The following is a 56,158-nucleotide window of genomic DNA, read 5'->3' as shown; positions in this document are numbered from 1 at the left end:
CGATGCGCGCACGCTCGGCACTTTATGGCTGGCGCGACTGTTCGTGCAGGTCGCCGAAGGGCTGCTGTTCCTCTTCATCTATTATTTCCTGCGCAGCGTGTCGGGCGGCAATCTGTCGCTGGGCGATTACGCCTGGACCAACGCGGGGGTGCAGTTGCTGGCGATCCCCGTCGCATTGACCATCGGTCGGCTGTCGGATCGCACCGCGCGCCGCAAGGCGCCTTTGCTGGCGACCCTTGCGCTGATCGCCGGCGGGCTCGCGGGGATGGCGCTGGCGCAAGGATGGACGGCGGTGATCTGCTGTTATGGCCTGTTCCTGATGGGCTCGAACGGATTCCTCGCGCTCCATTCGGCGTTCGCCATGCAGCAACTGCCCGACCCGGTCCACTTCGGCCGCGACCTCGGCTTCTTCAACCTGACCAACACCCTGCCGTCGCTGATCTCGCCGCTGCTGGCCGCAATGGTGATCGGGCAGTTCGGCTATCCCAGCCTGCTCGGGTTGCTGGCGGCGATGATGCTGGTCCCGGCGGGCTTGCTGGCCAGCCTCAGAATCCGTTGAGCGACGAACGGCGCTTGCCAGAGCGCGCTTGGCGGGCGTATCTCTGTGAACGTTCACAAGAACTGGGTGGGGGGAGTATCATGGAGCATCGCACAAGCGCAGGCCGGCGAGTCGCCTCTCCCTTGCTGGGGCTGCTGCTGGTGGGCAGCGCCGCGCTTGCCGCACCACCGCCGCGTCTTTCGCCCGTCGCGCATCCGGCGCTGTGGCCGAGCGCGCACAGCCCCGCGGCGATCAGCGAGGCCGCGACCGAGCGCCGCATCACGAAAATCATGGCCGGGATGACGCTCGAGCAGAAGGTCGGCCAGACGATCCAGGCCGACATCAGCTCGATCAACCCGCAGGACCTCGACCGCTATCCGCTCGGCTCGATCCTCGCCGGCGGCAACAGCGGCCCATTTGGCGACGAGCGCGCCACCAGCAGCCGCTGGGCCGAGGTCGTCCGCCAGTTCCGCGCCCATTCTGCGGCGGCAGGCGGCATCCCGATCCTGTTCGGGGTCGACGCGGTTCACGGCCATTCCAACCTGCCGGGCGCGACCATCTTCCCGCACAACGTCGGGCTCGGTGCGACCCATGACCCGGCGCTCGTCCAAGCGATCGGCGCGGCCACCGCCGATGAAGTCACCGCGAGCGGGATCGAGTGGACCTTCGCGCCGACCCTCGCGGTGCCACAGGATGTCCGCTGGGGACGCAGCTACGAAGGCTATTCGTCCGACCCGCAACTGGTCGCGCGCTATGCCACCGCGATGACGCTTGGGCTGCAGGGGCCGCTCGTTGCTGGGCGCGCGGTCGGGGCCAATCATGTCGCCGCGACCGCCAAGCATTTCCTCGCCGACGGAGGCACCGACCACGGCAAGGACCAAGGCAACGCCAGCCTGCCCGAGCGCACGCTGATCCGTCTCCACGCCGCCGGCTACCCCGCCGCGATTGACGCTGGCGCGCTGACCGTGATGGTCTCCTTCTCGGGCTGGAACGGCGAAAAGAACCACGGCAACAAGTCGCTCATCACCGACGTCCTCAAGGGCCGCATGGGGTTCGAAGGACTGACCGTCGGCGACTGGAACGCCCACGGCCAAGTCGAAGGCTGCACCACCACCCATTGCCCGCAATCCTACAATGCCGGGCTCGACCTGTTCATGGCGCCAGACAGCTGGAAAGGCCTCTACGAAAGCACCCTCGCCGACGTCCGCACCGGCCACATTTCGCAGGCGCGCATCGATGACGCGGTGCGGCGGATATTGCGGGTCAAGGCGAAGCTCGGGCTGCTCGACGGGCGCCAGGTGCGCGACGAGCCTGGTCGGATCGGGACAGCCGCGCACCGCGCGCTTGCCCGCCGGGCGGTCGCCGAGAGCCTCGTCCTCCTCAAGAACGAGGGCGCGCTGTTGCCGATCCGGCCGGGCTCGAAAGTGCTGATCGCGGGAGATGGCGCCGACAACATGGCCAAGCAGGCCGGCGGCTGGACCATCACTTGGCAGGGCACTGACACGACCAAGCGCGACTTCCCCGCCGGCCAGACGATCTACGACGGCCTCGCCGCGGCTGTCCGCAAGATCGGCGGCACGGCGACGCTCTCGCCCAAGGGGGAGTATAGCCAACGGCCCGAAGTCGCGATCGTGGTGTTCGGCGAGGACCCCTACGCCGAATTCCAGGGCGACGTCCCGACCTTCGCCTATCGTCCCCAGGACGGCACCGATCTCGCTCTGCTCAAGCGCCTGCGCGCGCAGGGAATCAAGGTCGTCTCGGTATTCCTCTCGGGCCGTCCGCTGTTCGTCTCGCCCGAGATCAACGCCTCGGACGCGTTCGTCGCCGCATGGCTTCCCGGGACCGAGGGCGGCGGCGTCGCCGACGTGCTGGTGGCGGGCGCCAGCGGCCGGCCGCAACGCGACTTTATCGGCCGGCTGGCCTTTCCCTGGCCGCGCGACGCGCGTGCGCCGGTGACCAATCCGCTGTTCCCGCTTGGCTACGGGCAGAGCTATGCGCGCCCGGCGCGGATCGGTCGGCTGGCCGAAGCGCCGGGCATCGACATCAGTGCCGCGCTCAACCTCGACCGCTATTTCGTCGACGGCCGCACGCTGGCGCCGTGGACGCTGTCGTTGATGGACAACGGCGGCAAGCGCCCGGTCGCCACCGGCGAGGTCGCCAGCCCGACCGGCGCCCTCCGCTCACGCTCCGTCGATCTCGCCGCGCAGGAAGATAGCCGCGCGGTGCGCTGGACCGGCGCCGGTTCGCTGCTGTTCGAAGGCCCGCGCAGCGACCTCTCGCGCGAATTACTCGAGGGCTTCGCGCTGGTGATCGACGGCCGGGTCGACCAGCCGCCCGCGGCCAAGGTCACCGTCGGCTTTGCCGGGATCGAGCGCGACGCCACGGCGCTGCTCGGCAAGCCCGGCCCGCTCAAGCTGGCGATTCCGCTGCACTGCTTCACCGATGACAAGGCCAAGCTGACCGCGGTGGAAAGCCCGGCCAGCATCACCACTGCCGGTGCCTTCGGGCTGACCATCAAGCGCGTCGCGCTAGAAGCAGTTGCCAGCCAGCGATGCCCCTAGATCAGGCGGCAGAAGGCTGCGGGGGCGGCCTCGGCGCAAACGTCGGGGCGGGTGTGGGTTGCCTTCCAGTAAGCGACGAGGCCGATTTGCTGGACGAGCGCCGGGAAACCGGGGTCGCGACGAGCGCCCGCCATGCTCGGATACCAGAAAATCGACGGGCCCGGATAATCCCAGGCCGCCAGCTTGGCGGCGACGGTGAGCGCGGCGTGGTCGGCGCCGAGCTTGCCGAGCAGCAGCGCGATCCAGTCGGTCTGCTGCTCGGCGGGTAGGGCGAGAAGCGCTTGGGCGGCGGCTGCCTTGGCCGCGGGGTCGGTGCCCGCCGCAGCCTTTTCGCCCTGCACCAGCGCCGCCCGCAGCGCCGGGGTGATCGGCAGTTTGGGATCCTGCAGCATCTTGATGTCGCCCGTGCCCACCGCTTCGGCCGCTGCGAGCCGATTGGCGAAGTGGGCGTCGGGCGCGAGCCGTAGTGCCGCCTCATAAGCCGTCCGCGCTTCGTCGGTTCTGCCGGCCTGGACGAGTGCGTCGGCGAAGTTGACCGCGGTATAGACGTAGAGGGCGAGCATATCGTCCGCCTGGCGGAGCTGGTCGACCGCCTCGCCGGTGCGACCGACCTGGGCGAGCAGCCAGCCGTACTGGTGATGCTCGCAGCCGCAATCGAGGCGGCGGGCGGCGACCGCGCGCTGGAGCAGCGTGTCGCGCGCCAACCAGTCGTTGCGCGGCACCAGCATCGACTTGATGTAGAGCGCCTCGCTGTTGGTCGGGTCGAGCGCAATCCCGCGGTCGGCGGCGGCTCGGCCCGCGGCCCGCGCGGCGTCGACCGCGCGATCGTCCGGGGCATTCATCGCGACCTTCCAATAGCCGCCCGCGACCGCCGCCCAGCCCCACGAGAAGTCGGGCACGGCGGCGACCACGCGTTGGGCCGGGACGAGCGCCTTGCGCCCTTCCTCGAGCATCGGGTCCCAGTGACCCTGGCAGAATTGCAGATAGTCCTTGATGACGTCGTCGGGCAGCGGCCTTTTGTAGGTCGAGATGCCGAATAGCCCGCAGCGCACGACGTTGCCCGCGTCGACCGCAATGTGGCGCGGAATCTCGCTCGTCTCGCTCGCATCATAGTTGAAGCTGTCGGACCACAGCGAGACCCCGGACCGCTCGTTGATTAGGCGGGTGATGACCCGCACGCTCTCTCCCTCATGCTGAAGAGTGCCCCCCAACGCATAAGCCGGGGTCTTGCCGGGAGGCGGGGAGGTGGCGGTCGAGACGCCGACCACGCCGTCGGCGTTGAAGGCGGCGGCGATTTCGGTGTCGATCGCGGCGCGCATGGTCTGGGGCAGGTCGGGCGAGAGCAATTGGAAACCGGCGAGCCGGACGACCATGCTGTGCGCGGGGGCCGACGCCGGACGAAGCCACCACCACAATCCGCCGCCGATCGCCAGCGCAAGGACGAGCAGCGCGCCGACGGCAGCGGGCCAGCGTCGCTTGGCTGCGCCTGCGATAACGGGTTTCGAAGCGGGAGCGGTGACCGGTGCGCCCGAGAGCTGCTCGATCCGCTCGGCAATCGCATCGATCGCCTTGTCGCGGCCGGCGAAGGCGTCGATCCACTGGCGGGTCGACAATTCGTAGGCGAAGGCGTCGCTCGGCTCGACCTCGGCGATCCGGACCGCGATCACCGGGACTCGGTAGCGGCTGGCGAGCGACAGCTCTTTCTTGATCTCGTCGCTGTCGTTGGCCGCGGTGGAAAAGATGAGGACCATCGCCCGCGCGCTGCGGAGCGCCTGGACGATCGCCTCCTGATAGTTGGCGCCGGGCGGGACGTCGCGTGCGGCAATCCAGCAACGCGGACCGCGCCGTTCGAGCGCAGTGCAGATCGCCAGCGCCTGCTTGCGGTCGGCCGAGGCGTAACTGAGGAACACCGGTGACGCCGCCGGCGATCGTTCAGCGATGGATTCCGCTTCGGTCACGGCGCCTCAAGGTGCGAATGGCCGAAAACCTACGCAAATTCGGGCGGGGTGAGAAGCCCGACCAAGTGCAGGCCTTAGTGGCGGGCCTCGTTCGCCGTCGCGTCGTTCGCCGGCTCGGCGAGATTGTCGTCGGCGAGGTTGGCGTCGAGCGCGCGCGCTTGGTCAGTCAGCGCGCGATCGGTGTCGCGGTAGCGCTCGTCGAACGTCCGGCGATCGCCGCATCCGCTCAGCATGGCGAGCATGGCAAAGAGCGACGCGAGCCGAACCATCAGTAGTTCTTCCGATAGCGGACATTGACGTTGGTGCTGTTCGACCCGCCTGCCTGGCTGAGGATCGACAGCGCCCGGCTCAGCGTCACCTCAAGCTGAGTGGCGGTGAAGCCGCGGGCGTCGGTGACCACCTCGAGGTAGATGTTCTTGCTAATATATTTGCCTGCGGCGAGTGCGGTCCCGCGGCCGCTGGTGTCGTCTGGACCGAGGATTCGCAGGCGGTCGATTCCGGCCACCTGCCGCAACTTGCCGAGCGGGTTGAGGCCGCCGCCCGACCCGCGCAACGTGTTGAGCGACGCGGCGAGCTGCACCGCCTGGATCGGCGACAATTGCCCGACCGAATTGCCGAACAGAATGCGCGAGACGATCTCGTCCTGCGGCAGGCCGGGTGAACTGGAGAAGGCGATCTGCGGGTTGAGCACGTTGCCGGTGACGTTCACCGTTACGTCGACGTCGCTGATCGTCTCGGTCGCGGACAGCGCGATGGTGGCGTCGGTGGTGCTCCCACCGGCGAAGCGGATCTGCCCCTGCTGCAGTTCGAAGGAGCGGCCGGCGAAGCCGAGCGTGCCGCGGACAAGGTCGATGTTCCCGGCGATCCGCGGGGCCTGGCTGGTGCCGGTCACGCGAAGGTCGGCGCGCCACTCCGATTCGAGGCCCATGCCGCTGACGAACAATTGTCCCGGCGCGACGATGTTGAGGTCGAGGCGGACGTCGCCAAAGCTGGCTGCGGCCGAGGGCGGCGGGGCATCGCCGGTGACCAATGGGCGGCCGCGCGGAGGCTTGAACCGAACGCCAGTCAATTCGGGCACCTGCGCCGAGCCCTGGCGGATGATCTGATAACGGGTCGCAGGCAACCGCACCGTGCCGGTCAGCACCGGCGACTGATTGGCGTCCTTGACCAGCTGCACATTCCCGCTGGCGGTCACCCGCAGGGCGTCGCTGTTGGCGAGGCGGGCGTTGTCGAGTGACAAAGTGAAGCGCGCGGGATAGCCGCTCGCCGCCGCCAGGCTGACGTAGCCGCTGCCCGTCAGCGTGCCATTGCCGGCCTGGGCATTGAGCTGGTCAATCTCAAGCCGCTCGCCCGTGAATCGGCCCTGCAGGGCGAGATTGGTCAGCCGGGTGCCGTAAGTGGTGTTGGTGTAGGTGAGGCTGCGCCCGCGCACGACGCCTTGCAGCGCCGGCCGCTCGACCCGTCCCGAGAAATCGGCGGCGACGCCGAGCGGCCCGGCGAGGCTCTGGTCGGCAAGTCCTGCGAGCGAGAAGAGCGCGTCGGCCGGGCCGATGTAGCGGATACCGCCGCGCAACGGGGCGCCGGCGATGCGCTGGGTCCAGCCGCCGCTGCCGAGCGGCACGATCGCCGCCTGCACCCGACCGACCACGGTGCTGCGGGTCCGCATCACCGCGTTGAGCGTGGCGGTCCCCGGTGCCAGCCGCGCGACCAGATTGACGTCGAGCGGCCGGCTAACCGCCGCGGCGGTGGTGCGGGTAAAGTTGCGGATGGCGAGGCTGGCGTCGAGCGAGGGGAAGGCATTACCCGCTTGGACGAAGTCGAGGCTGCCGGTTGCCTTGCCGCCGACACCGAGGCCCGGCGCAAAGACATTGACCAGGCCCAAGTCGACTCCGTCGATGCGGCTCTGCAGGCGCAGGGCGTTGCCGTAGCTGCCGGCCAGCCTGGCGCTGCCTTGGTCGAAGTCGATGCGCGTGGGCAGGAGCTCGTAGCTGCCGCTGTGGGGCACGATCCGCGCCGGGCTGGCGGTACGCACGTTCACCCCGTTGATCCGGCCTTGCAACGCGGCGCGCCAGAGATTGGGCTCGAGCGCGCTGTTGAAGGCGATCCGGAAGGGGACGCCAGCAGTGCCCTCGGCGAGGCCACGGGCGAAGCCACGACCACCGCGATAGTTGATCACCGTGCGCAGCGCGTTGATGTCGGTGGTCCCGAAGCGCGCCTGGCCGAGCTGTGCGTCGGCAATGATCTCGGGCTGGTCGTAGAGCGTGACTCGAGCGTCGACGATCGCGCTGCCAACCTGGATGTTGGCCGGTGGCGGCAGCAGCGCGTTGCGAGCGCGCAGATTGATCAGCGCCTGCTGATACTTGCCGGCAGCGGCGAGGCGGACCAGCCCGGCCAAGCCGTCGCCGCGCGCGGTAAGCTGCCCGGCGAACGGCCCCGCCGGCGTTTGCCGGACGCGGCCCTGCACCGTGACACCGGCGAGGGTCGCGCGGCGAATGTCGATCGTCAGCGGCCCCGCCGCAGTCTGCACCGCGACATCGGCGGTGAAGTTGCCGTAATTGCTGCGTCCGGCCGCCTTGACCAGATAAGCGCTGCCGGTCCCCTCGATCTCGGCCCTGAGGCTCGCGATCCCGAGTCCCAGCCCGGGCCGGGCGGCGGTGACGATCGCGCGTGGCTTCGCCACGGTGCCGGTAACCTGCACACCGACCGGCCCATATTGCCGCGAGACGCCGGTGGCGACGAGATTGATCTGCCCGGTCGGATTGTAGCTGCCGCGGCCGTCGGTCACCCGCAGCTGCGGCGAGTTCATCCGGAGCCCGGAAAAGCGCACCACGCCGTCGGTGCCATAGGCGACGTTGCTCGACACCAGGAGGTTGCCGCCGAGGAAGTTGCGCACGCCGTCGTTGAACAACCGGGTCGACTGGGCTCGAACGCGGCCGACGACCGCATAGCCGCTGCGGCCGACGGTCTTCACATCGGCATTGGTGACGATGTTGAAGACGCCCAGGCTGGCGATCCGGTAATTGTCGATCCGTCCGTTGATCGCGCCCGAATAGAAGCCCTTGGCGACATCGGCGAGGACCAGCAGCTTGGCGTCGATCCGGTCCGAGCGGAGGCGCAGATTGTCCGACACGATCCGTGGCCAGTCGACCGCCAGGTCGCCGTCGAGGCGGACATTGGTTAGCGTTCCCCCGGCCACCGTGTCGAGCCCGGTGATCGCGCGCGCGGTCGCGGCGATGGGGACGGCGAGGTGATCACCTTGCCAGCGGGTCGTCCCGACAGCCTCTAGTCCGCGCAGAGCCATGTCGTTGAATGCGAGGGTGGTCGCCGACAGCCGATAGTCGACCGCAGGCCGCATCAGTGCACCGTTGAGCGTCGCCACCGCGCGTAAGTCGCGCCCGGCGAGATTGGGTGCGAGCAACTGCGGCTTGAGCAGGCCGAAGTCGAGGTGGAGTCCATCGAACCGGCTCTGTCCGAGGTCGGCGACGCCGCGCGCGTCAAGGACGAACGCGTCGCTCGACACGCGCCCGGTCAGGTCGGCCCGGCGGTTCGCCCAGGTCGAGGTCAAGGCGACGTTGGTGATCGGGCCGAGCAACGCCGCAGTTGGCCCGGTGACCAGCGACGCCACTCGCGTCGGCCCCTTCACGCCAAAGGTGCCGTTGCGGGCACTCAGCGCCAGCCGCGCGAACGGCGTCCCGCCGAGGTCGGCGAGCAATTGCCCGTTCCACTGTCGCCAGTCGCCGCGGCCGCCCACGCGTAACCGGAGCGGCTTGGCAATGCCGGTCAGCTTGGCCACGACGCCGTTGGCCGGTGCGTTCAGGGCGGCGGTCAGCGCGAGCCGGTTTCGCTCGGGCACCGCGTCGAGCAGCAATTCGAGCCGGTCTCCGCCCCCCACCACGGCGGCGTTTAGCGCGACCTGCGCCCGGCGGTCGGCGATATGTGCCCGGCCCTCCAGGAAGCCGACGCGCCGCACTCCCGTCACCGGTGCGCCCAGCACCAGCCGATCGACCTTGAGGTGGCCGACGTCGATGTCGAGGTCGGGCAGCAGCGGCGCGTTGCTCGGCGGAGTTGCCTTGAACAGGGGCAACCGACCCAGTGTCGCGGTCGGGGCGCTCAGGTCGCGGATGTCGAGGTGGTTGTTGGCGTAAGCGAACGGCCGCCAATCCACCCGCACCAGCGGCGCCGCGAAGAACACGCCCTTGGGATCGGACAGGGTCAGGTCGTGGATGGTCATCGCACCGTAGAGCGAGCCGTCGATCCGCCCGACGCCGACCTTCATCCCGTTGGCGAATTGCAGGCCCTCGATCCGGCTGGCGACGAAGCGGCGACCCGGGTCGGTGTTGATCGCCGCGATCAGCAGTGCGGCCAAGAGCAGCAGGCCGATCAGGATGCCCGCGACCCACTTGGCGATCCGCACCGGCCAGTTGGAGCGATGGCGGACGATCACGACGTCTTCGTCGGGCGTGGCCATCAGAAGGCCTGACCGATCGAGATGTAGATGTTAAATCGGCTCTCACTTGGCTTTCGGCCGAGCGGCGTGGCCACATCCAGCCGCAACGGTCCGAAGTTGGTATAGAAGCGTCCGCCGATGCCGACGCCCGCGCGCAGGTTGCGGAAGCTCGGCACACGCTCGGCGTAGACCTGGCCGGCGTCGACGAACCCGACCACGCCATAATCGCCGAAGCGGTAGCGGACCTCGGCCGCGCCCTCGACCAGGCTCAATCCGCCCAGCGGGCGTCCATCAGGGTCCTTGGGTCCGAGTTGCTGGTAAGCGTAGCCGCGCACCGATCCGCCGCCGCCGGCATAAAAACGCCGCGACGGCGCGAGGTCGGCGCGGTCGATGCCGAGCGTGGTTCCAAGCCGAGCCCGGCCAGCGACGACGATGCCGTCCGACACGGGGTAATAGCCGCTCGCGTCGAACTGGCTGCGTAAGTAGGGGCGGAAACCGTCGCTGAGCGCGCCCTCGGGCTGAACCAGCAGCTGCGCGCGATAGCCCTTGGTCGGTTCGAGCAGGCTGTCGGTCTGGTCGAATCCGACCTGGCCGGTCAGCGCGCCGATCCCGTATTTGCGCTTGGCCCGCCGCCCGAGATCGAAATCGTAATCGTCCTCGACCGTTCCGAGCAACTCGGCTCCCACCGCCCAGGTGAAGGTCTTGCGCCAGATCGGTGTGCTGTCGCGGCTCAGCCGCACGAACAGCCGCCCGGTCAAAGCGTCGAAGGCGTCGTAGCGGCTGCGCAGCGCTTCGAACCCGCCCTGGAAGGTGCGGTCGCGCTTGCCCGCGTTGGAGCGGCGGAAAATCAGGCTCGCGCCCTGTTCCTGCGTTCCCGCGACGGCGGTGGCGATCAACGCTCCTTCGGGCGGGAAAAGGTTGCGATGGGTCCAGCTCGCCTCGACCCGGAAGCCTTGGCCGGTGCCGTAGCCCGCGCTCGCCGCCAGCGTTCGCGGCGGCCCCGCATCCTGCGTGACGAGCACGGTGACATTCTCGGTACCATCGGCGTTGGCTTGGCCGCTGCGTTCGGGCGCCACCGCCACCGTTCGGAACAGCCCGGTCGCGACCAGCGCCTGGCGGAGATCGTCGACCTGGCGGCTGTCGTAAAGCTGGCCGCGCTTGAAGCGGGCGAGCACTTCGACATGACGAACGTCGAACGCTTGTTTGCCGGTCGTGCGGAAGCCGCCAAACCGCGACCGCGGGCCCAGTTCGATCGGCAGCGTATAGTCGCCCAAGTGGGTATCGGGGTCGAGTAGCACGTCGCGTTGGCCGACGGTGGCGAAGGGGTAGCCCTGCTGCGGCAGGACGACCGCGACATTGGCCTCGGCGCCCTGGATCCGTTCGGCCACGATCGGTTCGCCGACGTTGAGCGCGAGGTTCTTGGTGACGAGGTCGGCCGGGATGGTCGGCGCCGTCTTGATGGCGATCGACCCCAATTTATATCGCTCGCCCGGCGAGACCAGCAGCACTGCGGTCGCTGGCGGAGCCGGGCTGGCCGCGGTCGCGCCATTGGCGGGCGCGGGCGTCGCCGCAGCGCGATCGATCCGCGTCTGCACCGTCGCATCGTACCAACCCTCGGCCTGCAATATGCGCTGGAGTAGCTTGCTGTCCTCGGTCAGCCGCGCCGACAGCTGCGCCTCGTTGGCCGCCTTGCCCTTGGCTTCGCGCAGGGCGGAGAGGCCATTAAACTCGCCGGTGAGATTGGTCTCGGTCTCGGCGTCCGCCGTCGCGAGGCCGTCGAGGCGGACCGTGTAGCGCAGTTCGGGAGCGGCCGTGGTGGGCTCGGGTTGGGCATAATCGACTTCGCGCACGTCGAATTGGCCAAGCGGGGTCAGCGGCTGGGCCAGTTCGGGATCGGTCGACGGGGATACCGTCCCCGCCGCACTTTCCTGCGCACGGAGCTTGGCGTGGAAGTCCGTGACACTTTCGAGCGGCTGGTTGAGCGCAGGATCGTCGGCGCCGAGGGGCGGGACCGACCGGTCGAGCTCGCCCTGGCAGACCACCGGTTCGACCGATGGCAAATTGGCGCCGGGGGGCGGGGGCGCCACGTTTGACGCTTCGGGCGGGCAGGGGGGGCGCTCAGTCGGCGGCGGGACCAGCTGCGCCTGCACGGCAGCCGGCGACAAGATCACCGCGGCGACGCCGGCCAGCAGGCGGGCCTGCCCTCGAGAAACGATCTTAAACGCCAAACCCTTGCACATCCGGCGCGCGCAGGCGCCGGCATCCCCCTTGCGTGTCGGTCGACAATCAAAGCCTCGGTTTCGGCAAGGTTCCGCACCCCTCTAGGGCGACGCGCCCATGGAAGGCGGCTGTTGCTTAGTCGACACACCGATGCGCGGAAGGCGGTTGGTCTTCGACCCCAACAATAACGCCTCGCGCGACCGTCTCCCGGCCGCGCTCCTTATGCTTTCCTAATGTCGGCGCATATCGATCCGCATGGACCCTTGATGGCGATGCAGCCCAGATGCCGTGCGAGCGTGAGTGATGCACGCACCGGGAAGGAAGGCCGCCGCCATGCCCCTTTTGAGGTTTGCGCCGAGGCGCTCGCCGTTCGCCACCGTCGGTGGGATCGCGCTTGGTCAGTTGCTGGTGGCGCTCGCCACGCTGGTTGCGCTCGCGGTAGCGAGCCGATGGGGCAGCGCGGCGGTCGACATGCTGTTCCTACCCGCCGTCCTTGCCGCCGCCATTTGGGGCGGGGTGTGGCCGGCGTTGCTGGCGGCGGTTAGCGCGGCACTCGCCTATAATTACTTCTTCACCGCGCCTTACCACACCCTGCGGATCACTTCGGCCGCCGATGTGGTCGACGTCGTGGTGCTGTTCCTCGTCGCGCTGGTCGCCAGCCAGCTCGCCGCCGCGATCCGCAACGAGGCGGCGCGGGCGGAAGCTCATGCCGCGCGCAATGCCACCATCGCGGGCTTCGCGCGCCGATTGCTCGGGGCGAGCAGCGAGAACGAAATTGCCGACGCCGCCTGCGCCGAGGCGAGCACCATCTTCGGCTGCAATGCGGCGCTTTATCGCGGGGCACCGCAGCCGGTCCGGCTGTCGGTCTGTCCAGCCGAGGCGGCGAGCACGCCGGCCGACCTTGCGGCGGTCCTGCATACGCTGCGCAGCGGTGAAGCCGCCGGTCGCGATACGCCGCGGCTAAACCCCGCCGACTGGACGTTCTTTCCGGTCGGGGACGGTCGTGAGCCGGTCGCTGCGCTTGGCCTCGCTCGTGACGACGGCGCGCCGCCCGTCGGCGACGATCAGCGGCTCCTGCTCGACAGCCTGCTTGACCAGGTCGCGCTGGCGCTCAGCCGCGTTCGCGGGTCCGCGCCGGCCCCCCTCGGACAAGCGGCCTGATCCTTATGCCATTCTTATCCGGAACACCGCGCTTCGCTCGCGCACGCTTACGGGCGCGCGGCCTAAGGGAGCATCCGACCGGCGGCGTGGGCCGCCCGGTGGAGAAGCTCGCCATGCCTGCCCTCGTCACTTTCTGTCCGACCAGCGTTCGTCCGATGCGCGATATGAAGCCTGCGCCGCGCGCCGGCCACCTGACGACTGCCGTCGTCGGAACGGTCCTTGCTTTGGCCTTTCCGCTGCTGCCGAGTGCGGCGCAGGCGCAGACGGCCGAGCAAAGCACCCTGCCGGCGTCCGAACCCGCCACACCGCCGCCTGTCCTTGGCCCCTCATTGACTGGCCCGCTCACGCTCAACCCCAAGCCGTTGCTGGTGGACGGCGGTCCACTCGGGCCGATCGGGATCAGCGGGGTCGTCAGTGTCCTCGGCTCAGTCCAGTCCGATCCATCACCCGGCGACCGCCACGACCGTGGGCTGCTCACCAATGGCCAACTGATCGTCCAGTCGACCGAGGGGCCGGTGCAATTCTACGCCCAGGTTGGCGGCTATTCGATCCCGACATTGGGCACTCCGCTAATCGGCGCGCGCCGCTACAGCCGCGACACTTACGGGCTGGTCCCGGTCGCTTATGTGAAGCTGGTTCCAAGCGACCATTTCAGCCTGCAGATTGGCAAGCTCTACACGCTGCAAGGGGCCGAGAACGCGTTCTCGTTCCAGAATTTCAACGTCGAGCGCGGACTGCTGTTCAACCAGACCAGCACGATCAACCGCGGCGTCCAGACCAATGTCTCGGCCGGCAGGCTAAGCATCTCGGTGGCGCTGACCGACGGCTATTATTCCAAGCGCTACAACTGGCTGTCGGGCACGATCGGCTACGCCGCGTCCCCGACCGACAGCGTCACGCTGGGGCTCGCCGCCAACCTCGGCCGCACCACCAAGGCGAGTTTCGCCACGCCGACCGTCCTCAACAACGGGCAGCTCTATTTTCTGAGCTGGACCCACACCGCGGGGAAGTTGACGCTCCAGCCCTATGTCCAGGTCGGGCATATCCCGGCCGATCCGGTGCTCGGCATCGCCCACAGCGTATCGACCTACGGCGCCGCATTGCTCGGCAAATATAGCCTGAGCAGCCGGTTCGCGGTCGCGGCCCGCGCCGAGTGGATCAAGTCGACCGGCAGCGCCGCCAATGGCGCGCCGAGTCTGGTCTACGGGCCGGGCAGCAGCGCCTGGTCACTGACCGTCACCCCGACCTGGCAGCACGGCATCTTCTTCGTCCGGCCCGAGGCGTCGCTGGTGCGCGCCGCCAAGGTGGCGCCCGGCTTCGGGCTCGGCGCCGATCTCTCCCACCGTTCGCAGGTCCGCGGCCTTGTCGAGGCCGGGATCATCTTCTGACCAACAAGGAGCGCCGTCATGGCCGATGTCCTCTGGCTTACCTTCGCGCTCGCGCTGACCGCGGCCGCCTTGATCTACGTCCGCCTGCTCGGCGACGACCGCCCGGAGCGCGGCGCATGACTCTCGAACTTGTCCTCGGTGCGCTGACCGCGGTCGGCCTGCTCATCTATCTCATCGCCGTGCTCGCCCGGCCGGAGCGCTTCTGACATGGCCAACACCACACTCCACGGCTGGGCGCTGATCGCCCTGTTCGTCACCCTGACCTTCGCCATGGCGAAGCCGTTCGGCGCCTTGCTATTCGCGCTGCTTGAGGGTCGCGTTCCGCGCGGGCTGAGTTTTTTGGCGCCGGTCGAACGGCTGCTCTATCGCGCCGGCGGGATCGATCCGGAACGCGAGCAGGGGTGGCGCGGCTATGCCGTCGCCTTGCTGCTGTTCAGCCTGCTCGGCATTCTCCTGACTTATGCGATTGAGCGACTGCAATTTTACTTGCCGCTCAATCCGCAAGGGTTTGCGGGTGTGCCGGCGCCGGTCGCCTTCAACACCGCGGTGAGTTTCATCACCAACACCAATTGGCAGAGCTATTCGGGCGAGGCGACCATGTCGAACCTCACCCAGATGGCCGCGCTGGCAGTGCATAACTTCCTTTCCGCGGCGACCGGGATCGCCATCGCCTTTGCGTTGATTCGTGGATTCAGCCGGCGCGAGGCGGCCGGTATCGGCAATTTCTGGGCCGACCTTGTCCGGGTGACGCTCTACCTGCTGCTTCCGCTGTGCCTGGTCTATGCGCTGATCCTGGTCGCGCTGGGCGTGCCGCAGACGCTGGCCGGCTCGGTTACCGCGACCACGCTGGAAGGCGCGCGCCAGGTGATCGCGCTGGGTCCGGTTGCCTCGCAGGTCGCGATCAAGATGCTCGGTACTAACGGCGGCGGTTTCTTCAATGCCAATGCCGCGCACCCGTTCGAAAACCCCGGGGACCTCAGCAATTTCATCCAGATGCTGTCGATCTTCGCACTCGGCGCCGGGCTCACCTGGACCTTCGGCAAAGCCGTCGGCAATCCGCGCCAGGGTTGGGCGATCCTCGCCGCGATGATGATCCTGATGAGCGGGGGCGCCGCCGCGACCTACGTCGCCGAAAGCGCCGGCAACCCCATCCACAACGCGCTCGGCGTCGATGCCGCCTCCGGCAACATGGAGGGCAAGGAAGTCCGCTTCGGCACCGCCGCCTCCGCCCTGTTCGCGACCGTCACCACCGACGCCTCGTGCGGCGCGGTCAACGCGATGCACGACAGCTTCACGCCGCTGGGCGGACTCATCCCGATGTTCAATATCCAGCTGGGTGAAATCGTCGTCGGCGGGGTCGGGGCCGGGCTCTACGGCTTCCTGCTGTTCGCCATCCTGGCGATCTTCGTCGCCGGGCTGATGGTTGGCCGCACCCCCGAATATGTCGGAAAGAAGATCGAAGGGCGTGAGGTCAAGCTGGCGGTGCTCGCCATCGCGGTCCTGCCGCTGATGATCCTCGGGCTGACAGCACTCGCCTCGGTTCTGCCGCAAGGCCTCGAGGGTCTCCTCAACAAGGGCCCCCACGGGACTAGCGAGATGCTTTACGCGTTCAGCTCGGCGACCGGGAATAATGGCTCCGCTTTCGCGGGCCTGACAGCGTCCAATCCGTTTTGGTCGGGCACCTTGGCGCTAGCGATGTTCGTCGGCCGTTTCTTCATGATCGTTCCCGCGCTTGCCATCGCCGGATCGCTCGCCGCCAAGACCAGCCATCCCGACGGTCCGGGCTCATTCCCGACGACGGGCGGGCTGTGGGTCGGCCTGCTGGTCGGGCTAATCTTGATCCTCGGTGGCCTGACCTTCCTGCCCGCACTCGCCCTCGGCCCCGTCGCCGACCAGCTGGCGATGCTCCGCGGCCAGCTCTTTTAAGGATCGCAAAAAACCGTGCCCCGTTCCGAGCGCACCCAAGTCTCGATCTTCAGCCGGGTCCTGATCGTTCCCGCGATCGGCCAGTCGTTCCGCAAGCTCGACCCGCGCCAGCTCGTCCGCAATCCGGTGATGTTCACCACCGCGGTGGTCGCCCTGCTGCTTACGGTGCTGATGGCCGCCGGCGCCTGGACCGCGAGCCTTGGCTTCCAGCTGCAGCTGGTGTTCTGGCTGTGGCTGACGGTGCTGTTCGGCAATTTTGCCGAGGCGCTGGCGGAAGGGCGTGGCAAGGCGCAGGCCGCCTCGCTCCGCGACACCAAGTCGCAATTGAGCGCCAAGCTCATCAAGGGCAACGACACCCGGGTCGTCCCCGCCGCGCAGCTGCGCGCCGGCGACCTAGTGCTGGTCGAAACGGGCGACCTCATCCCGGCCGACGGCGACGTCGTCGGCGGGGTCGCCTCGGTCAACGAGGCCGCGATCACTGGTGAGTCCGCGCCCGTCATCCGCGAGGGTGGCGGCGACCGGTCGGCGGTGACCGCAGGCACCCGCGTCATCTCCGACTGGATCAAGGTCCGCGTCACCCAGGAGCCGGGGCAGGGCTTCCTCGACCGGATGATTGCGCTGGTCGAAGGCGCCGAGCGCCAGAAGACCCCCAATGAGGTCGCGCTGACCATCCTGCTGGTCGGGCTGACGATCATCTTCCTGATCGCGGTGGCGACCATTCCGGGTTTTGCGGCCTATGCCGGGGGCAGCATCCCGGTGCCGCTGCTCGCCGCGCTGCTCATCACGCTCATCCCGACCACCATCGCGGCGCTGTTGTCGGCGATCGGAATTGCCGGGATGGACCGGCTGGTTCGCTTCAACGTGCTCGCCAAGTCGGGCCGCGCGGTCGAGGCGGCAGGCGACATCGACGTCATGCTGCTCGACAAGACCGGCACCGTCACCATCGGCGACCGCCATGCGACCGAGTTCAAGCCGTTGCCTGGCGTGAGCGAGCGGGAGTTGGCCGAAGCCGCCTATCTGTCGAGCTTGGCCGACGAGACCCCCGAAGGCCGCTCGATCGTCGCTTTGGCGCGCGAACGTTATGGGGTCGCCGACCAGGGCATGCCGGAAGGGGCCGAGGTCGTCCCATTCACCGCCCAGACCCGCATCTCGGGCCTGAAGACCGCCGACCTGCTGATCCAGAAAGGGGCGGTGGATTCAATCCTTAAAGAGGTCGGCGGCGCTGCGGGCGGCGGGGCGGTGACCGAATTGCAAGCGCTCGCCGCCGCCATCGGCCGCGCCGGGGGCACGCCGTTGGCGGTGGCACGCAACGGTCGACTGCTCGGCGTGCTCCAGCTCAAGGACATCCTCAAGTCCGGGATGCGTGAGCGCTTCGCTCAACTGCGGACCATGGGCATCCGCACGGTGATGATCACCGGCGACAACCCCCTTACCGCCGCGGCGATCGCTGCCGAAGCCGGGGTCGACGATTTCCTTGCCGAGGCAACCCCGGAGGACAAGCTCGCTCTCATTCGCCGCGAGCAGACCGGCGGGCGGCTGGTGGCGATGTGCGGTGACGGCACCAACGACGCGCCCGCGCTGGCGCAAGCCGATGTCGGGCTGACCATGAACACCGGCACCCAGGCCGCGCGCGAGGCGGGCAACATGGTCGACCTCGACAGCGACCCGACCAAGCTCATCGAGGTCGTCGGGCTCGGCAAGCAGTTGCTGATGACGCGCGGCGCGCTGACCACTTTCTCGGTCGCCAACGACGTCGCCAAATATTTCGCGATCATCCCGGCGATCTTCGTCATCCTCTATCCCGCGCTAAGCGTCCTCAACGTGATGGGGCTGCACAGCTCGAACAGCGCGATCCTGTCGGCGATCATCTTCAACGCGCTGATCATTCCGCTGCTCGTCCCGCTCGCGCTCAAGGGCGTGACTTACCGGCCCGGGCCGGCGGGCGAGATCCTCCGCCGCAACCTCGCCGTCTATGGCGTCGGCGGCCTCGTCGCGCCGTTCATCGGTATCAAGCTCATCGACCTGGCCGTCAGCGGCCTCGGCCTCGCCTGAAGGAGAACATCATGGGCACCGATCTCAAGACCGCGCTTCGTCCGGCGTTCGTCCTCCTCTTGCTTCTCACCATCCTCACCGGGCTCGTCTATCCGCTGACGGTGACCGGCGTCGCGCAATTGGCCTTGCCCGCCCAGGCCAACGGCAGCCTGGTGCGCGACGGTGACCGGATCGTCGGCTCGGCGCTGATCGGGCAGGACTTTGCGGCGCCGCGCTATTTTCATCCGCGACCGTCGGCGGCGGGAGCCGGCTATGACGCGTCGGCCTCCTCGGGCTCGAACCTCGGGCCGACTTCGAAGGCGCTGGCCGACAACATCCGCGGCCGCATTCAGGAAGCGCGCGCGGCCGGGATCACCGGGCCGATCCCGGCCGACCTCGTCACGGCTTCGGGCTCAGGCCTCGACCCCGACATCTCGCCCGCTAATGCCATGGCGCAGGCGCCGCGGGTCGCTGCCGCGCGCGGGATGCCGGTCGAAGCCGTGCGCGCGCTGATCGCGGCTGCGACGGTGCCCGGTACGCTTGGCCTGCTCGGTGAACCGCACCTCAACGTGCTCGCGCTCAATCGACAACTCGATTCCCGCGGCGCACAACCGGGCCAGTGAGCGCCCGGTCCGACACCCCCCGACCATCACCCGACGCGCTGCTGCGCGTGGCGGCACAGGAGGGGCGCGGCCGGCTCAAGCTGTTCCTTGGCGCGGCGCCCGGGGTCGGCAAGACTTATGAGATGTTGAGCGAGGGCCAAGCCCGCCGCCGCGACGGCAGTGATGTCGTCATCGCGGTGGTCGAGACCCACGGCCGGGCCGAGACAGAGGCGCTGACCCGCGACCTCCCCGTCATCCCGAAGAAGTCGATCGACTATCAGGGCCGCACCCTCGCCGAACTCGATCTCGATGCGGTTCTCGCCAGGCGTCCGGCGCTCGCGCTGGTCGACGAGCTCGCCCACACCAACGCACCGGGCTGCCGCCATCCCAAGCGCTGGCAGGATGTCGAGGAACTGCTCGCCGCCGGGATCGATGTCTATTCCACCCTCAACGTCCAGCACATCGAAAGCCTCAACGACGTCGTCGCCTCGTTCACCAAGGTCCGCGTGCGCGAGACCGTGCCTGACCGGATCGTCGAGCAGGCCGAGATCGAGCTGGTCGACATTCCGCCCGACGAGCTGATCGAGCGGCTCAAGGCCGGCAAGGTCTATGTCCCCGCCGAGGCAACCCGGGCGCTCAGCCACTTCTTCTCCAAGTCCAACCTTTCGGCTCTGCGCGAGCTGGCGCTGCGCCGGGCGGCACAGGCGGTCGATGCGCAAATGCTCGACTATGTCCGTGCCCATGCGCTGGCGGGCAATTGGGCGGCGGGAGAACGGATCGTGGTCGCGGTCAGCGAGTTGCCCGGCGCGGGCGCGCTCATTCGCGCCGCCAAGCGCCTCGCCGACGCCCAGCGCGCGCCGTGGAGCGCGGTCTATGTCGAGACCCCGCGCTCGCTCGGCTTCAGCGATGCCGACCGCCAACGGCTGTCCGACAACCTTCAGCTCGCCACCCAGCTCGGCGCGACGGTCGGCAGCATCGCCGCCTCGCGTGTGGTCGACGGGCTTCAGTCGTTCATGGCCGAGGTCCGCGCGACCCAGCTCGTGGTCGGCAAGTCGGCTCGCTCGCGCTGGTTTGAGCTGCGCCACGGCTCGGTCGTCGATCGGCTGGTGCGCGAGACGCCCGGGGTCGCGGTTCATGTGCTGCCGATGGACGGGGAAGGGGACACCGCGACGGCACGGGCTTCGCGCAAGCGATCGCCGACCTCATGGGGCAGCCCGCTTAGCTATCTCCTGTCGCTGCTGCTGGTCGCACTTTTCACTGGCGTGGCAATCGCCGCCGACGCCTTCGGCGGTCTTACCAATGTCGCCTTGGTCTACCTTGTCCCGGTGCTCGCCGCGGCGAGCTGGTACGGCTGGAAGACCGGGGTCTTCACCGGCCTGTGCTCGGCGCTCGCCTACAACTTCTTCTTCCTCCCGCCACGCTACACCTTCACCATCCAGGATCCCGAGAACGTCCTGACCCTGGTGGTGTTCATCGGCGTGGCAGTGGTGACCAGCCAGCTGGCGGCGCGGGTCCGGGTCGAGGCCGACATCGCGGCGCGCAGTTCGGGGCGCAATGCCGCGCTCGCCAGCTTCGCCCGAACGCTTGCCGGACTCACCACTCCGCAGGAACTCGGCCAGACGCTGTGCGGCGAGGTCGCGCGCCAGTTCGACGTCAACACCATCTTCCTCAGGCGCGGGCGAAGCGCGCTGGAGGTAGTCGCCGCTGTCCCGCCCGACGCCAGCCTCGGCACGATCGACGAGGCGGCGGCCGAGTGGGCGCTCGACCATGGCGAGCCGACTGGCCGCGCCTCGGGGACGCTCGCCGCCGCCGAATGGCTGTTCTATCCCTTGCGCTCGGGCGGGCGGGCGCTCGGGGTCGTCGGGATCGCCCGCGGCGACGGTGCCGATCCGGTCCGCGCCGACCAGACGCCCTTCTTGCTCAGCTTCATCGACCAGGCGGGGCTGGCTCAGGAACGAATCGGCCTGGCGGAAGAAATGGCGGCCGTTGCCCAGCTGCGCGAACGCGACCGGCTGCGAGGCGCGCTGCTGTCGTCGGTCAGCCACGATCTGCGCACACCGCTGACGACCATCATCGCCGCGCTCGACGCGCTCAAGAAGCAGGGGCGAAGCGATCTTGCGCTGCTCAGCGAGATCGAAAGCCAGAGCGAGCGACTGAGCCGGTTCGTCGGCAATTTGCTCGATATGGTGCGGGTGGAGGCGGGCGGGCTCCGGCTCAAGCTCGCTCCGGTCGACCTCACCGAGGCGGTGGCAGGCGCGGCTGACGACCTCCGCCCGGAACTCGCTTCCCATCCGCTAAGGGTGACGATCCCGCCCGACCTGCCGCTGGTGCGGGTCGATCCGCAACTGCTTCACCAGTGCCTCGTCAACCTCCTCGAGAATGCCGCCAAATTCTCGGCGGCCGAGGCTCCCATCGGGATCGTCGCCGAGCGCGAGCCCGGCGCGGTTCGCCTCGCCGTCGTCGATGCCGGGACGGGGCTGGCGCCGGGCGACGAGCAGCGCGTGTTCGAGACCTTCGTCCGGCTCGAGGGCTCCGACCGCAAGGGCGGGACGGGGCTGGGCCTGGCGATCGTCAAGGGATTTGCCGGGGCGATGGGAATCGAGGTGTCCGCCCGCAATAACGCGGACGCGCCCGGCGCGCGCTTCACCCTTCGGTTTCCCGACGCTACGCTGGTCCGCATGAGCGACGGCGCGGCATGAACCGGCACAAGATCGTCGTGGTCGACGACGAGCCCGCCATCCGCCGCCTGCTGCGCGCCGCGCTCGAGCGCGATGGCCACCATGTGATCGAGGTCGGCACTGGCCGCGACCTCATATCGGCGCTGGCGATCGACCGGCCCGACGCGGTTCTGCTCGACCTCGGCTTGCCTGACCGCGACGGGCTCGAACTCGTCCCGCTGGTCCTCCAGGCGGATGCCGCTCTGCTGATCGTCTCGGCCCGCGAGGAGACGGAAGAGAAGGTTGCCGCGCTCGACCTTGGCGCCGACGATTATGTCACCAAGCCGTTCGACACCGATGAGGTGCTTGCCCGCCTGCGCCGCGCCCTCCGCCAGCGGCTAGGCAGCGGCGGCAGTGCACCGCTGGTGGTCGAAGGACTCGAAATCGATCTGCTCAACCGCCGTGTGCGCCGCAACGGCGCCGAAGTGCATCTCACCCCGCGCGAGTACAGCCTGCTCGCCGAGCTGGCACGGCATCCCGGCCGGGTCATCACCCACAGCCAGCTGCTGCGGACGATCTGGGGACCGGCCCATGCCCACAATGTCGAATATCTGCGAGTTACCGCGCGCGGCTTGCGGATGAAGATCGAGGTTGATCCGGGCCGCCCTTCGATCGTCCGAACCGAAGCCGGAGTCGGCTATCGGTTGGCCGAGGGGCGCTAACGGTGCGCGTCAGAAAAGCGCGGGGGCGTCGGGTCGGATGACCAGGGCCGTCACCACAAAGCTGGCGAAGGACAGAGCCCACGGACTGGCGGCAAGACGGTCGAGGAGCGGCGTCCGCTCACGGCGGCGCGGCGGCTTGGCGGGCTGGCGCATCAGGCGAACACCGCACGCGTGAAGAACAGGTCGTGCGCCGCCTGGAGCGCGGCGAAGGTCAGCAGCGCCGTCGCTACGATCACGGCATAGAAGCGCGGTGTCATGCGGCCGCTGGCGCGCGGCGGGACCGGCTGGCTGAACAAGGCGTCGGCCATGCGCTGCGCATTTGAAGAAAGGTCAGGCACGGGCGACGATCCCGTTTTGCGCGACTGAGGACACGGGGGCGACGGTGACGCCGACGGTCACAGCGCTGAGGGCAAGCGCGGCCGAGGCGGCGGTGAGGGCCTGGCGGAGGGAGAGGAGGTTCACGGCTTCGATCCTTTCGAGCAGTCCGCGCCTTTGCGGACGACGGTCGAAGCTATTCAAGAAGTGTGCCAGTCGAAAAATGTTTGTGATTTCAACGGCGGGGCTGCCGCGAGCGAGCGCGAATGACAGACGCAGCGCTAAAGGTCGGTAAAATCTACCATCCCAAAGACCGTTGCGATCAAGTGGGAATGGTGAGCCCTGTTGGGTTCGAACCAACGACCTGCGGATTAAAAGTCCGATGCTCTACCGACTGAGCTAAGGGCCCGCGCTGACGGCGCTTGGCGCCAATTAGTCGCGCGGACGCCGCCGGGCAAGGCGCTCGGCCAAATGGCGGACGGTAAGCGCCCCGCTGACCCGCCAGCCGGGGGCGATCGCCAGCAAGGGCTGCAGCGCGAAGGTCCGCTCGGCCAGCCGGGGATGGGGAATGGTGAGCCCCGCGCCGGTAAACGCCCCGCCGCTCCACAGCAGCAGATCGAGATCGAGGACGCGGGCGCTCCAGCGCTTGCCGAGCCGCCGCCCGAACGAGCGTTCGAGCGCCTTCAGCTCCGACAACAGCGCGATTGGATCAAGGTCGGTCTCGACGAGCGCGACGGTGTTGGCGAAGTCGCGGCCAGCGCCTCCGGTCGCGGCATTGAGCAGGATCGGCGAGGCGTCGAACAGCGCATAGCGGCGGTCGAGCTCGGCGATCGCGGCGGCAACCACACCCGCCGGACGGCCATAGCGTCCGTGCGACCGGTTAGAGCCGATCCCGATGGCATAGAGGTGGGACATGGCGCTCGCCTTATGCGCTGAGGCTGATCTTGTCGAAGGGGAGGGCAAGCCCTTCGACAAGCCCGGGCCGAGCGCTATGGTGCGAGCCATGCCCTCCGCCGCGCCGCCCGTCGTGTCACCCGTGCCCCACGCCGAGGCGCCGCGCGACTGCCCGTTGTGCCCGCGGCTGGTTCGCTTCCGGGCAGAGTGCCGGGCCGAGCATCCTGACTGGTGGAACGCGCCCGTTCCGGCGTTCGGCGACCCCCAGGCCTGGCTGGCGGTGGTCGGGATGGCGCCGGGCAAGCAGGGCGCCAACCGCACCGGGCGGCCGTTCACCGGCGATTTCGCGGGGGAGCTGCTTTACGCCACCCTGCTCAAATTCGGGCTCGCCACCGGAACCTACCGCGCCGACCCGGCCGACGATGTCCGGCTGAGCGGGGCTGTGATCCTCAACGCGGTCAAATGCCTGCCGCCCGCCAACAAGCCCGAGCCGGGCGAGATCGCGACCTGTCGCAGCTATTTCGAGGAGGCGCTGGCGCAGCTGCCGCGCCTGCGAGTGATGGTCGCGCTCGGTGCGATCGCCCATGCGGCGGCGGCCAAGGCGCTTGGGCTGAGGCCGATGCACGCGCGGTTCGGGCATGGGTCGGAGGTGGTCGCCGCGGACGGGACGATCCTGCTCGGGACCTATCACTCCAGCCGCTACAACCAGAACACCGGCCGGCTCGACGCGCCGATGTTCGAGGCCGTGTTCGCCCGTGCGCTCGCGCTCAAGCCCGCCTGATACGCTGCGCACCGAGCGGCTGCTGCTGCGTCGCGCTCGGCCCGACGATGCGCCCGCACTCCATGCGATCATGCGCCAGCCGCTGGCGATGCGTTATTGGTCGACTGTGCCGCATCCCGACCTCGCCACCACCGAGGCGTTCGTGGCGAGCATGATCGACCCGCCGCACGCGGGCAGCGACGAGTTCGTCGTCGAGACCGAGGGGCGGGTGATCGGCAAGTTCGGCGCCTGGCGACTGCCCGACTTCGGCTATCTGCTCGACCCCGCGATGTGGGGCCGCGGCTATGCGAGCGAGGCGCTGGCGGCGTTCATTGTCCACCGCCGCGCGCACGGCAGCACCGAGCTAACGGCCGACACCGACCCGCGCAACGCGGCCAGCATCCGCCTGCTCCAGCGCCACGGCTTCACCGAAAGCGGTCGCGCCGTCCGCACCTGGCTGGTCGGCGGCGAATGGTGCGACAGCATCTATTGGCGGCTGCTGCTCTGACCCTCCAGATTGTACCGTTTCGGTACGGCGAAGTTTCCAAGTTTCCTTGGTTCGGGGGTTACCCGGCCGTTTATCGTGCCAAGTCGGGACGCGAAGTTTCCATGTTTCCCTGGTGGCCGGTGCGACTGCTGCGCGATGATGTCGAACAGCAGAGGTCCAACATCAACGAACGGTCGCTTTATAGCCGATCTGGTTCGTGTAGGACAGCGTCGCGGGGCGGTGTGGCCTAGATGTCCTGCACCAGCCGGCCGTACAGCTCGGGCCGGCGGTCGCGGAAGAAGCCGAAGGCGGCGCGGTGGCGGCGCGCCTGGTCGATGTCGAGCGTGGCGGTGAGCACACCGGTCTCCTCGGCGCCAAACTCTGCCAGCAGGTCGCCGCGCTCGTCGCAGATGAAGCTGTGACCGTAGAAGCGCTGACCGCCCTCGATGCCGATGCGGTTGGCCGCGACCACGGGAACGACGTTGCTGACCGCATGGCCGATCATCGCCCGCCGCCACAGCCGCGAGGTGTCGAGGTCGGGGTCGTGCGGCTCGGTCCCGATGGCGGTGGGGTAGAAGAGGATTTCGGCCCCCATCAGCATCATCGCGCGGGCGGTTTCTGGATACCATTGGTCCCAGCAGACCCCGACGCCGAAGGTGGTCGCCTGCGGACCGTGCCAGACCTTGAAGCCGGTGTTGCCGGGGCGGAAGTAGAACTTTTCCTCATAGCCGGGCCCGTCGGGGATGTGGCTCTTGCGGTAGAGGCCGGCGATGTTGCCGCTCGGATCGACCATCGCCAGGCTATTATAGTGGTGCGGCCCGTCACGCTCGAAGAAGCTGGTCGGAATCCAGATGCCGAGCTCCTTGGCCAGCGACTGCATGGCGGTGACGCTCGGATGCTCGGCGGTCGGCCGGGCGGTGGCGAACAGCCCCTCGTCCTCGGTCCGGCAGAAATAGGGCCCTTCGAACAGTTCGGGCGGGAGCACGACCTCGGCGCCCTTGCCCGCGGCCTCGCGGACGAGGTCGGCAACGTTGCGGATATTCTCGGCGGTGTCCTCGCCGAAAGCGAGCTGGAGCGCGGCGACGGTGATCTTGGTCATGGCTACTCAGGTAGTTGCTGGCTGATGCAATGGAAGCTTCCGCCGCCGGTCAGGATATGGTCGGCGCGCAGGCCCACCACCGTTCGGCCGGGGAACAGAGCCTCGATCGCGTGGACTGCGGCGGCGTCGTTCTCCGCGCCGTAGAGCGGGACGACGACAGCGGCATTGCCGATCAGGAAGTTCATGTAGCTCGCCGGCACGATCTCGCCGTCGCGCTCGACCCGGCCGGGGGACGGGACCGAGACGACGTCGAGGCCGGCGGCGGCGAGGCGCCGGGCGGCGTCGACATAGACCGCCTTGTTTGGGTCGTCGGCGGTGGCGGCGGGGATGGCGACGCGGCCCGGGGCGACGAACCGCGCCAGATTGTCGATGTGGCCGTCGGTATGGTCGTTGGCGAGCCCCTCGCCGAGCCACACCACCCGCTCGAGCCCGAGGTCGCCCTGCAGGCGCTCCTCGATCCCGGCGCGGTCGAGCGACGGGTTGCGATTGGGATTGAGCAGGCATTGCTCGGTGGTCAGCGCGGTGCCCGAGCCGTCGAACTCAATCGCGCCGCCTTCAAGGACCCAGTCGGCGCGGCGGTAGGGAAGCTGCTCGCGCTGGGCGAGGCGCTGGCCGATGCTCTCATCGCCGGGTAGGTCGTACTTGCCGCCCCAGCCGTTGAAGCGGAAGCCCTGCGCCTGCTTGGGCGTGCCGCCGCCGCCGAGCACGATCGGCCCGGTGTCACGCAGCCAGATATCGCCGAACGGCTCGACCAGCACAGTCGCGAACGGGGCCAGCTTGCGGGCGGCCTTGGCGGCGACCTCGTTGGCGGTGACCAGCTTTATCTCTTCGCCCCGGCCGTCGGCATGCAGCGCCTTGGCAAGCGCCGCCACCTCGGCCTGCGCGGGCGTGAGGTCATCGAGCCACAGTTCAGGATCGGAGGGAAAACCAATCCACATCGCCGCGTGCGGCGCCCATTCGGGCAGGGGTGTCGTCATGCGCGCGCCGGTATCAGAGGCGGCCCCATGCGCCAAGTTGCGCGCGCCTCCGAAATCGGCATGTTGCGGCAGATCAAGTGGGGGATTTGTGATCATGCGTAAGTTTTGTGTCGGGCTGATGTGTTCGGCTCTCTCGACTGTTGCCTGGGCGCAGGCGGCGGCGCCTGTTCCCGCCGGGGCTGCGGCCGCTCCGGCGGCAGGGGCGAGCGTGGACGCGGCGCGTTTCGGGGCTCGCGAGAACGTCAACGGAATGAGCTTGTCGCCCGGCGGCGGGCTGGTCTCGTTCATTGCCCCCGCGCCGAGCGGAAGCGGCTCGGTCGCCTTTACCGCCAATCTCGCGACCGGGGACTTGAAGCCGTTTCTGCGCGGCGTGCGGCCGGGCGAATCGCTGCGCTGGTGCCGGTTCGTCACCGACAGCCGGTTGATCTGCCGCTACGCGGTGACCCAGTCGCTCGCCGGCAAGCTCATCCCGTTCACACGGACCATGGCCGTCAATGCCGACGGTACCGGACAAAAGGAACTCGGCCAGCAAGAGAGCTTCTACGACGCCTCGCTGCGCCAGTTCGATGGCGCGGTGATCGACTGGCTGCCGGGGCAAGGCGGGTCGGTGCTAATGACCCGCACATTCATTCCCGAGGCGGGCAACATCGGCACGCATATCGTCCGCGACAAGAGCGGCCTGGGGGTCGTCCGGATCAATACGGTGACCATGGCGGTCGACCAGGTCGAGGCGCCGCACGAGGGCGTGTCGGACTATCTGAGCGATGGTCGCGGAACGGTCCGCATCCAGGAATTGCAGGGTCACGACGGCGACCAGCTGACCGGCAAGTACAGCTATCAGTATCGCGTCGCGGGCTCGCGTGACTGGAAGCGGCTGACGCCGTTCCAGGACGCTGACCAGTTCGTCCCGCTGGCGGTCGATGCGACCAGCGACAGCGTCTATGCGCTGAAGCCGCTCAACGGGCGCCAGGCGCTTTACCGCGTCAAGTTGACCGATCCGATCGCGACCGAGCTGGTGGCGTCGAACCCGCGGGTCGACATCGACAATGTGGTGCGTTCGGCCAATGGCGCGAAGGTGATCGGCTACACGCTGGTCGAGGACAAACGGCAGACGATCTACTTCGACCCCGAATATAAGGCGCTGCACGACAGGCTCGCGCGAGCGCTGCCCAAGCTGCCGCTGCTCGAATTCCTCAATTCGAGCGCCGACGACAGCAAGACGCTGATGTTCGCCGGGTCGGACAGCAATCCGGGCACCTTTTACGTCTACGACAAGACGACGAAGCAGATGGGCGAGGTGCTGCCGGCGCGGCCCGAACTCAACGGCGTCACGCTCGCCTCGGTCCAGCCGGTGTCGATCCCCGTCGCCGACGGGTCGAGCATGGTGGCCTATCTCACGCTGCCGCCGGGCAAGCCCGCCAAGGGGCTGCCCGCGGTAGTCCTGCCGCATGGCGGGCCGAGCGCGCGCGACGAGTGGGGATTCGACTGGCTGGCGCAGTTCCTTGCGGCGCGCGGCTATGCCGTGCTCCAGCCCAATTATCGCGGCTCGGCTGGCTTTGGCGACGCCTGGCTGATGGAGAATGGGTTCAAGAGCTGGCAGGTGTCGATGGGCGACATCGCTTCGGGCGCGCGGTGGATGGCGAGCCAGGGCATCGCCGATCCCAACCGGATGGCGATCGTCGGCTGGTCTTACGGGGGCTATGCGGCGCTGCAGCTCGCCGCGACCCAGCCGAGCCTGTTCAAAGCGGTTGCGGCGGTCGCTCCGGTGACCGACCTCGGCATGCTGAAGCGCGAGGCCGAGGGCTTCACCAACCAGGAAGTGACCGAGCGGTTCATCGGTACGGGCCCGCACATCCGTGACGGCTCGCCGCTGCAGCATGCCGCAGCGATCAAGGTGCCGGTGCTGCTCGCGCACGGCAATCTCGACATGAATGTCGGGGTCGACGAGTCGGTGCGGATGGACGCGGCGCTGCGCGCCAACGGGACTTCGGTGAAGTTCCTACGCTACCCAGCGCTCGACCACCAGCTCGAGGACAGTGCGGCACGGCGCGAGCTGCTGACCCAGATCAGCACCTTGCTCGACCAGACCATCGGCCACTGACACGAAAAAGGGGGCGGTGCCGCGTGGCACCGCCCCCTTTTTGATTGGCCGTGGCGCGCCGATCAGCGCGAGTAGAATTCGACCACGAGGTTCGGCTCCATCCGGACCGGATAGGGCACCTCGTCGAGCTTCGGCACGCGGGTGTAGGTCACCTTGGTGTTGCCGTCGGCGACGACGTAGTCGGGGATCTCGCGCTCGGCCAAGCTCTGCGCCTCGAGGACCAGCGCCATCTCCTGCGCCTTGGGGCCCAGCTCGATGACATCGTTCACGTCGCAGCGACGCGAGGCGATGTTGCACTTGATGCCGTTGACGCGGATGTGGCCGTGGCTGACCAGCTGACGCGCGGCCCAGATCGTCGGCGCGAACTTGGCGCGGTAGACGATCATGTCGAGCCGACGCTCGAGCAGGCCGATGAGGTTCTGGCTGGCGTCGCCCTTCATGCGGCTGGCCTGCTGGAAGGTCTGCTTGAACTGCTTCTCGGTGACGTCGCCGTAATAGCCCTTGAGCTTCTGCTTGGCGCGCAGCTGGATGCCGAAGTCGGACATCTTGCTCTTGCGGCGCTGGCCGTGCTGGCCGGGGCCATATTCGCGGCGGTTGACCGGGCTCTTGGGCCGTCCGAAGACGTTTTCGCCCATGCGGCGGTCGAGCTTATACTTGGCGCTGGTGCGCTTCGACATGTCAGTTCCTCAATTGCGTTACGTACATGTGCCCGGAACCGCGCTGCGACCCACCTTGAGATGGCGCAGGGCATCCGCTTCACCGGGCGTGCGGAGCCAATTGCGAGCGCGGCCCGTAGCCGCAAAGGGTTGCGCGGGTCAAGGTTGGCGGCCACAGGGCGGCGCCATGACCGACGTCCGCGCCCCCACCGACTGCACCACCATGGCCGAGGTTCGCCAAGGGGTCGACGAGGTCGACCGCCAGATCGTTGCGCTAATCGCCCGCCGCTTCGGCTACATGGACGCCGCGGCGCGGATCAAGCCCGACCGCGCGGCGGTGCGCGACGAATGGCGCAAGGCCGACGTCAAGGCCAAGGTCGACGCCTCGGCCGAGGCCGCCGGGATCGACCGTGCGCTGATGAGCCGGCTCTACGAAGATCTGATCGAGACCTCGATCGCGCACGAATTCGACGAATACGACCGCACGCGCGGCTGAGCCTTTAGCGCTGGCTGGCGGCGATCCGCTGCGCTTCCTCGACTTCGTGGCTGCGGACGAGGTCTTCATCCTGCCATTCGGCTTCGGTCTTACAAATCCGGTCTTTGCCCATGCGCGAGCCAGTGACCTCGTAGGTCCGACAGATTTTCTTGGGCGGGGCCGCGCGGGCAGGCGCGGGGGCGGGCGTCGCTGCCGGAGTGGCGGCCGGGTCGGCTCCGAACAGCGTGGCGGCAGCAAGCAAAAGCAACATGGCGAAATTCCCCTTGGCGCCGGGACGCCCCGGCAAAAGCAACGTGGATCAACAGGTTAAGAACGTCAACTGGGTCGGCGTGGCTCGGCGAGAATGCGGATCACCCCGCGGATCGCGCGGATTTCGCGCGTGCTCCAGCGGGCCTTGGTGAAGATGGTGCGCAGGTTGTTCCTGGTCACCTGGATGCGCTCGGGTGGCTTGAAGTAGCCCGCGCGGTCGAGCGACTGCTCGAGCTGCTCGAGGAAACCGTCGAGTTCGGCGTGCGGCGCGACCGGCTCGCGCTCGCGTATTGTCGGCTGGGCCAGCGCCTCGCCCCGCGACCATTCGTAGGCAAGCAGGATCACGGCCTGGGCGAGGTTGATGCTGCCGAACTTGGGATTGATCGGGATGGTGACGATCGCATCGGCAAGCGCGACGTCTTCGGTCTCGAGCCCCGAGCGCTCGGGCCCGAACAGGATCGCGCTGCGGCCTGCTTCGGCGTGGATGGTCCGGGCCATCTCCTCGGGCCCGACCACCGGGGTCACCAACTCGCGCCGCCGCACGGTCGACGCGAAGACGGTTGAGCAATCGGCGATCGCCTCGGCGGTGGTCGCGAAGACCCTGGCCTGCTCGAGCACGACGTCCGCGCCGCTGGCGGCGGGCCCGGCGGACGGGTTGGGCCAGCCGTCGCGCGGAGCGACCAGCCGCAACTCGGTCAGCCCGAAATTGAGCATGGCGCGGGCGGCCTTGCCGATGTTCTCGCCAAGCTGGGGGCGGACGAGAACGACGATGGGGGCTTCGCTCACAGCAGCTTGTCGACGGGCTTGGGCGGGGGCGGGGTGTCGGGCTCCTCGCCGACCTCGCCGGCGATCTCGGCGAAGTCGCTGGCTTCGCTGAAGTCTTTGTAGATGCTGGCGAAGCGGATGTAGGCGATGTGGTCGAGGGCCTTGAGGCCGTTCATCACCGCCTCGCCAATCTCCTCGGCGCGCACCTCGTCGCCGCGGGTCTCGAGCTGGCGCTGGATGCCGCTGACGAGCCGCTCGATCCGCTCGGGGGCGATGTCGCGCTTGCGGCAGGCGAAGCCGATCGCGCGGGCGAGCTTGCTCCGGTCGAACGGCTCGCGCTGGCCGTTCTTCTTGATCACCGTCAGGTCGCGCAGCTGAATCCGCTCGAAGGTGGTGAAGCGCGCGCCGCAGCCTTCGCACTGGCGCCGGCGCCGGATCGCCGCCCCGTCTTCCGACGAGCGGCTGTCCTTCACCTGGCTGTCTTCATGGCCGCAAAATGGACAGCGCAAGGATCAGCCCTGGTAGATGGGGAAGCGGGCGCAAAGCGCGCGGACGCGGGCGTTGACCGCCGCCTCGACCGCGCCATTGCCCTCGAGCCCGTTGGCCTTGAGCCCGTCGAGGACGTCGGCGACCATGTCGGCGATCTCGCGGAACTCGGCCTCGCCGAAGCCGCGGGTGGTGCCGGCAGGTGAGCCGACGCGGATGCCGCTGGTCTTCAAGGGCGGGAGCGGGTCGAACGGGATGCCGTTCTTGTTGCAGGTGATTCCGGCGCGCTCGAGGCTCTCGTCGGCGTCCTTGCCGGTGATTGCGAGCGGGCGGAGATCGACCAGCGCGAGGTGGGTGTCGGTGCCCCCGGCGACGAGGTCGGCGCCGCGTTCCTTGAGGCGCGCGGCCATCGCCTGCGCATTGCGGATCACGGCCTGCGCATAGGTCTTGAAATCGGGCTGGAGCGCCTCGCCGAACGCCACCGCCTTGGCGGCGATGACGTGCATTAACGGGCCGCCCTGCAGGCCCGGGAAGACCGCCGAGTTGATCTTCTTGGCGATGGCCTCGTCGTCGGTCAGCACCAGGCCGCCGCGCGGCCCACGCAGCGTCTTGTGGGTGGTGGTGGTGACGACGTGGGCGTGGCCGAAGGGCGACGGATGCTCACCCGCCGCAACCAGTCCGGCGAAGTGCGCCATGTCGACCATCAGGTAAGCGCCGCACGAGTCGGCAATTGCACGGAAGCGGGCGAAGTCGAGGTGGCGCGGATAGGCCGAGCCGCCGGCGATGATGAGCTTGGGCTGATGCTCGTCGGCGAGGCGCTGGACCTCGTCGAAATCGACCAGATGATCGTCGGCGCGGACGCCGTACTGGACCGCGTTGAACCACTTGCCCGACTGGGCCGGCGGGGCGCCGTGGGTGAGGTGGCCGCCGGCGGCGAGGCTCATCCCGAGGATGGTGTCGCCGGGCTGGAGAAGGGCGAGGAACACCGCGCCATTGGCCTGCGCGCCCGAATGCGGCTGGACGTTGGCGAAGCCGCAGCCGAACAACTGCTTGGCGCGCTCGATCGCCAGCGTCTCGACCGTGTCGGACGGTGCGCAGCCCTGATAATAACGGCGACCCGGATAACCCTCCGCATATTTGTTGGTGAGGACCGATCCCTGCGCCTCGAGCACCGCTTTCGAGACGATGTTCTCGGAGGCGATCAGTTCGATCTGCGTCTGCTCGCGGGTCAGTTCGGCCTTGATGCCGGCGGCGACGGCGGGGTCGGCGTCGGCAAGGTCGCGGGTGAAGAAACCCTGCGGCTGGACATCGTTCAGATTGGCGGCGGTGGCCATCTAGCGGGCTCCCTCGGGCTGGGGTGAAAGCATGTCGACGCGGTGCTCGTGGCGACCGCCGGCGAAATCGGAGGAGAGGAACGCCTCGACGATGGCGCGGGCCATCTCGGGGCCGATCAGGCGGGCGCCCAAGGCGATCGCGTTGGCGTCGTTGTGGCTGCGGGCGAGGCGCGCCGAGAGCGGCTCGGCGACCTGCGCGCAGCGGCAGGCGGGATTGCGGTTGGCGGCGATGGCGATGCCGATGCCCGACCCGCACACCGCGATCCCGCGCTCGGCCCGGCCGTCGGCCAGCGCCTCGGCGAGCATGGCGCCGTAGCGAGGGTAGTCGACGCTTTCGGGACCGTTAGTGCCGAGGTCGAGGACGTCGTGGCCAGCCTCGCGCAGCCACGTCGCGAGTTCGTCTTTGAGGAGGTAGCCGGCATGGTCGGCGGCAAGAGCGATGCGCATGCGCTCATCTAGCCTTCGCAGCCGCGAAATGCCACCGTCGCGGGCATGGAAAACCGCATCCCCACCGCGCCGCTGGTGCTCGGGCTCGCCGGGCTGATCCCGCCGCTCGCCGGCGCGGCCGCGGTGTGCTTCAACCTCGGCCACTTCGGCCTGATCGCGCGCGAGGCGACGCTGCTTTACGCCGCGCTGATCGCCAGCTTCCTCGGCGGGACATGGTGGAGTTTCGCGAGCTGGGTCCAGCGGCCGAGCTGGTGGCTGCTGCTAGCCAGCGTGGTGCCGTCGCTGGCGGCTTGGGCGATGCTGCTGAGCCTCAGTGCGCTCGACGCCGGGACGGCGACGGCCGGGCTGATCCTTGTCAGCCTGCTGGTCGACTGGCGATTGCAGCGTCTCGGGCTGGCGCCGCCGTGGTGGATGAAACTGCGGGTGCCGCTGTCGGTGACGCTGGCGGTGGCCCTGTTGGTGGTGACGTTCGGCGGGTAGGCCTTAAGCCGCGGCCTGGAGCTCGTTGCGCGACCAGATTTCCTTGAGCGCGCTGACCAGTTCGTCCTGCTTGGCTTCGTCGTGCCACGGGCCGGGCGTGAAGCGCAGCCGCTCGGTGCCGCGGGGGACGGTCGGGTAATTGATCGGCTGAACGTAGAGGCCGTATTCCTGGAGCAGGATGTCGCTCACCCGCTTGGCCTTGACCGGGCAGCCGACCAGCAGCGGCACGATGTGGGTGACCGACGGCATCACCGGCAGGCCCGCCTCGGCGAACTTGCGCTTGAGCATCGCCGCGGCGTCCTGCTGCGCCTGACGCTCCATCGCCGAGGTCTTGAGGTGGCGAACGCTGGCGAGCGCGCCGGCGACCAGCACCGGCGACAGCGAGGTGGTGAAGATGAAGCCCGGGGCATAACTGCGGATGCAGTCGACGATATTCTTGTCGGCGGCGATGTAGCCGCCCATCACGCCATAGGCCTTGCCGAGCGTGCCCTCGATGATCGTGACCCGGTCGGCGACCCCGTCGCGCTCCGAGATGCCGCCGCCGCAGGCGCCGTACATGCCGACCGCATGGACCTCGTCGAGATAGGTGATCGCGCCATATTTGTCGGCGAGGTCGCACAGCTCGGCGATGGGGGCGACGTCGCCGTCCATCGAATAGACGCTCTCGAAGGCGATCAGCTTGGGCGTCTCGGCCTCTTCGGCGGCGAGCAGCTCTTCGAGATGCTCGAGGTCATTGTGGCGGAAGACGCGCTTCTCGCAGCCCGAATTCTTGATGCCGGCGATCATCGAGGCGTGGTTGAGCTCGTCCGAGAAGATCACGCAGCCGGGGAGCAATTTGCCGAGCGTCGACAGCGCCGCCTCGTTCGAGACGTAGCCGCTGGTGAACAGCAGCGCGGCTTCCTTGCCGTGGAGCGAGGCGAGTTCGGCCTCGAGCTCGACATGGTAGTGCGTGTTGCCGCCGATGTTGCGGGTGCCGCCCGAGCCGGCGCCGGCGGCGTGGAGCGCTTCCTCCATCGCCTCGAGCACGACCGGGTGCTGGCCCATGCCGAGATAGTCGTTCGAGCACCACACCGTGATCGGCTTGGGGCCGTTGCCGCCGAAGCATTGCGCGTCGGGGTAATTGCCGCGCGTGCGCAGGATGTCGATGAAGACCCGGTAACGGCCCTCGTCGTGCAAGCGGTCGATCGCCGCCTGGAAGATCCGGTTGTAGTCCAAAATCCCGCTCGCTTCGTCGTTGCCGGGCCCTTTAACCCTATAGTGGCGTCATGGCCACCCGGGTCACAGCTGATGGATAGTGTTTAATCCAAAGCCGCCGAGCGCCTTGGCCAGCGCTTCTGCTGGCGGCGGCCCGGTAAAGACCGCGATGCCGTCACCCGGCTGAACCGGCCATGGCTGGCTTTGCGTGAGGAAGGCGATCCGGCGGGCGATGCCGGCGGCGCCGTCGACCTGCGCGGCGTGGGGAAGGGCCGCGCGCAATTCCTCGGCCAGCAGCGGGAAATGGGTGCAGGCGAGGACGACCACGTCCATGTCGAAGCGCGCGGCGAGGGGCGCGACCGCGGCGGCGACCGCAGCGGGGTCGACCGGCTCGCCCGCGAGCTTGGCCTCGGAGAGTTCGACGAGCGCCGCCGAGCCGTGGCGAATGACCTCGCAATCACCGGCAAAGCGGGCGGACAGATCGTCGACATAGGGCTGGCGGACGGTGGCCTCGGTGCCAAGCACACCGATCACGCGGGTGCGGCTCTGCTCGGCGGCCGGCTTGATCGCGGGGACGGTGCCGACCACCGGCAGGTCGAGCGCGGCGCGGACCTGCGCCAGCGCGATGGTCGAGGCAGTGTTGCAGGCGATCACCACGAGCCGCGGGCGATAGCGTTCGACCAGCCGGCCGAGCAAGGCAGGGACGCGGGTGGCGAGCTCGGCCTCGCTCTTGGTGCCATAGGGGAAGCCGGCGCTGTCGGCGGCATAGACCATCGGCGCCTGCGGCAGTGCGCGGCGCGCCTCGGCGAGGACCGAGAGTCCGCCGACGCCGGAATCGAAGAACAGGATGGGAGCGGCGGGATCGGTCATGGCTGCCGGTCCATGTGCGAGGCCTGCCCGCGCGACGCAATGACGATCTTGTTGCGGGTCCGTCCGGCTGTGCTACCACCCGCGCCATGCCCGCCTATCTTCAAGACGGACTGCTTGCCTTTCTGCTCGGCTATCTGCTGGGCGCCATCCCCTTCGGCTGGCTGCTCACCCGCTCGGCGGGCAAGGGCGACATTCGCGACATCGGGTCCGGGGGAATCGGCGCCACCAACGTCCTGCGCACCGGATCGAAGAAGCTCGCGGCGGCGACGTTGCTGCTCGACGCCGCCAAGGGCGCGCTGGCGGTCTGGATCGCCGCGCAATTATGGCCGGACGGGGCGCGCTTCGCCGCTGCCGGGGCGCTGATCGGGCACCTCTATCCGGTCTGGCTCAAGTTTCGCGGCGGCAAGGGTGTGGCGACGCTGGTCGGCCTGCTGACCGTGCTTTTGTGGCCGGCCGCGGTGGTCTTCGCGATCGTGTGGATCGCCATCTTCCTGCTGATCCGCATCAGCTCGGTCGCGGGAATGAGCGCGGCGGCGAGCGTGCCGGTCACTGCCGCGGTCCTGGGACGGAGCGAGCTCGTGCCGATGCTCACCGGCTTCGCCCTGCTGGTCATCTGGAAACATAAGGACAATCTTGCTCGGCTGCGCGCGGGGACCGAACCCCGCGTCGGACGAGCCTCGCCTTGAGCCGAGCCCAGGACCTCCTCGCCCGAGTCCGGCTGATCCGGACCTCCAGCATCGGGCCCGTCACCTATCGCCAATTGCTGCTCCGCTTCGGCAGCGCCGAGGCGGCGCTGGCCGCGCTGCCCGACCTCGCCGCGCGCGGCGGTGGCAAGGCGCCAGCGATCTGCCCAACGCCGGTCGCCGAACGCGAGATCGAGCAGGTCACCAAATTTGGTGCCCGCTATCTGGCGGTCGGTGAGGGGCTCTATCCGCCGGCCCTGGCCGAGACTGACGGGGCGCCGCCGTTGCTGATCGCTAAGGGTAACTTCGCCTTGTTCGAGCGGCCGCTCGTCGCGATCGTCGGCGCGCGCAACGCCAGCGCCGCGGCCAGCCGCTTCGCCCGCCAGCTCGCCTGGGACCTCGGCCGCGAGGACGTGGTTGTGGTATCGGGCCTCGCCCGCGGGATCGACGCGGCGGCGCACGACGGGGCGATGGATAGCGGGACGATCGGCTGCGCCGCGGGCGAGATCGACATCTTCTACCCGCCCGAGAATGAGGCGCGGCAGCGGCGGATGTATGAAGTCGGGCTGGTGCTGAGCGAGACCCCGCCGGGCTACGAGCCACGGGCGCGCGATTTTCCACGGCGCAACCGGATCATCGCGGGGTTGAGCGCGGGCACCGTCGTGGTCGAGGCGGCACCACGCTCGGGGTCACTGATCACCGCGCGAATGGCGGCGGAGATGGGGCGCGAGGTGATGGCGGTCCCGGGCAGCCCCCTCGACCAGCGCGCGCAAGGCTGCAACGGCCTCATCCGCGAGGGTGCGACGCTGGTCCAGAATGCAGCCGAGGTGCTCGAGGCGGTTCGGCCCGGTGTTGCCGGGCGGGTGCGCTCGGGCAGCGATCGATTCGAATATCGCGCGTACCCTTCGGAAGCGCCGGCGGAAGAGCCAGACACTTCCGAACGTGCGCGGGTCGAGGAACTGCTGGGTCCATCACCGGCGCCGGTCGACGACCTCGTCCGCCTGTCCGGCCTGGCGAGCGGCGCGGTGCAGCTGATCCTGCTCGAACTCGATCTCGCGGGGCGGCTCGACCGTCACGCCGGCGGTCAGGTGAGCTTGCGGGCATGAGTGAAGTGGCTGCGCCACGCCACCGTTACGCCCTGCTCGCGGCTGAACGCGCGGCATTGATCCTCGGCGTCTGGCAGTTTCTCGATCACGCTCTGGCGTCGAGATGTATCAGCGGCTATGGATAATGTCGCTGGTGCCGACGCTGATCCTCATCCTGGTGGGGATTGCGCTGCTAGTCCGATTCACGGCGCAGGCAATCGAGGCCGACGAGATGAGCGCACTCGATCGCTGGCGCACCTTCCTCGCGGTGCCGCTGGTGACGTTGCTGGTCCAGAGCGTGTCGTTTGAACCGATCGAGCTACCCCAGACCCTTGCCGCCCATCTCTACTTCGCCACGCATCGCGACGAGTGGGCACGGGCCGCGAGGGCTTCACCCGATGGCGTCTATTCGCTCGAATATCTCCACGGCGTTCCCGACGGGAGCCTTCACTTCGTCCACGTCCCCCGAGGGCGACCCGAAAATCTGCCGATCGTGCGCCAAATCCGACTTTCCGGCGAACCGGTGAAATCCTGCAAGAGGTTCGAGGACGAATGGTTTTGCTCGTTTTGATTGACGGCTTGACGCCGCCGGTCAGCACTCCCCACCCTCGTGCGTATGCGTAAGGAACAAGCCAAGTGAAGCTGGTCGTCGTCGAATCGCCGGCCAAGGCCAAGACCATCGAGAAGTATCTGGGACCGGGACACAGAGTGCTGGCGTCCTACGGGCACGTCCGCGACCTGCCGCCCAAGGACGGGTCGGTCGATCCCGACCACGACTTCGCGATGGAGTGGGAGACGTACCCCGACAAGGCGAAGCAGCTCAAAGCGATCACCGACGAGGCCAAGAAAGCGTCGGCGCTGATCCTCGCCACCGACCCCGACCGCGAGGGGGAGGCGATCAGCTGGCACGTCCAGGAGGTGCTGAGGAAGCGCAAGGCGCTGCCGGCCGCGGTTGAGCGGGTGACTTTCAACGCCATCACCAAGTCGGCGGTGACCGAGGCGATGGGCCGTCCGCGCGAGCTCGATACCGACCTCATCGACGCCTATCGGGCGCGGCGGGCGCTCGACTATCTGGTCGGCTTCACCCTGTCGCCGATCCTGTGGCGCAAGCTGCCCGGCGCCAAGAGCGCGGGGCGGGTGCAGTCGGTCGCGCTGCGGCTGATCGTCGACCGCGAGCGCGAGATCGAGCTTTTCAAACCGCAGGAATATTGGAGCGTCTCGGCCCAGTTCGAGCAGGACGGGCAGAGCTTCACCGCGCGGCTGGTCGGCCTCGACGGCAAGAAGATCGACCGGCTGACGATCGGCGACGAGGGCAGCGCGAAGGCAGCGAAGGACGTCGTCGAGGCTGGGCGGTTCACCGTCCAGTCGGTCGAAACCAAGCCGCTGTCGCGCAACCCGCCGCCGCCCTTCACCACCTCGACCCTGCAGCAGGAGGCCGCGCGCAAGCTCGGTTTCGCCGCCAGCCACACGATGCGGGTGGCGCAGCAGCTCTACGAAGACGGCCTCATCACCTACATGCGGACCGACGGCGTGCAGATGGCCGACGAGGCGATCAGCGCGGCGCGCAAGGCGGTGGCGACCCGCTATGACGCGGGCTATCTGCCCGACAAGCCGCGCCATTATGCGACCAAGGCCAAGAATGCGCAGGAAGCGCACGAGGCGATCCGCCCGACCGATTTCAGCAAGGCCAAGGCAGCGAGCGGCGATCATGGCCGGCTCTACGAGCTGGTCTACAACCGGGCGCTGGCGAGCCAGATGGCGTCGGCGCGGCTTGAGCGGACCACGGTCGAGCTGGTCGACGGCGCGGGCCGCGCGACGCTGCGGGCGACGGGGCAGGTGGTGCTCTTCCCCGGCTTCATGACGCTCTACGACGAAGGTCGCGACGACGTCGCCGACGAGGAGAGCGCGCGGATGCCGCTGCTGCGGAGCGGCGACGCGCCGGCCAAGCGCGGGGTCGACGCGGTGCAGAGCTTCACCCAGCCGCCGCCGCGCTTTTCGGAGGCGAGCCTGGTCAAGCGGCTCGAGGAGCTCGGCATCGGGCGGCCCTCGACTTATGCGGCGACGCTGCAGACGCTCAAGGACCGCGAATACGTCCGGCTCGAGAAGAACCGGTTCATTCCTGAGGAGAGCGGACGGCTGGTGACGGCCTTCCTCGAGCGCTTCTTCGAGCGTTACGTCAGCTACGACTACACGGCGGAGCTCGAGGAAGAGCTCGACGACGTGTCGGGCGGACGGCTCGACTGGGTCAAGCTGCTCGAAGGGTTCTGGAAGGACTTTAAGCCCAAGGCGGGCGAGGTGACCGAGCAGAAGCCGTCGGAAGTGACCGCGGCGCTCGACGAGTTCCTCGCGCCGTGGCTGTTCCCCGACAAGGGCGATGGCTCGGACCCGCGGCTGTGCCCCAACTGCGGGACCGGGCGGCTAGCGTTGCGGGGTGGTAAGTTCGGGGCGTTCGTCGCCTGCTCCAACTATCCCGACTGCAAATATACCCGAAAGCTCGGGGAGACCGGGGCCGAGGGCGGGAGCGACGGGCCGCAGGAGCTGGGCGAGGGCATCGTCCTCAAGAGCGGGCGCTTCGGACCTTATGTCGAGCAGGGCGAAAAGCGCGCCTCCATTCCCAAGGACGTGCCGCTGGCCGACCTAGACCTCGACTGGGCGAAGAAGCTGCTAAGCCTGCCGCGCGCGATCGGGCCGCATCCGGAGACGGGCGAGCCGATCAGCGCCTCGATCGGGCGCTACGGGCCCTACCTCGTCCACCAGGGCAAATATGCCCGGCTGGGCAGCACCGCCGAGGTGTTCGAGACCGGCATGAATGCGGCGGTGGCCAAGCTGGCCGACGCGGCGAGCGGGGCCGGCAAGGGCCGCGGGGCGGCTCGCGAGCCGCTCGCGGTGCTGGGCGCGCATCCGGAAAGCGGTAAGGAACTCAAGGTGATGGAAGGCCGCTTCGGGCCCTATGTCACCGACGGCGAGACCCATGCGACGCTGCCCAAGAGCGCCGATCCCAAGGCGGTGACGCTGGCCGAGGCGGTCGTGCTGATCGACGAAAAGGCGGCCAAGGGGCCGGCCAAGGGCAAGGGCCGCAAGAAGGCGCCGGCGAAGAAGGCCGCCGCGAAAAAGGCTCCGGCCAAGAAGCCGGCGAAGAAAAAGGCCTAAATCCCGCAGCTCTTGCAGGAAGGGTCGGCGGGGAGGCGCATGGTGCGCCACTCGCCGGCCTCGCCGTCGAACAGTTGCAGCTTGCCCGCCGGATCGTCGCCGACTTGCGCCAGCGCGCGGATGGCGAGGAGGGCGGCGGCGTTGCCCATGATGCCGGTGAGCGCTCCGAGGACGCCCAATTCTGCGCAATTGTCGCAATCGTCTGCGTCAAATGCCTCGCCGACGAAGCAGCGATAGCAGGGCTGGCCGCGGAACAGGCCGAGCTGGCCCTGGAACTGCTGGGCGGCGGCGCTGATCAGCGGGATGCCGAGCCGGACGCAGGCGTCGCTGACGATCAGCCGGGTGGCGAAATTGTCGGTGCCGTCGATGACGAGGTCGTGGCCGGCGAGCAGATCGGCAACGTTGGCGGCGTCGATCCGGCGCTCGATGGCGTCGAGGAGGACGTGGGGGTTCAACCGTCGGACGAATTGCGCCGCGAGCGCGGCCTTGGGCTCACCGGCTTCGCGGGTGCGATAGAGCGGCTGGCGGTGGAGATTGGAGAGGTCGACCGTGTCGCCGTCGATGATCGTCAGCCGGCCGACGCCGGCGCCAGCCAGCGCGGGGATGACGGCGCAGCCGATCCCGCCTGCGCCGACCACGCAGACGCTGGCGGCCTTGAGGCGCTGCTGCCCGGTGCCGCCGAACTGGGGCAGGACGATCTGGCGGGCATAGCGGGTGAGCTCGTCGTCGGTCAGCGACATGGCATTTCCGCTCGTCCCGAGCGACGTCGAGGGGCGTTGTGCGAGACGCACCTCGACTGCGGCTTCGCCTCCGCTCGGTACGAGCGATTCACCTAGCGCCCCGTGCTGCCGAACCCGCCGTCGCCGCGGGTCGTCTCGTTGAGTTCGGCGACTTCATCCCAGCCGGCCTGCGTGACCGCCGCCGGAACAAGCTGGGCGATTCGCTCGCCGCGGCGGACCGGGAAGGGCTGGTCGCCCAGGTTGATCATGATGATCTTCAATTCGCCGCGATAATCGTTGTCGATCGTGCCGGGGGTGTTGGGCACCGACACGCCATGCTTGAGTGCGAGTCCCGAGCGGGGGCGGACCTGGATCTCGTAGCCGTCGGGAATGGCGACCTTGAAGCCGGTCGCGACCGCGTGGCGCTGGCCGGGCTGGAGGTCGAGATCCTCGGCCGCGACCACGTCCATGCCGGCGGCGCCGGGGGTGGCGTAGGCGGGCAGGGGCAGTCCCTCGCCGTGGGGCAAGCGGGCAATCTGGATGCGGATCATCGGGCTTTCAGTTCCTCGGCGACGCGGGCGATCAGCCGCCGCGCCACGTCCTGTTTGGGGGCTTCGGACCAGTCTTCGGTGCCGGCGGCGGTGACGAGGTGGACGTGATTGTGCGTGCCTCCCATGACGTCCCCCGAGACGTCGTTGGCGACGATCCAGTCGGCGCCCTTGGCCGCGCGCTTGGCCGCGGCATTGGCGAGCAGATCGTCGGTCTCGGCGGCGAAGCCGACCAGCAGGCGCGGGCGCTCAGGGTGGCTGGCGAGCGTGCGCAGGATGTCGGGGTTGGGCAGTAGTTTGATCTCGGGCGGACCGTCGCCCTTTTTGAGCTTGGATGGCGAGGCGGCGACCTTCCAGTCGGCGACGGCGGCGACGAGGATGGCGGCGTCGCAGGGGAGCGCCGCCTCGACCGCGGCGAGCATCTGCTCGGCGGTCTCGACATCGATCCGGGCGACCCCGCCGGGGGTCGGCAGGTGGACGGGACCGGCGATCAGGGTGACCCGGGCGCCGGCCTCGGCGGCAGCGGCGGCGATGGCGAAACCCTGGCGGCCCGAGGAGCGGTTGGCGATGACGCGGACGGGGTCGATCGGCTCGTGGGTGGGGCCGGCGGTGACGAGGATGTGAGTGCCGGCCAGTGCGTTAGCGCCGAGCCCCCCGTTAGCGCTCGTGCCGAGCGGAGGCGAAGCCGTAGTCGAGGTGCGTATCGCGAAACGCCCCTCGACTTCGCTCGGGACGAGCGGGTTCGCTTGGCTCAGATTGAGTTGGGCGAGGATGTCGGCCGGCTCCGGCAGGCGGCCCGGGCCATATTCGCCGCAGGCCATCTCGCCTTCGGTCGGCTCGATCACGGTGACGCCCCGCGCGCGCAGGGTGGCGACGTTGGCCTGGGTGGCGGCGTGGAGCCACATGCGGACGTTCATCGCCGGGGCGGCGACCACCGGCTTGTCGGTGGCGAGGAGGAGGGTGGTGGCGAGGTCGTCGGCGATCCCCGCGGCCATCTTGGCGAGGAGGTCGGCGGTCGCCGGGCAGACCAGTACCAGGTCGGCCGCGCGGGACAGCTGGATGTGCCCCATCTCGGTCTCGTCCTTGAGGTCCCACAGCGAAGTGTAGACCGGACTCTCGGCCAGCGCGGCGAGGGTCATCGGGGTGACGAAATGCGCGCCGCCGGCGGTGAGCACCGGGGTGACGCTATGGCCTTGGCGGCGGGCGAGGCGGATCAGCTCGGCGGCCTTGAACGCCGCGATGCCGCCACCGACGATGAGCAGGATGCGCGCCATGGGTGGGCGCGGGTTAGCTTGGGAATCCCCGCGCTGTCGAGGGCAAGCTGGAAAGCGGACAGTCGGCATCCTACCTGCGGCTCAAGCTCCGCCAGAGCGAGGGAGACGCGACGATGGCCGATACCGAATATACCCCGCCCAAGGTCTGGAGCTGGGAAGGGGAGAATGGCGGGCAGTTCGCCAGCATCAACCGGCCGATCGCCGGCCCCACCCATGACAAGGACCTGCCGGTCGGAGATCACCCCTTCCAGCTCTATTCGATCGGCTCGCCGAACGGACAGAAGGTCACGATCATGCTCGAAGAGCTGCTCGCCGCCGGCCATGCGCAAGCGGAGTATGACGCCTGGCTGGTGAACATCATGGAGGGCGACCAGTTCGGCAGCGGCTTCGTCGGCGTCAATCCGAACAGCAAGATTCCCGCACTGGTCGACCGCTCGGGCGCCGAGCCGGTGCCGGTGTTCGAGAGCGGGGCGATCCTCGTCTATCTGGCGGAGAAGTTCGGGGCGTTCCTGCCGAGCGGCGGCGCGGCGCGGGCGCGGACCTTGAGCTGGCTGATGTGGCAGATGGGTTCGGCGCCCTTCCTCGGCGGCGGGTTCGGCCACTTCTTCGCCTACGCGCCGGTGAAGATCGAATATGCGATCAACCGCTATGCGATGGAGGCCAAGCGGCAGTTGGACGTGCTCGACCGGCGGCTGGCGGAGAGCGAATATGTCGCCGGCGACGAGATCAGCATCGCCGATTTCGCGATCTGGCCGTGGTATGGTGGGGTGGCGCTGGGCCGCACCTACGAAGGCGCGGACACCTTCCTCGCGGCGCACGAATATGAGCATCTGATGCGCTGGGCGCGCCAGCTCGATCAGCGCAAGGGCGTCAGCCGGGGGCGGATCGTCAACGTCACGCGGGGTGACCTGCAGGTGCGCGAGCGGCACTCGGCCGCCGACATCGATGCGGTGCTCACGGCGGGTGCGGCGGCCTGAGCGACCGCACCCCCTAATCACTCAGGCGTGATCGGCGCGGCCGCGGAGGATGAAGCGGTCGTCGTCGTAGCCGAGCCGTAGCTCGAACTCACCGGCGTCGCCGATCTCCTGGACGGCGAGGCCGAGGTGGTCGTCCTGGTCGCGGTGAAGGTCCGAATAATCGTAGGTGCCGTGAACCGCGCCGCGCACCTTCTGGAGCACCGCCTCGCGCAGGGCGTCCTGGTCGATCCGGTCGCCGCAATTCTTGAGCTGGTTCTCGACTTCGGCGTGGAAGGCCGAGTGCGCCTTGTCGACCGCGACGTCGCGGCCGAGGTCTTCCTCGAGCACCAGTGCGACGACGCCGATGCGGGCACCGTTGGCGGCGTGGACGCTGGCGGTGCCGATTTCCTGCGGGACGGGGAGGGTCTGGCCAGCCTCGACATCGTTGGCGAAGGCGCTGCGGACGTCGTGGTGGGCCGGGGTCTGCACGTCGACCTGGTCGCCGTCGATCGAATAGAAGCTGGTGAAGAGATAGGGTTCACATCCGCCCGCTTCCGACTGCGCCTCGCAGTGAAGGTCGGTGAGGGTGATGGTGACGCGGTCGGCCATGATTGATCCCTTTGAGAAGTCGTTGCGGGAAAGGACTGGTTAATCGCCTAGCATGCGCGAAGTGAGTCGCAAATCTCCTCTTAGCGGAGAAGAATTGTGACCGCCGCGCCGATCGCGGCAGCGACCAGTGCGATGACGAGGTCGCGCCAGCGCGGGCGGGGCAGCTCGGCCACCGCGACCGTGGCGGTCGGGATCGGCGGCGGGGCGCCGCCGGGCGCGGGGAAATAATGGTCGATGCGGTCGATCAGGCCGGGCAGCTTCTTCAAGGCGCGGACGGTCTCGACGATGCGGTCGGCATAATGCGCCTCGGGGCCGAGCTCGCCGCGGATCCAGTCGCGCAGGAAGGGCTCGGCGGTCTCCCACATGTTGAGGTCGGGATCGAGGTAGGTGGCGACGCCTTCCTCCATCACCATGGTCTTCTGCAGCAGCAGGAGGTGCGGCTGGGTCGGCATGTCGAAGTCGCGGGTGATTGCGAACAGACCCTCGAGCATGCGCCCGACACTGATGTCCTTGACCGGCAGCCCGCGGATCGGCTCGCCGACGGCGCGGAGCGCCGTGGTGAACTCGGCGATGTTGTGGTGCGGCGGAACGTACTGCGCCTCGAAATGGATTTCTGCGACGCGCTGATAGTTGCCGGTGATGAGGCCGTAGAGGATTTCGGCGAGCCAGAAGCGGGCGCGGCGGTCGATCCGCCCCATGATGCCGAAGTCGATGGCGCCAATCCGGCCGTCGGGGAGGGCGAACAAATTGCCCTGGTGGAGGTCGGCGTGGAAGAAGCCGTCGATCACCGCCTGGCGGAGGAAAGCGCGGACGAGGATTCCGGCGAGGCCGCGGACGTCGTGGCCGGCGGCGATCAGGTCGTCGCGCTTGCTGAGCTTGATGCCGTCGAGCCATTCGAGCGTCATCACCCGGCGGGCGGTGCGCTTCCAGTCGATCTCGGGGACGTAGAAGCCGGGCTCGGCGACCATGTTCTGCTTGAGCTCGCTCGCCGAGGCGGCCTCACGGTTGAGGTCGAGTTCGCGCCGGGTCCACTGCCGGAAATGGGCGATGACCATCTGCGGGCGGAGGCGCTCTGCCTCGCCGCCGAGGCTCTCGGCATGGGCGGCGGCCCATTCGTAGGTCTCGAGCGCCCTGGCGAACTCCTCCTCGATGCCGGGGCGGAGGACCTTCACCGCCACCTCGCGGCCCTCGATAGTGACCGCGCGGTGGACCTGGGCGATCGAGGCGGCGCCGACGGGCACTTCGTCGAACTGCGCGAAGAGGGTTTCGAGTGGGGCCTCGAGCGCCTGCTCGATCGCCTGGCGGATCTTGGGGAAGGGCGCAGGCGGGAGCGAATCCTGGAGGCGCAGGAGATTGTTCGCGGCGCGCTCGCCGACGAGGTCGGGGCGGGTCGCCAGCGCCTGCCCAAGCTTGATCGCCGCCGGGCCGATCGCCTGGAGTGCGGAGGCGTAATCGGGCTCGGCGGGCTGGCGCAGGCCGAAGCGCGCGACGCGCAGCAGGCGGCGAACGCCGGGCGGGGTCAGCGGGTCGCGCTCGATCCCCTGCAGCGCGCCATAGCGCGCGAGGGTCCGGCCCCAGCGCAGCAGCCGGGAAACATGGGTGAGGGTGGCGGTCAAACCTTCCAGCCCGACCAGATGCAGACGAGGCCGCCCATCAGCGTCTCGACCCGGGCGCGGGCGAAGCCGGCGTCCTCGATCATCGCGCGGAAGGCGTCGGGCTTGGGAAAGCGGCGGATGCTTTCGACGAGGTAGCGATAGCTTTCCTCGTCATCGGCGACGGCCTTGCCGATGCGCGGGATGGCCTTGTCGGCCCACATTTCATAGGCCTGGCCGAAGCCCGGCCATTCACTCGTCGAGAATTCGAGCACGAACAGGCGGCCACCATATTTGAGGACGCGATGGGCTTCGCGGAGCGCCTTGGGAATGTCGGTGACGTTCCGGATGCCGAAGGCGATGGTGTAGGCATCGAACTGGCGGTCGGCGAAGCTCAGCGTCTCGGCATTCTGCTGCGACCAGGACAGGCCCTCGATGTGGCGTTGCTCAGCCCGTTCCATGCCGACGCCGAGCATGTCGGCGTTGATGTCGGAGACGGTCACCAGCGCGCCGCGGCGGGCCATGCGGAAGGCGATGTCGCCGGTGCCGCCGGCCATATCGAGGATCTGTTCGCCCGGCTGAGGCTTCACGCGGCCGACAAAGCGGTCTTTCCACAGGCGGTGGGTGCCCGCACTCATCAGGTCGTTCATCAGGTCGTAGCGGCGGGCGACCGACGAGAAGACGTGGCCGACGCGGCGGGTCTTCTCTTCGGGGGTGACGAGCTGGTCGCCGAAGTTCACGGGATCGGACATGGGCGCGCTCTAGCCGGGACGGGGGAGCCGCGCCATATGGCGCTCGATGCCCGAGCTTCCCGAAGTCGAAACCACCGTGCGCGGGCTGGCGCGCGTCCTCGACGGCCGCCGCCTGACCCAGGTCGAGCCGCGTCGTGGTGACCTGCGCCGCCCGTTCCCCGCCGACCTCGGCCAGCGGCTGACCGGCGCGCGGGTGACCGGGCTTCACCGTCGCGCCAAATATGGGCTGATCGACACCGATCGGGGGGACACGCTGATCTTCCACCTCGGGATGAGCGGGCGCTGGCGGATCGACCCGAGCGAACTCGACAAGCACGATCATCTGTTGCTCGAGACCGACGACGGGCATCGGCTGGCGCTGAACGACCCACGGCGGTTCGGCAGCGTCGACCTCGTGCCGACCGACGCGCTCGACCGCTTCGCCGGATTCGACGGGATGGGTCCCGAGCCGTTCGACCTGACGGCGGAGGAATTGCAGCGGCGGCTGGCGGGGCGGAGTGCGGCGATCAAGCTGCTGCTGCTCGACCAGGGAATCGTCGCGGGGTTGGGCAATATCTACGTCTGCGAGGCGCTCTACCGGGCGCGGATCAACCCGCGGCGGGCGGGTGGGCGGATCAGCCTCGACCGGCTGCGCAAGCTGGTGCCGGCGATTCATGCGGTGCTCGACGAGGCGATTGCGGCGGGTGGCTCCACCTTGCGGGACTATGCGCAGCCCGACGGCAATCTCGGCTATTTCTCCAAGACCTTCTCGGTCTATGACCGCGAGGGCGAGCCGTGTGCGTGCGGTGGAACGGTGAAGCGGATCGTCCAGGGCGGCCGCTCGACCTGGTATTGCCCGGCCTGCCAGCGCTAGGCCGTTGACCCTCTACCGTCGCTCGTATAGGGGAGCCCCCACGCCGGTGCGGACCATTGGTCTTCGCGCCGCTTTTCTTTTGCAAGCTAGGGATTTGACGACCTCATGGCGAACACGCCGCAAGCCAAGAAGCGCATCCGCCGCAACGATCGTCGCGCGACGATCAACCACAGCCGCGTCAGCCGCATCCGGACCTTCATCAAGGCCGTCGAGTCGGCGCTGACCGCGGGTGATCGGACCGCGGCGACCGAGGCGCTCAAGGCGGCGCAGCCGGAGATCGCGCGCGGCGTCGCGCGGGGCGTCATCCACAAGAACACCGCGGCGCGGAAGTTCTCGCGCCTGACCAAGCGGGTTGGCGCGCTGAGCTAAGACCAGCTCTCAGCCTGTCTCGTTTTTAGACGGCCGTCGGACCTCGTCCGGCGGCCGTTTTCGTGTCGCCAAAAAAACGTAATGATTCCGGCGATTCGGAAAATCAGCCCTCTCTACAGCTCGGTATAAATGCCCGATTTCTCTCGTTAATTCGCGTTATCGAGAGGGAAGGCGTGTCAAGCCGCTTTATTTCACTTGCGTGAAAAATCGCGCTTGCCGCCAGCAGCGGAGGCTTCCAAAAACACCGGCTCCGGCAGTGATTCCACTGGGGGGATGCACTCAAGGGCACAGGATGGGCACGCGACTCGGGGCGCGGGCAGCCGACCTCCTGTGTGCAAAACACGGGGCATTTGGGAGGCATGGAAGCGGTGCAGGAGACTCGGTCGTCGTTGAACCAGGGGGACGCGGGCGACAGCTCGATGTCGCCGCTGGTCGCCGCTTGGGAGACGATTCGAGTCGGCCTGCGCCGGGATTGTGGCGCCCGGACTTTTGACGGCTGGCTCAAGCCCGCCGAGCTGGGCGGGTTCGACCCCGACACCGGCGCGCTCGAGCTGGTGATGCCTTCGCAATTCATGGCCGACTGGGTCAGCAGCCACTTCCGCGAGCGGCTGCAGCTCGCCTGGCGGACGACCCTGCCGATCGTCCGCGACGTCAACGTGGTGGCCTGCGAGGGTGGGCCGCGCCCGGCGCCGCTGCTGATCCTCGAGGCCGAGCCGGCCCCAGCGCCGGCGGTTCCGGCATCGGTCCACCCGCGGCCCAACTTCGATCCGCGCTACAGCTTCCCGAATTTCGTGATAGGCAAGGCCAACGAGGTCGCGGCGACCGCCGCCAAGACTCTCGCCGAGGCCGACAGCGTCACCTTTAACCCGCTGTTCATCCACGGCGGCACCGGGCGCGGGAAGACTCACCTGCTGCACGCCATCGGCCAGCGCTTCCTCGAGCTTCGGCCCGGCGCGTTGGTGGTGTCGATGTCGGCCGAGAAATTCATGGTCGAGTTCGTCCGCGCGATCCGCGAGAACGACACGATCGGCTTCAAGCAGCGGCTGCGCTCGGCCGACCTGCTGCTGATCGACGACGTCCAGTTCATCGCCGGGAAGGAATCGACCCAGGAAGAATTCTTCCACACGATGAACGAGATCATCACCGCCGGACGCCGGCTGGTGATCACCTCGGACCGGGCGCCGCAGGACTTGGACGGGATCGCGCCGCGCATCCTGTCGCGCCTGAGCTGGGGGCTGGTCGCCGACGTCAACCAAGCCGACTTCGAGCTTCGCTACAACATCATCCTCGCCAAGCTGGCGCTGCTTCCGGGCGTGTCGATGGCGGGCGACGTGGTGCAGTTCCTCGCCAAGCGGCTGACCGCCTCGATCCGCGAGCTCGAGGGCGCGCTCAACCGGATCGCCGCTTATGCGATGATGACCGGGCGGACGATCGACGTGACCTTCGTCGAGGAAGTGCTCGCCAACGTGCTGCGCGCCAACCAGCGGCGGATCAGCATCGACGAGATCCAGACGCAGGTCGCCGAGCATTATCGCATCCGCAAGGCCGAGATGACCTCGGCCCGGCGCGCGCGCGAAGTGGCGCGTCCGCGGCAGGTGGCAATGTATTTGTCGAAGCAGCTGACGCCCAAGTCGCTGCCCGACATCGGTCGCCGCTTCGGTGGGCGCGACCACACCACGGTGATCCATGCCGTCCGCCAGATCGAGAAATTGCGCGCGCTCGATCCCGAGATCGACGCGGCGATCCGGCTGCTGACCCGCCAGCTCGAGGGCTAAGGCGAGGCTAGCGGACGCCACCCGCAGGTGGCGACCGAGCTTCAGCGATGCGCTAGAAGTTGCCGCTCAACGTGAGCGAGGCGACGTGGTCGCTCTCGTCCGGCCGGTTGCGGTTGAAGAAATACTGATTGAGGTAGCCGGCTTCGAGCGAAAGCTTGCTCGACAGCGGGATCGACAGGCCGGCGAAGTTGCGCATCCGCTCGAACCCCTTCTGCTTCTGGAAGCTGGTGGTCGAGAGGTTGATGAACGGCTCGTCGCTCAGCACCAATTTGACCTTGCCGGCGACTGGGACTGAGTAGCGGAGAAACGGGCGCAGCCGCCAGCCGGTGCCGCTGAGGCCGTCGCGCCAGCGCTGCTCGGCGCGGAGGCGACCGGTGAAGCTGCCCTTGCCGAGCGTGGCGAGCTTGTCGACGGTCACCTGCTCGCGCGCGCGGCGCTCGAGGATGGTGAAGTTGCCCGCCGAATATTGCGGATCGTGGGTGTAGCCGGCGGCGAGGGTGACGGTTGGCGAGAGCGCGTAGCCGAGCAAGGTGTTGTTCTCGATCTCGTAGAGACCGTTGCGATTATCGCTGAAGCGGAAGGTCAGCTCCTCGCTCAGCCGCCACTTGGAGTTGAGCTTCACGTTGACCGAAGCGGTGGTCCACGCCTGCGAATCGGTAGTCGCGTGCGCGGTGGCCGGCAGAGCGACGGCCAGGGTGAGGGCGAGAGCGCCCGAGCGCCAGAACATGGAAGAAATCCCCCGAAAGTGACCGCAATCGTTTTGCAACGATCGGGTCATTATCGGGCGATTGTTACGCGCTCGTGGCGGTCGGCCAGTAAATCACGCCGCTGAGAATCAGCGCGGTCGGGGCCGGTCGGGGATCGAGATGCGGACCGTCTCGCCGTTGCGGCCGGGGAAGCCGGTGAACATCGCCTCGATCAGGCTGGGGACGAGCCGGCCGAGCTCGTCGCTGGTCGAGCGCGCCTGGGCCCGGCCGTCGAACAGCGCCTGGTTGGTCGCGCGGTCGCGGATGTCGAGCTCGAGCTGGCTGCGATATTCGGTGTAGACGTCGATCCCTGCGCCCGCCCAGAAGGGATCGTTCCAGCCGTAGAAGAACGGGTCGCGATAGCCATAGCCAAAGCGGCTGTAGAAGGGCCGGCCGAAGCCGATCCCGAACCCGCCGCCGAAGCGGCCGAACCCCCCATAGCCGACGCCCGAATAGCCGAACGGATCCTCGCGGACGATCTGGTGGCCGCGGTCGACGCCGTATCCGAGCTGGACGATGAGCTGAGCCTGCGCCGGATTGGCGACCTGCTGGTAACCGCGGGCCTGGAGCTGTTGCGCGGCGATCTGGGCAAAGGTCTGGAATTCGAGCCCGCCGCGCGCCGCCGCGCCCATGCCCGGGACGACCGCGAAGGTCTGGCCTGCCGGCGCGGGCATCGCCGAGTAGCGGGTGACCTTGGTCGGGAGGGTCGTGGCGCAGCCGGCGAGGCCGATGGCCGATGCACCCAGCAGTACCGCCGCAGCGGCCGTCTTGACCTTGATCATCTTGCCCAACCCCACTTCGCAAAGCGCTCGCGGCCGATAGTTCACGCCGCTTGAACCGTCGATGAAGCGTGGCCGAGCGGCGGTCAACCGCGGTGAGGTGTCAGGCGGTTAGTGGTGCAGCCAAGTGGTGAGGTAGGAAAGGAAGGCGAGGCCCGAGCCGACCAGTAGCGCGTCGAACAACAGGCTCAGCACCGCGACGACGCAGGCGGCGATGAGCAGCACCCCGTCGCGGTAAATGAGCGCCAGCCCAAACACCGCGATCGCGGCAGCCGGGGCGACGTGGAACAGCGGGATGGGGACGGCGGCGATCAGGGCGAGGAGGACGCAGACGACCCCGATCAGCCGGGTCGCGGTGGCGCCGGTCAGTTGGGGCAGGCGCGGGCGAAACAGCCGCTCGATCTTTACCTCGAGCCATTCGACCTTGTCGACCAGGCGGGTGAGCTCGCGCCTGCTGACGCCGCGTCGATCGAGCCGCTTGGGAAACCACGGCGCGGCGCGGCCGATCACCATCTGCGCGCCGATGATGATCAGCGGCAGCGCGAAGAAGGCGCTGGTGCCGGGGGGCAGCGGGAGCATGTTGATCGCCGCGAAAACGAGCAGCAGTCCGCCCCAGGCGCGCGCGTCGAGCCAGGCGGCGAGCTCGGTGAAGCTGAGCTTTTCGGGCGCCTCGGCGATGATCTCGTGCAGCTGGGTCGACAGCGCGATCGGGGCCGCGGCGTGCGGATCGTGGTCGGGGATCACGGGCAGGGGCTCAGGCGGTCAGGCCGACGGCCGACTTGGCGCGGGCGAGGACGGGGTCGGCCACCGCGCGGGCGCGCTCGGCGCCATCGGCGAGGATGCGGTCGAGCTCGGCGGGATCGGTGCGCAGCTCGTGGAGCCGGGTGCGCAGTGGGCCGATCAGCGCGATCAGCGCGTCGGCGAGCGCGGGCTTGAACTGGCCGAAGCCCTGGCCGGCATGGTCAGCAAGGACGGCGTCGACCGACCGGTCCTGCACCGCGGCCATGATCCCGACGAGGTTGCGCGCCTCGGGCCGGTCGGCGAGCAGTGCGGCGTCCTCGGGCAGCGGCTCGGGATCGGTGCGCGCCTTGCGAATCTTCTGGAGAATGAGGTCGTCGTCGTCGGTGAGGTTGATCCGGCTCATGTCCGAGGGATCGGACTTGCTCATCTTGGCCGAGCCATCGCGGAGCGACATGACGCGGGCCGCGGTGCCGCCGCCGATGAACGGCTCGGGGACGGTGAACAGCTCGGTCTCATAGTCGGTGTTGAACTTGATCGCGATGTCGCGGGTCAGCTCGACATGCTGCTTCTGATCTTCGCCGACCGGCACGTGGGTCGGCAGGTAGAGCAGGATGTCGGCGGCCTGGAGGACCGGATAGTCGAACAGCGCGACCGAGGCGCCTTCGCGATTCTTGCCCGCCTTGTCCTTCCACTGGGTCATGCGGTTGAGCCAGCCCATTCGGGCGACGCCGTTGAAGATCCAGCACAGCTCGGCATGGGCGGGGACGGCCGACTGGGCGAACAGGACCGAGCGCTTGGGGTCGATCCCGCTGGCGATGAGCGCTGCCGCCATCTCGCGGATGTTGGCGAGGCGGGTGGCCGGCTCGACATAGTCCGAGAGCGAATGGAGGTCGGCGAGGAAGAAGAAGCAGTCGGCTTCGTCCTGCATCCGCACCCAGCGCAGGATCGCGCCGAGCAGATTGCCGATGTGCAGGCCGCCGGTGGGCTGGATTCCGGAAAGGACGCGCATGGCTTGGGTCAGGCTTTCTGCGAGCGACGGCGAAGGAGCAGCTTGACGTCGCCGAGCACGAAGGCGCCGGTGACGAAGCAGGCGAGGGCATAGACGGCGGCGCCGCCCGCGACCAGCACGATCAGCGCGCCATAGCGGGCGAGCAGGCGTCCGGTCAGCCACGGGTCGAGCAACTGGTCGAACCCCCACAAGGCGAGGCCCATCAGGATGGCGGCGAGCGCGAGGCGCGGGATCCGCCGCTTGAGCTGCGCGTCGGCGACGAAATGGCCGCGGCGGACGAGGGTCAGATAGAGCAAGGCGACGTTGACGGTCGACGACAGCGCGGTCGCCAGCGGCGGGCCGACATGGCCATAGCCGTACTGGGCGAGGACGGGGATGAGGATGATGTTGGCGACGAGGTTCACCACCACCGACTGGATTGCGTAGCGGACGGGCGTGCGGGTGTCGTGGCGGGCGTAATAGCCGGGGGTGAGCACTTTAACGAGGACGTAGGACGGCAGACCGATCGAGAAGCCGGCGAGCGCCCAGGCGCAGCGGATCGTGTCGGTCTGGTCGAAGTGGCCGTATTGGAAGAGGCCGCGGACGATCGGCTCGGCGGCGACGACCAAGGCGACCATCGCGGGGAGGGTGAGGAAGAGGGCGAGCTCCATGCCGCGGTTCTGGGTGTCCATCGCCTTGGCGTCCTCGCCCGCGCTGAGCAGGCGCGAGACGGTGGGCAAGAGGATGGTGCCGAGCGCGATGCCAATCATGCCCAAGGGGAGTTGGTTCAGCCGGTCGGCGTAATAGATGTAGGAGATGGAGCCCTCGCCGAGCAGATAGCCCGACAGTGCAGTCGAGACGACGAGGTTGAGCTGCACCGCGCCGGCGCCGACCGCCGCGGGGAGGATGAGTGCCATCAGCCGCTTGATCTCGGGGTCGAGCCGCGGCAGCCGCGGCCGCAGCGAGATGCCGGCCTGGCGGCAGGCGGCATAGAGCCAGCCGAGCTGGAGCAATCCGCCGACCGGAACCGCGATCGCCTGCGCCTGCGCGGTTTCCGCCGGGGTACCGTGGAAGACGAACAGGGCGACCACCATCGCGATGTTGAGCAGGATGGGGGCGGCCGCATTGACCCAGAAGCGCTCGAGCGAATTGAGGATTCCGCCGAGCAGCGAGGCGAGGCAGATCAGCATCAGATAGGGGATGGTGATTCGGCCCAATTGGACCGCGAAGCTGAACTGCTCGGGCGTCGGATGCTGCTTGTGGAAGCCGAAGCCCGACAGGAGGAAGGTCACCGGCCAGGCAGCGAGCAGCAGCGTGACGGTCATCGCCGCGAGAAAGGCGAACAGGACCGACAGCGAGCGCTCGGCGAAGTCGAAGGCCGCGCCGCGCCCGCCGCCTTCCTCCGCCAGCTTGCGGTTGAACATCGGGATGAAGGCCGACGAGAAGGCCCCTTCCGCGAAGAAAGCGCGGAACATGTTCGGCAGGCGAAAGGCGACCAGAAAGGCGTCGGACGCGAAGTTCGCGCCGACGTAACGGGCCTGGAGGCTGTCGCGAACCAGCGCGAGGACCCGACTGGCGAGCGTCAGCCCGCCAATGGTCCCCGTCGCCTTGAACAGGTTCATGGAGTTACTGGACGGTCGGCTCGCCCGACGGGATCGCGCCCCCGGCCTGACCCTGCTGCTGATCCATCTGCGCCATGAAGGCGGCGGCGAAGTCGATCGGGTCGAGCATCAGCGGCGGGAAGCCGAGGTCCTGGGTCGCGCCGGCGATGATCTGGCGGGCGAACGGGAAGAGCAGGCGCGGGCCGTCGATCAGCAGGAAGCCCTGCAGCGCGTCCTCGGGGACGTTGCGGACCGCGAACAGGCCGCCGTAGGACAGGTCGACGACGAAATGGACGCCACTCTGGCTCTTGGCCGAGGCGTCGATCTTGAGCACCACCTCATGGACGTCGTCGCCGACCTTGTTGACGGCGATGTTGAACTGGACGTCGAGCTGCGGCTGCTCCTGCCACTGGAAGACCGCCGGGCTGGACGGATTCTCGACCGACAGGTCCTTGATATATTGCGCCAGCGCCGCGACCTGCGGCTGGTCGCCGGCAGGCGCCAGCGTGGCGTCGCCGTTGGTGGGGTTGATGCTGTCCTGCTCGGCCATAAGAGGTTCAAACCTTACGATGAATTGCGCTCCGGTCGCGCGCCACGATGGCGCCGCCCCGGCTGGTCAGCGCGCCTAGCAGCCGGGTCAGGGCGGCGCAATGCCGCGCCGGGCCGCAGCGGGACGCAACAGCGGGGCTTGGAGCGATGCGGCGCAAAGCCTATGTTGTGCGTTGAAACCCGCGAAACTGGACCAGCCCTTTGACCTCGATCATCATCCTCGCCCTTGTGGCCCTCTTCATCGGCCTGCGGCTCTACAGCGTGCTGGGCGAACGGACGGGGCATGAGCAGCAGCTGACCCTCAAGCCTGCCGAGCAGCAGGACGCCGCCGCGACGGCGCGTCCGGCGCCGGCCCCGCTGGCGCCCGCCAATGCGAGCGAGCCGACTGGGGATGCCTATCTGCCGACCGCCGGGCCGGGTGTCCGCGCGATCCTCGCGGCTGACCATTCGTTCGATGTCGCGCGCTTCCTCGAAGGCGCGCAGTCGGCTTATCGGATGATCCTCGAGGCTTTCTGGCGCGGCCAGCTCGAGCCGGTGCGCCAGTTCGTCGATGCCGAAGTCTATGCGA

53 protein-coding genes and 1 tRNA gene (2 of these 54 only partly in view) are annotated in these 56,158 nt (G+C 68.4%); 24 read left to right on the top strand and 30 right to left on the bottom strand.

The annotated features are described in order from the left end of the window. A protein-coding gene (locus tag GCU42_RS04035; protein WP_162789343.1) for an MFS transporter crosses the window boundary here: on the top strand, nt 1-559 show its 3' portion. 617 nt of this gene lie to the left of the window's left edge; 559 of the gene's 1,176 nt are visible here — the last part of the coding sequence; the start codon falls outside the window, past its left edge; the stop codon is at nt 557-559. Between the two features lie 80 nt (nt 560-639). Further along, nucleotides 640-3,099: a glycoside hydrolase family 3 protein gene (locus GCU42_RS04030; RefSeq protein WP_114228918.1), complete on the top strand. Its 2,460-nt coding sequence runs from the start codon at nt 640-642 to the stop codon at nt 3,097-3,099. On the opposite strand, the gene GCU42_RS04025 is transcribed toward GCU42_RS04030, so the two are convergent. From GCU42_RS04025 to GCU42_RS04010, 4 genes are all read right to left on the bottom strand, one after another. After that, nucleotides 3,096-5,057 carry a TIR domain-containing protein gene (locus tag GCU42_RS04025; protein WP_114228919.1) on the bottom strand — a complete coding sequence of 654 codons (1,962 nt, stop codon included), beginning with the start codon at nt 5,055-5,057 and terminating at the stop codon, nt 3,096-3,098. The two genes, GCU42_RS04030 and GCU42_RS04025, sit on opposite strands and share 4 nt — an antisense overlap. Before the next feature lie 74 nt (nt 5,058-5,131). Beyond that, nucleotides 5,132-5,326: a hypothetical protein gene (locus tag GCU42_RS04020; protein WP_114228920.1), complete on the bottom strand. Its 195-nt coding sequence runs from the start codon at nt 5,324-5,326 to the stop codon at nt 5,132-5,134. Then, the gene (locus GCU42_RS04015; RefSeq protein WP_114228921.1) at nt 5,326-9,525 is read right to left on the bottom strand and encodes a translocation/assembly module TamB domain-containing protein; all 4,200 of its coding nucleotides are present in this window, start codon (nt 9,523-9,525) and stop codon (nt 5,326-5,328) included. Before GCU42_RS04015 ends, GCU42_RS04020 begins: the two co-directional genes overlap by 1 nt. Then, nucleotides 9,525-11,732: an autotransporter assembly complex protein TamA gene (locus GCU42_RS04010; RefSeq protein WP_240309564.1), complete on the bottom strand. Its 2,208-nt coding sequence runs from the start codon at nt 11,730-11,732 to the stop codon at nt 9,525-9,527. The genes GCU42_RS04015 and GCU42_RS04010 overlap by 1 nt, the downstream gene beginning before the upstream one ends. A 325-nt stretch (nt 11,733-12,057) precedes the next feature. On the opposite strand from GCU42_RS04010, the gene GCU42_RS04005 reads away from it, so the two are divergent. From GCU42_RS04005 to GCU42_RS03970, 8 genes are all read left to right on the top strand, one after another. Then, complete coding sequence (locus GCU42_RS04005; RefSeq protein ID WP_162789345.1) at nt 12,058-12,885, top strand: DUF4118 domain-containing protein; 828 nt, start codon at nt 12,058-12,060, stop codon at nt 12,883-12,885. A gap of 113 nt (nt 12,886-12,998) precedes the next feature. Continuing rightward, entirely contained in the window at nt 12,999-14,273 is a 1,275-nt protein-coding gene (locus GCU42_RS04000; RefSeq protein WP_162789347.1) for an outer membrane beta-barrel protein, read from the top strand. 116 nt (nt 14,274-14,389) lie between these two features. Beyond that, complete coding sequence (gene kdpF, locus GCU42_RS03995; RefSeq protein WP_114228925.1) at nt 14,390-14,479, top strand: K(+)-transporting ATPase subunit F; 90 nt, start codon at nt 14,390-14,392, stop codon at nt 14,477-14,479. Nucleotide 14,480: 1 nt separating this feature from the next. After that, nucleotides 14,481-16,199, top strand: coding sequence for a potassium-transporting ATPase subunit KdpA (gene kdpA / locus GCU42_RS03990; protein WP_114228926.1), 1,719 nt, complete (start codon nt 14,481-14,483; stop codon nt 16,197-16,199). Between the two features lie 15 nt (nt 16,200-16,214). Continuing rightward, the gene (kdpB, locus tag GCU42_RS03985) at nt 16,215-18,251 is read left to right on the top strand and encodes a potassium-transporting ATPase subunit KdpB (RefSeq protein ID WP_114228927.1); all 2,037 of its coding nucleotides are present in this window, start codon (nt 16,215-16,217) and stop codon (nt 18,249-18,251) included. An 11-nt stretch (nt 18,252-18,262) separates the two neighbouring features. After that, nucleotides 18,263-18,853, top strand: coding sequence for a potassium-transporting ATPase subunit KdpC (kdpC, locus tag GCU42_RS03980; RefSeq protein ID WP_114228928.1), 591 nt, complete (start codon nt 18,263-18,265; stop codon nt 18,851-18,853). Beyond that, nucleotides 18,850-21,531 (top strand): sensor histidine kinase, encoded by a 2,682-nt coding sequence (locus GCU42_RS03975; RefSeq protein WP_114228929.1) that lies wholly within the window; start codon nt 18,850-18,852, stop codon nt 21,529-21,531. Before kdpC ends, GCU42_RS03975 begins: the two co-directional genes overlap by 4 nt. Then, entirely contained in the window at nt 21,528-22,211 is a 684-nt protein-coding gene (locus tag GCU42_RS03970) for a response regulator (protein WP_114228930.1), read from the top strand. The genes GCU42_RS03975 and GCU42_RS03970 overlap by 4 nt, the downstream gene beginning before the upstream one ends. A gap of 152 nt (nt 22,212-22,363) precedes the next feature. Here the strand turns inward: GCU42_RS03970 and GCU42_RS14970 are convergent, their stop codons facing one another. The 4 genes from GCU42_RS14970 to folK form a co-directional block, all read right to left on the bottom strand. Then, nucleotides 22,364-22,519, bottom strand: coding sequence for a hypothetical protein (locus GCU42_RS14970; protein WP_162789349.1), 156 nt, complete (start codon nt 22,517-22,519; stop codon nt 22,364-22,366). A 22-nt stretch (nt 22,520-22,541) separates the two neighbouring features. Next, entirely contained in the window at nt 22,542-22,673 is a 132-nt protein-coding gene (locus GCU42_RS15490; protein ID WP_275887923.1) for a hypothetical protein, read from the bottom strand. A 186-nt stretch (nt 22,674-22,859) separates the two neighbouring features. Beyond that, nucleotides 22,860-22,935 (bottom strand) — tRNA-Lys (locus tag GCU42_RS03965). 23 nt (nt 22,936-22,958) lie between these two features. Beyond that, nucleotides 22,959-23,441, bottom strand: coding sequence for a 2-amino-4-hydroxy-6-hydroxymethyldihydropteridine diphosphokinase (gene folK / locus GCU42_RS03960; protein ID WP_114228932.1), 483 nt, complete (start codon nt 23,439-23,441; stop codon nt 22,959-22,961). Between the two features lie 88 nt (nt 23,442-23,529). Between folK and GCU42_RS03955 the strand changes: the two genes are divergently transcribed. Beyond that, on the top strand, nt 23,530-24,201 hold the full coding sequence (locus GCU42_RS03955) for a uracil-DNA glycosylase family protein (protein ID WP_114229042.1): 672 nt from the start codon (nt 23,530-23,532) through the stop codon (nt 24,199-24,201). After that, nucleotides 24,176-24,688, top strand: a complete 513-nt coding sequence (locus GCU42_RS03950; protein WP_240309565.1) for a GNAT family N-acetyltransferase — start codon at nt 24,176-24,178, stop codon at nt 24,686-24,688. The genes GCU42_RS03955 and GCU42_RS03950 overlap by 26 nt, the downstream gene beginning before the upstream one ends. Nucleotides 24,689-24,914: 226 nt before the next feature. Here GCU42_RS03950 and aguB read toward each other — a convergent pair whose 3' ends face one another. Next, a complete protein-coding gene (gene aguB / locus GCU42_RS03945) occupies nt 24,915-25,766 on the bottom strand; it encodes an N-carbamoylputrescine amidase (protein WP_114228933.1) in 852 nt (283 codons plus the stop codon). Between the two features lie 2 nt (nt 25,767-25,768). Continuing rightward, complete coding sequence (locus GCU42_RS03940) at nt 25,769-26,743, bottom strand: agmatine deiminase family protein (RefSeq protein ID WP_114228934.1); 975 nt, start codon at nt 26,741-26,743, stop codon at nt 25,769-25,771. 94 nt (nt 26,744-26,837) lie between these two features. On the opposite strand from GCU42_RS03940, the gene GCU42_RS03935 reads away from it, so the two are divergent. Further along, the gene (locus GCU42_RS03935; RefSeq protein WP_162789351.1) at nt 26,838-28,844 is read left to right on the top strand and encodes an alpha/beta hydrolase family protein; all 2,007 of its coding nucleotides are present in this window, start codon (nt 26,838-26,840) and stop codon (nt 28,842-28,844) included. A 62-nt stretch (nt 28,845-28,906) separates the two neighbouring features. On the opposite strand, the gene rpsD is transcribed toward GCU42_RS03935, so the two are convergent. Beyond that, nucleotides 28,907-29,521, bottom strand: coding sequence for a 30S ribosomal protein S4 (gene rpsD, locus GCU42_RS03930; protein WP_114228936.1), 615 nt, complete (start codon nt 29,519-29,521; stop codon nt 28,907-28,909). A 166-nt stretch (nt 29,522-29,687) separates the two neighbouring features. Between rpsD and GCU42_RS03925 the strand changes: the two genes are divergently transcribed. Continuing rightward, a complete protein-coding gene (locus tag GCU42_RS03925; RefSeq protein WP_114228937.1) occupies nt 29,688-29,996 on the top strand; it encodes a chorismate mutase in 309 nt (102 codons plus the stop codon). Nucleotides 29,997-30,000: 4 nt separating this feature from the next. On the opposite strand, the gene GCU42_RS03920 is transcribed toward GCU42_RS03925, so the two are convergent. The 5 genes from GCU42_RS03920 to rpiB all read right to left on the bottom strand — a co-directional run bounded on the left by GCU42_RS03920 (nt 30,001) and on the right by rpiB (nt 33,277). Further along, complete coding sequence (locus GCU42_RS03920; RefSeq protein ID WP_152569438.1) at nt 30,001-30,246, bottom strand: hypothetical protein; 246 nt, start codon at nt 30,244-30,246, stop codon at nt 30,001-30,003. Nucleotides 30,247-30,311: 65 nt separating this feature from the next. Next, nucleotides 30,312-31,031 (bottom strand): RNA methyltransferase, encoded by a 720-nt coding sequence (locus tag GCU42_RS03915; protein ID WP_114228939.1) that lies wholly within the window; start codon nt 31,029-31,031, stop codon nt 30,312-30,314. Next, nucleotides 31,028-31,519 carry a transcriptional regulator NrdR gene (gene nrdR, locus GCU42_RS03910; protein WP_114228940.1) on the bottom strand — a complete coding sequence of 164 codons (492 nt, stop codon included), beginning with the start codon at nt 31,517-31,519 and terminating at the stop codon, nt 31,028-31,030. Before nrdR ends, GCU42_RS03915 begins: the two co-directional genes overlap by 4 nt. A 3-nt stretch (nt 31,520-31,522) precedes the next feature. Next, complete coding sequence (glyA, locus tag GCU42_RS03905) at nt 31,523-32,830, bottom strand: serine hydroxymethyltransferase (RefSeq protein ID WP_114228941.1); 1,308 nt, start codon at nt 32,828-32,830, stop codon at nt 31,523-31,525. Beyond that, nucleotides 32,831-33,277 carry a ribose 5-phosphate isomerase B gene (rpiB, locus tag GCU42_RS03900; protein WP_114228942.1) on the bottom strand — a complete coding sequence of 149 codons (447 nt, stop codon included), beginning with the start codon at nt 33,275-33,277 and terminating at the stop codon, nt 32,831-32,833. A 45-nt stretch (nt 33,278-33,322) separates the two neighbouring features. On the opposite strand from rpiB, the gene GCU42_RS03895 reads away from it, so the two are divergent. Then, nucleotides 33,323-33,757, top strand: coding sequence for a DUF3429 domain-containing protein (locus GCU42_RS03895; protein WP_114228943.1), 435 nt, complete (start codon nt 33,323-33,325; stop codon nt 33,755-33,757). Nucleotides 33,758-33,760: 3 nt separating this feature from the next. Here the strand turns inward: GCU42_RS03895 and hemA are convergent, their stop codons facing one another. Next, on the bottom strand, nt 33,761-34,972 hold the full coding sequence (hemA, locus tag GCU42_RS03890) for a 5-aminolevulinate synthase (protein ID WP_114228944.1): 1,212 nt from the start codon (nt 34,970-34,972) through the stop codon (nt 33,761-33,763). A 63-nt stretch (nt 34,973-35,035) separates the two neighbouring features. Beyond that, entirely contained in the window at nt 35,036-35,821 is a 786-nt protein-coding gene (gene murI, locus GCU42_RS03885; protein WP_114228945.1) for a glutamate racemase, read from the bottom strand. 86 nt (nt 35,822-35,907) lie between these two features. Here murI and plsY point away from each other — a divergent pair, with 86 nt between their 5' ends. The 4 genes from plsY to topA all read left to right on the top strand — a co-directional run bounded on the left by plsY (nt 35,908) and on the right by topA (nt 40,739). Next, the gene (plsY, locus tag GCU42_RS03880; RefSeq protein ID WP_114228946.1) at nt 35,908-36,507 is read left to right on the top strand and encodes a glycerol-3-phosphate 1-O-acyltransferase PlsY; all 600 of its coding nucleotides are present in this window, start codon (nt 35,908-35,910) and stop codon (nt 36,505-36,507) included. Further along, entirely contained in the window at nt 36,504-37,610 is a 1,107-nt protein-coding gene (dprA, locus tag GCU42_RS03875; RefSeq protein ID WP_114228947.1) for a DNA-processing protein DprA, read from the top strand. The genes plsY and dprA overlap by 4 nt, the downstream gene beginning before the upstream one ends. A gap of 103 nt (nt 37,611-37,713) precedes the next feature. Beyond that, nucleotides 37,714-38,160 (top strand): hypothetical protein, encoded by a 447-nt coding sequence (locus GCU42_RS03870; RefSeq protein WP_114228948.1) that lies wholly within the window; start codon nt 37,714-37,716, stop codon nt 38,158-38,160. Between the two features lie 65 nt (nt 38,161-38,225). Next, complete coding sequence (gene topA, locus GCU42_RS03865; RefSeq protein ID WP_114228949.1) at nt 38,226-40,739, top strand: type I DNA topoisomerase; 2,514 nt, start codon at nt 38,226-38,228, stop codon at nt 40,737-40,739. Here topA and GCU42_RS03860 read toward each other — a convergent pair. The 3 genes from GCU42_RS03860 to GCU42_RS03850 form a co-directional block, all read right to left on the bottom strand. After that, nucleotides 40,736-41,479: a HesA/MoeB/ThiF family protein gene (locus GCU42_RS03860; protein ID WP_114228950.1), complete on the bottom strand. Its 744-nt coding sequence runs from the start codon at nt 41,477-41,479 to the stop codon at nt 40,736-40,738. The two genes, topA and GCU42_RS03860, sit on opposite strands and share 4 nt — an antisense overlap. A 92-nt stretch (nt 41,480-41,571) precedes the next feature. Further along, the gene (dut, locus tag GCU42_RS03855; RefSeq protein WP_114228951.1) at nt 41,572-42,009 is read right to left on the bottom strand and encodes a dUTP diphosphatase; all 438 of its coding nucleotides are present in this window, start codon (nt 42,007-42,009) and stop codon (nt 41,572-41,574) included. Then, complete coding sequence (locus tag GCU42_RS03850; RefSeq protein WP_114228952.1) at nt 42,006-43,280, bottom strand: bifunctional phosphopantothenoylcysteine decarboxylase/phosphopantothenate synthase; 1,275 nt, start codon at nt 43,278-43,280, stop codon at nt 42,006-42,008. Before GCU42_RS03850 ends, dut begins: the two co-directional genes overlap by 4 nt. 113 nt (nt 43,281-43,393) lie before the next feature. Here GCU42_RS03850 and yghU point away from each other — a divergent pair, with 113 nt between their 5' ends. After that, nucleotides 43,394-44,257, top strand: a complete 864-nt coding sequence (yghU, locus tag GCU42_RS03845; RefSeq protein WP_114228953.1) for a glutathione-dependent disulfide-bond oxidoreductase — start codon at nt 43,394-43,396, stop codon at nt 44,255-44,257. 21 nt (nt 44,258-44,278) lie between these two features. Here yghU and GCU42_RS03840 read toward each other — a convergent pair whose 3' ends face one another. The 3 genes from GCU42_RS03840 to GCU42_RS03830 all read right to left on the bottom strand — a co-directional run bounded on the left by GCU42_RS03840 (nt 44,279) and on the right by GCU42_RS03830 (nt 47,189). Beyond that, the gene (locus GCU42_RS03840) at nt 44,279-44,845 is read right to left on the bottom strand and encodes a hypothetical protein (RefSeq protein WP_114228954.1); all 567 of its coding nucleotides are present in this window, start codon (nt 44,843-44,845) and stop codon (nt 44,279-44,281) included. A gap of 80 nt (nt 44,846-44,925) precedes the next feature. After that, entirely contained in the window at nt 44,926-46,461 is a 1,536-nt protein-coding gene (gene ubiB / locus GCU42_RS03835) for a 2-polyprenylphenol 6-hydroxylase (protein WP_114228955.1), read from the bottom strand. Then, nucleotides 46,458-47,189 (bottom strand): class I SAM-dependent methyltransferase, encoded by a 732-nt coding sequence (locus tag GCU42_RS03830; RefSeq protein ID WP_114228956.1) that lies wholly within the window; start codon nt 47,187-47,189, stop codon nt 46,458-46,460. The genes ubiB and GCU42_RS03830 overlap by 4 nt, the downstream gene beginning before the upstream one ends. A 46-nt stretch (nt 47,190-47,235) precedes the next feature. On the opposite strand from GCU42_RS03830, the gene mutM reads away from it, so the two are divergent. From mutM to dnaA, 3 genes are all read left to right on the top strand, one after another. Continuing rightward, nucleotides 47,236-48,042, top strand: a complete 807-nt coding sequence (mutM, locus tag GCU42_RS03825; RefSeq protein WP_114228957.1) for a bifunctional DNA-formamidopyrimidine glycosylase/DNA-(apurinic or apyrimidinic site) lyase — start codon at nt 47,236-47,238, stop codon at nt 48,040-48,042. Between the two features lie 105 nt (nt 48,043-48,147). Then, a complete protein-coding gene (gene rpsT, locus GCU42_RS03820; RefSeq protein ID WP_114228958.1) occupies nt 48,148-48,411 on the top strand; it encodes a 30S ribosomal protein S20 in 264 nt (87 codons plus the stop codon). A 419-nt stretch (nt 48,412-48,830) separates the two neighbouring features. Next, nucleotides 48,831-50,186, top strand: coding sequence for a chromosomal replication initiator protein DnaA (gene dnaA, locus GCU42_RS03815; protein WP_420496928.1), 1,356 nt, complete (start codon nt 48,831-48,833; stop codon nt 50,184-50,186). A gap of 52 nt (nt 50,187-50,238) precedes the next feature. On the opposite strand, the gene GCU42_RS03810 is transcribed toward dnaA, so the two are convergent. The 6 genes from GCU42_RS03810 to secB all read right to left on the bottom strand — a co-directional run bounded on the left by GCU42_RS03810 (nt 50,239) and on the right by secB (nt 55,573). Further along, a complete protein-coding gene (locus GCU42_RS03810) occupies nt 50,239-50,913 on the bottom strand; it encodes a DUF2490 domain-containing protein (protein ID WP_114228960.1) in 675 nt (224 codons plus the stop codon). Nucleotides 50,914-51,021: 108 nt separating this feature from the next. Then, nucleotides 51,022-51,714: a DUF4136 domain-containing protein gene (locus tag GCU42_RS03805; protein ID WP_240309567.1), complete on the bottom strand. Its 693-nt coding sequence runs from the start codon at nt 51,712-51,714 to the stop codon at nt 51,022-51,024. Between the two features lie 108 nt (nt 51,715-51,822). Further along, nucleotides 51,823-52,455: an exopolysaccharide biosynthesis protein gene (locus GCU42_RS03800; protein WP_162789353.1), complete on the bottom strand. Its 633-nt coding sequence runs from the start codon at nt 52,453-52,455 to the stop codon at nt 51,823-51,825. Nucleotides 52,456-52,465: 10 nt separating this feature from the next. Continuing rightward, nucleotides 52,466-53,461 carry a tryptophan--tRNA ligase gene (gene trpS, locus GCU42_RS03795; RefSeq protein WP_114228962.1) on the bottom strand — a complete coding sequence of 332 codons (996 nt, stop codon included), beginning with the start codon at nt 53,459-53,461 and terminating at the stop codon, nt 52,466-52,468. 8 nt (nt 53,462-53,469) lie between these two features. Next, complete coding sequence (gene murJ / locus GCU42_RS03790; protein ID WP_114228963.1) at nt 53,470-55,062, bottom strand: murein biosynthesis integral membrane protein MurJ; 1,593 nt, start codon at nt 55,060-55,062, stop codon at nt 53,470-53,472. A gap of 4 nt (nt 55,063-55,066) precedes the next feature. After that, a complete protein-coding gene (gene secB, locus GCU42_RS03785) occupies nt 55,067-55,573 on the bottom strand; it encodes a protein-export chaperone SecB (RefSeq protein ID WP_420496929.1) in 507 nt (168 codons plus the stop codon). 218 nt (nt 55,574-55,791) lie between these two features. Between secB and GCU42_RS03780 the strand changes: the two genes are divergently transcribed. Further along, on the top strand, nt 55,792-56,158 hold the 5' portion of the coding sequence (locus GCU42_RS03780; RefSeq protein WP_114228965.1) for a Tim44/TimA family putative adaptor protein. Its footprint extends 290 nt past the window's final position; the window shows 367 of its 657 coding nt (coding positions 1-367); the start codon lies at nt 55,792-55,794; the stop codon falls past the right edge of the window.

The sequence above is a fragment of the Sphingomonas ginsengisoli An et al. 2013 genome, from assembly GCF_009363895.1.
GTDB classification, from domain to species: domain Bacteria; phylum Pseudomonadota; class Alphaproteobacteria; order Sphingomonadales; family Sphingomonadaceae; genus Sphingomicrobium; species Sphingomicrobium ginsengisoli.
This window is presented reverse-complemented; position numbering and strand designations above follow the sequence as displayed.

Excerpts from the sequence above, each read along its gene's own strand:
- trpS (WP_114228962.1), bottom strand. The coding sequence starts at position 53,461 with ATGCGCGTCCTTTCCGGAATCCAGCCCACCGGCGGCCTGCACATCGGC.
- GCU42_RS04015 (WP_114228921.1), bottom strand. The coding sequence starts at position 9,525 with ATGGCCACGCCCGACGAAGACGTCGTGATCGTCCGCCATCGCTCCAAC.
- rpsD (WP_114228936.1), bottom strand. The coding sequence starts at position 29,521 with ATGTCGAAGCGCACCAGCGCCAAGTATAAGCTCGACCGCCGCATGGGC.
- mutM (WP_114228957.1), top strand. The coding sequence starts at position 47,236 with ATGCCCGAGCTTCCCGAAGTCGAAACCACCGTGCGCGGGCTGGCGCGC.
- yghU (WP_114228953.1), top strand. The coding sequence starts at position 43,394 with ATGGCCGATACCGAATATACCCCGCCCAAGGTCTGGAGCTGGGAAGGG.
- GCU42_RS03925 (WP_114228937.1), top strand. The coding sequence starts at position 29,688 with ATGACCGACGTCCGCGCCCCCACCGACTGCACCACCATGGCCGAGGTT.
- GCU42_RS03970 (WP_114228930.1), top strand. The coding sequence starts at position 21,528 with ATGAACCGGCACAAGATCGTCGTGGTCGACGACGAGCCCGCCATCCGC.
- kdpF (WP_114228925.1), top strand. The coding sequence starts at position 14,390 with ATGACTCTCGAACTTGTCCTCGGTGCGCTGACCGCGGTCGGCCTGCTC.
- GCU42_RS03840 (WP_114228954.1), bottom strand. The coding sequence starts at position 44,845 with ATGGCCGACCGCGTCACCATCACCCTCACCGACCTTCACTGCGAGGCG.
- GCU42_RS03870 (WP_114228948.1), top strand. The coding sequence starts at position 37,714 with ATGTATCAGCGGCTATGGATAATGTCGCTGGTGCCGACGCTGATCCTC.
- glyA (WP_114228941.1), bottom strand. The coding sequence starts at position 32,830 with ATGGCCACCGCCGCCAATCTGAACGATGTCCAGCCGCAGGGTTTCTTC.
- GCU42_RS03805 (WP_240309567.1), bottom strand. The coding sequence starts at position 51,714 with ATGATCAAGGTCAAGACGGCCGCTGCGGCGGTACTGCTGGGTGCATCG.
- GCU42_RS04030 (WP_114228918.1), top strand. The coding sequence starts at position 640 with ATGGAGCATCGCACAAGCGCAGGCCGGCGAGTCGCCTCTCCCTTGCTG.
- kdpC (WP_114228928.1), top strand. The coding sequence starts at position 18,263 with ATGGGCACCGATCTCAAGACCGCGCTTCGTCCGGCGTTCGTCCTCCTC.
- GCU42_RS03810 (WP_114228960.1), bottom strand. The coding sequence starts at position 50,913 with ATGTTCTGGCGCTCGGGCGCTCTCGCCCTCACCCTGGCCGTCGCTCTG.
- GCU42_RS03830 (WP_114228956.1), bottom strand. The coding sequence starts at position 47,189 with ATGTCCGATCCCGTGAACTTCGGCGACCAGCTCGTCACCCCCGAAGAG.
- folK (WP_114228932.1), bottom strand. The coding sequence starts at position 23,441 with ATGTCCCACCTCTATGCCATCGGGATCGGCTCTAACCGGTCGCACGGA.
- GCU42_RS03935 (WP_162789351.1), top strand. The coding sequence starts at position 26,838 with ATGCGTAAGTTTTGTGTCGGGCTGATGTGTTCGGCTCTCTCGACTGTT.
- GCU42_RS03940 (WP_114228934.1), bottom strand. The coding sequence starts at position 26,743 with ATGACGACACCCCTGCCCGAATGGGCGCCGCACGCGGCGATGTGGATT.
- rpsT (WP_114228958.1), top strand. The coding sequence starts at position 48,148 with ATGGCGAACACGCCGCAAGCCAAGAAGCGCATCCGCCGCAACGATCGT.
- GCU42_RS03850 (WP_114228952.1), bottom strand. The coding sequence starts at position 43,280 with ATGGCGCGCATCCTGCTCATCGTCGGTGGCGGCATCGCGGCGTTCAAG.
- GCU42_RS03895 (WP_114228943.1), top strand. The coding sequence starts at position 33,323 with ATGGAAAACCGCATCCCCACCGCGCCGCTGGTGCTCGGGCTCGCCGGG.
- plsY (WP_114228946.1), top strand. The coding sequence starts at position 35,908 with ATGCCCGCCTATCTTCAAGACGGACTGCTTGCCTTTCTGCTCGGCTAT.
- GCU42_RS04005 (WP_162789345.1), top strand. The coding sequence starts at position 12,058 with ATGCCCCTTTTGAGGTTTGCGCCGAGGCGCTCGCCGTTCGCCACCGTC.
- GCU42_RS14970 (WP_162789349.1), bottom strand. The coding sequence starts at position 22,519 with ATGGCCGACGCCTTGTTCAGCCAGCCGGTCCCGCCGCGCGCCAGCGGC.
- GCU42_RS03920 (WP_152569438.1), bottom strand. The coding sequence starts at position 30,246 with ATGTTGCTTTTGCTTGCTGCCGCCACGCTGTTCGGAGCCGACCCGGCC.
- GCU42_RS03860 (WP_114228950.1), bottom strand. The coding sequence starts at position 41,479 with ATGTCGCTGACCGACGACGAGCTCACCCGCTATGCCCGCCAGATCGTC.
- dnaA (WP_420496928.1), top strand. The coding sequence starts at position 48,831 with ATGTCGCCGCTGGTCGCCGCTTGGGAGACGATTCGAGTCGGCCTGCGC.
- GCU42_RS04020 (WP_114228920.1), bottom strand. The coding sequence starts at position 5,326 with ATGGTTCGGCTCGCGTCGCTCTTTGCCATGCTCGCCATGCTGAGCGGA.
- dut (WP_114228951.1), bottom strand. The coding sequence starts at position 42,009 with ATGATCCGCATCCAGATTGCCCGCTTGCCCCACGGCGAGGGACTGCCC.
- aguB (WP_114228933.1), bottom strand. The coding sequence starts at position 25,766 with ATGACCAAGATCACCGTCGCCGCGCTCCAGCTCGCTTTCGGCGAGGAC.
- GCU42_RS03955 (WP_114229042.1), top strand. The coding sequence starts at position 23,530 with ATGCCCTCCGCCGCGCCGCCCGTCGTGTCACCCGTGCCCCACGCCGAG.
- murJ (WP_114228963.1), bottom strand. The coding sequence starts at position 55,062 with ATGAACCTGTTCAAGGCGACGGGGACCATTGGCGGGCTGACGCTCGCC.
- rpiB (WP_114228942.1), bottom strand. The coding sequence starts at position 33,277 with ATGCGCATCGCTCTTGCCGCCGACCATGCCGGCTACCTCCTCAAAGAC.
- kdpA (WP_114228926.1), top strand. The coding sequence starts at position 14,481 with ATGGCCAACACCACACTCCACGGCTGGGCGCTGATCGCCCTGTTCGTC.
- GCU42_RS04000 (WP_162789347.1), top strand. The coding sequence starts at position 12,999 with ATGCCTGCCCTCGTCACTTTCTGTCCGACCAGCGTTCGTCCGATGCGC.
- murI (WP_114228945.1), bottom strand. The coding sequence starts at position 35,821 with ATGACCGATCCCGCCGCTCCCATCCTGTTCTTCGATTCCGGCGTCGGC.